50 protein-coding genes (2 of these 50 running past the window's edge) are annotated in these 57,671 nt (G+C 50.6%); 33 read left to right on the top strand and 17 right to left on the bottom strand.

What is annotated here, in order from left to right; genetic code table 11:
- Positions 1-1,100, top strand: the 3' end of a protein-coding gene (locus D6M16_RS06780; RefSeq protein WP_120511144.1) for an efflux RND transporter permease subunit. Its footprint begins 2,002 nt before the window's first position; the window shows 1,100 of its 3,102 coding nt (coding positions 2,003-3,102); its start codon lies off the left edge, out of view; the stop codon is at positions 1,098-1,100.
- A gap of 81 nt (positions 1,101-1,181) precedes the next feature.
- On the opposite strand, the gene D6M16_RS06775 is transcribed toward D6M16_RS06780, so the two are convergent.
- Positions 1,182-2,417, bottom strand: a complete 1,236-nt coding sequence (locus D6M16_RS06775; protein WP_120511143.1) for a cation:proton antiporter — start codon at positions 2,415-2,417, stop codon at positions 1,182-1,184.
- Between the two features lie 136 nt (positions 2,418-2,553).
- The gene (pyrC, locus tag D6M16_RS06770; RefSeq protein WP_120511142.1) at positions 2,554-3,585 is read right to left on the bottom strand and encodes a dihydroorotase; all 1,032 of its coding nucleotides are present in this window, start codon (positions 3,583-3,585) and stop codon (positions 2,554-2,556) included.
- Positions 3,586-3,862: 277 nt separating this feature from the next.
- On the opposite strand from pyrC, the gene D6M16_RS06765 reads away from it, so the two are divergent.
- The 3 genes from D6M16_RS06765 to D6M16_RS06755 are packed head-to-tail and all read left to right on the top strand — an operon-like array spanning position 3,863 to position 6,847.
- Entirely contained in the window at positions 3,863-4,183 is a 321-nt protein-coding gene (locus D6M16_RS06765; RefSeq protein WP_120511141.1) for a (2Fe-2S)-binding protein, read from the top strand.
- Positions 4,176-5,558 (top strand): NAD(P)/FAD-dependent oxidoreductase, encoded by a 1,383-nt coding sequence (locus D6M16_RS06760; protein ID WP_120511140.1) that lies wholly within the window; start codon positions 4,176-4,178, stop codon positions 5,556-5,558. Before D6M16_RS06765 ends, D6M16_RS06760 begins: the two co-directional genes overlap by 8 nt.
- Positions 5,558-6,847 (top strand): NAD(P)/FAD-dependent oxidoreductase, encoded by a 1,290-nt coding sequence (locus D6M16_RS06755; protein WP_120511139.1) that lies wholly within the window; start codon positions 5,558-5,560, stop codon positions 6,845-6,847. Before D6M16_RS06760 ends, D6M16_RS06755 begins: the two co-directional genes overlap by 1 nt.
- Before the next feature lie 202 nt (positions 6,848-7,049).
- Here D6M16_RS06755 and D6M16_RS06750 read toward each other — a convergent pair whose 3' ends face one another.
- Positions 7,050-8,006 carry a transposase gene (locus D6M16_RS06750; protein ID WP_120511138.1) on the bottom strand — a complete coding sequence of 319 codons (957 nt, stop codon included), beginning with the start codon at positions 8,004-8,006 and terminating at the stop codon, positions 7,050-7,052.
- Positions 8,007-8,336: 330 nt separating this feature from the next.
- On the opposite strand from D6M16_RS06750, the gene D6M16_RS06745 reads away from it, so the two are divergent.
- Complete coding sequence (locus D6M16_RS06745) at positions 8,337-8,627, top strand: YkgJ family cysteine cluster protein (protein ID WP_120511901.1); 291 nt, start codon at positions 8,337-8,339, stop codon at positions 8,625-8,627.
- 232 nt (positions 8,628-8,859) lie between these two features.
- On the opposite strand, the gene D6M16_RS06740 is transcribed toward D6M16_RS06745, so the two are convergent.
- Positions 8,860-9,603 (bottom strand): class I SAM-dependent DNA methyltransferase, encoded by a 744-nt coding sequence (locus D6M16_RS06740; RefSeq protein WP_120511137.1) that lies wholly within the window; start codon positions 9,601-9,603, stop codon positions 8,860-8,862.
- A 173-nt stretch (positions 9,604-9,776) separates the two neighbouring features.
- Positions 9,777-11,774, bottom strand: a complete 1,998-nt coding sequence (locus tag D6M16_RS06735) for a methyl-accepting chemotaxis protein (protein ID WP_240435540.1) — start codon at positions 11,772-11,774, stop codon at positions 9,777-9,779.
- 359 nt (positions 11,775-12,133) lie between these two features.
- Between D6M16_RS06735 and hinT the strand changes: the two genes are divergently transcribed.
- The 8 genes from hinT (at position 12,134) to D6M16_RS06695 (ending at position 18,816) form a co-directional block, all read left to right on the top strand.
- Positions 12,134-12,484: a purine nucleoside phosphoramidase gene (gene hinT, locus D6M16_RS06730; protein ID WP_027253317.1), complete on the top strand. Its 351-nt coding sequence runs from the start codon at positions 12,134-12,136 to the stop codon at positions 12,482-12,484.
- Between the two features lie 68 nt (positions 12,485-12,552).
- A complete protein-coding gene (locus D6M16_RS06725) occupies positions 12,553-13,950 on the top strand; it encodes a COG3014 family protein (protein WP_120511136.1) in 1,398 nt (465 codons plus the stop codon).
- The gene (locus tag D6M16_RS06720; RefSeq protein WP_120511135.1) at positions 13,950-14,345 is read left to right on the top strand and encodes a YcfL family putative periplasmic lipoprotein; all 396 of its coding nucleotides are present in this window, start codon (positions 13,950-13,952) and stop codon (positions 14,343-14,345) included. Before D6M16_RS06725 ends, D6M16_RS06720 begins: the two co-directional genes overlap by 1 nt.
- A gap of 70 nt (positions 14,346-14,415) precedes the next feature.
- Positions 14,416-15,006: a penicillin-binding protein activator LpoB gene (gene lpoB, locus D6M16_RS06715; RefSeq protein WP_046219739.1), complete on the top strand. Its 591-nt coding sequence runs from the start codon at positions 14,416-14,418 to the stop codon at positions 15,004-15,006.
- The gene (locus tag D6M16_RS06710; protein ID WP_240435539.1) at positions 15,007-15,852 is read left to right on the top strand and encodes a phosphotransferase; all 846 of its coding nucleotides are present in this window, start codon (positions 15,007-15,009) and stop codon (positions 15,850-15,852) included.
- A gap of 48 nt (positions 15,853-15,900) precedes the next feature.
- Complete coding sequence (locus tag D6M16_RS06705; RefSeq protein ID WP_162940943.1) at positions 15,901-16,755, top strand: DUF6279 family lipoprotein; 855 nt, start codon at positions 15,901-15,903, stop codon at positions 16,753-16,755.
- A 96-nt stretch (positions 16,756-16,851) separates the two neighbouring features.
- Positions 16,852-17,394: an alpha/beta hydrolase YcfP gene (ycfP, locus tag D6M16_RS06700; protein ID WP_120511133.1), complete on the top strand. Its 543-nt coding sequence runs from the start codon at positions 16,852-16,854 to the stop codon at positions 17,392-17,394.
- A gap of 132 nt (positions 17,395-17,526) precedes the next feature.
- Complete coding sequence (locus D6M16_RS06695) at positions 17,527-18,816, top strand: NAD(P)/FAD-dependent oxidoreductase (RefSeq protein ID WP_120511132.1); 1,290 nt, start codon at positions 17,527-17,529, stop codon at positions 18,814-18,816.
- 99 nt (positions 18,817-18,915) lie between these two features.
- Here D6M16_RS06695 and D6M16_RS06690 read toward each other — a convergent pair whose 3' ends face one another.
- From D6M16_RS06690 to D6M16_RS06670, 5 genes are all read right to left on the bottom strand, one after another.
- Positions 18,916-19,389 (bottom strand): BamJ family beta-barrel-assembly machinery protein, encoded by a 474-nt coding sequence (locus tag D6M16_RS06690; protein ID WP_120511131.1) that lies wholly within the window; start codon positions 19,387-19,389, stop codon positions 18,916-18,918.
- A gap of 68 nt (positions 19,390-19,457) precedes the next feature.
- The gene (locus D6M16_RS06685; protein ID WP_120511130.1) at positions 19,458-20,030 is read right to left on the bottom strand and encodes a GNAT family N-acetyltransferase; all 573 of its coding nucleotides are present in this window, start codon (positions 20,028-20,030) and stop codon (positions 19,458-19,460) included.
- A 59-nt stretch (positions 20,031-20,089) separates the two neighbouring features.
- Entirely contained in the window at positions 20,090-20,911 is an 822-nt protein-coding gene (locus D6M16_RS06680) for a peptidoglycan binding protein CsiV (protein ID WP_120511129.1), read from the bottom strand.
- A gap of 28 nt (positions 20,912-20,939) precedes the next feature.
- On the bottom strand, positions 20,940-24,395 hold the full coding sequence (mfd, locus tag D6M16_RS06675) for a transcription-repair coupling factor (RefSeq protein WP_120511128.1): 3,456 nt from the start codon (positions 24,393-24,395) through the stop codon (positions 20,940-20,942).
- A gap of 2 nt (positions 24,396-24,397) precedes the next feature.
- Entirely contained in the window at positions 24,398-24,973 is a 576-nt protein-coding gene (locus D6M16_RS06670) for a PilZ domain-containing protein (protein ID WP_120511127.1), read from the bottom strand.
- A 188-nt stretch (positions 24,974-25,161) separates the two neighbouring features.
- Here D6M16_RS06670 and lolC point away from each other — a divergent pair, with 188 nt between their 5' ends.
- Genes lolC through lolE form a run of 3 tightly spaced genes read left to right on the top strand, consistent with a single transcriptional unit; the run spans position 25,162 to position 28,293 of the window.
- Positions 25,162-26,370 carry a lipoprotein-releasing ABC transporter permease subunit LolC gene (lolC, locus tag D6M16_RS06665; protein WP_120511898.1) on the top strand — a complete coding sequence of 403 codons (1,209 nt, stop codon included), beginning with the start codon at positions 25,162-25,164 and terminating at the stop codon, positions 26,368-26,370.
- The gene (gene lolD / locus D6M16_RS06660; protein WP_120511126.1) at positions 26,363-27,052 is read left to right on the top strand and encodes a lipoprotein-releasing ABC transporter ATP-binding protein LolD; all 690 of its coding nucleotides are present in this window, start codon (positions 26,363-26,365) and stop codon (positions 27,050-27,052) included. Before lolC ends, lolD begins: the two co-directional genes overlap by 8 nt.
- Positions 27,049-28,293, top strand: a complete 1,245-nt coding sequence (gene lolE / locus D6M16_RS06655; RefSeq protein WP_120511897.1) for a lipoprotein-releasing ABC transporter permease subunit LolE — start codon at positions 27,049-27,051, stop codon at positions 28,291-28,293. Before lolD ends, lolE begins: the two co-directional genes overlap by 4 nt.
- A 225-nt stretch (positions 28,294-28,518) precedes the next feature.
- Here the strand turns inward: lolE and D6M16_RS06650 are convergent, their stop codons facing one another.
- Entirely contained in the window at positions 28,519-29,028 is a 510-nt protein-coding gene (locus D6M16_RS06650; RefSeq protein ID WP_120511125.1) for a DUF2062 domain-containing protein, read from the bottom strand.
- 44 nt (positions 29,029-29,072) lie between these two features.
- Between D6M16_RS06650 and D6M16_RS06645 the strand changes: the two genes are divergently transcribed.
- From D6M16_RS06645 to kdsB, 5 genes are all read left to right on the top strand, one after another.
- Complete coding sequence (locus tag D6M16_RS06645; protein WP_120511124.1) at positions 29,073-31,373, top strand: DNA internalization-related competence protein ComEC/Rec2; 2,301 nt, start codon at positions 29,073-29,075, stop codon at positions 31,371-31,373.
- A gap of 143 nt (positions 31,374-31,516) precedes the next feature.
- A complete protein-coding gene (gene msbA / locus D6M16_RS06640) occupies positions 31,517-33,274 on the top strand; it encodes a lipid A ABC transporter ATP-binding protein/permease MsbA (protein WP_120511123.1) in 1,758 nt (585 codons plus the stop codon).
- Positions 33,275-33,288: 14 nt separating this feature from the next.
- On the top strand, positions 33,289-34,302 hold the full coding sequence (lpxK, locus tag D6M16_RS06635; RefSeq protein ID WP_120511122.1) for a tetraacyldisaccharide 4'-kinase: 1,014 nt from the start codon (positions 33,289-33,291) through the stop codon (positions 34,300-34,302).
- A complete protein-coding gene (locus D6M16_RS06630) occupies positions 34,283-34,462 on the top strand; it encodes a Trm112 family protein (RefSeq protein WP_027253299.1) in 180 nt (59 codons plus the stop codon). The genes lpxK and D6M16_RS06630 overlap by 20 nt, the downstream gene beginning before the upstream one ends.
- On the top strand, positions 34,462-35,208 hold the full coding sequence (gene kdsB / locus D6M16_RS06625; RefSeq protein ID WP_120511121.1) for a 3-deoxy-manno-octulosonate cytidylyltransferase: 747 nt from the start codon (positions 34,462-34,464) through the stop codon (positions 35,206-35,208). The genes D6M16_RS06630 and kdsB overlap by 1 nt, the downstream gene beginning before the upstream one ends.
- 100 nt (positions 35,209-35,308) lie before the next feature.
- Here the strand turns inward: kdsB and exaC are convergent, their stop codons facing one another.
- Entirely contained in the window at positions 35,309-36,829 is a 1,521-nt protein-coding gene (gene exaC, locus D6M16_RS06620; protein ID WP_120511120.1) for an acetaldehyde dehydrogenase ExaC, read from the bottom strand.
- A 284-nt stretch (positions 36,830-37,113) separates the two neighbouring features.
- Between exaC and D6M16_RS06615 the strand changes: the two genes are divergently transcribed.
- Positions 37,114-38,895: a sigma-54-dependent Fis family transcriptional regulator gene (locus D6M16_RS06615; protein WP_120511119.1), complete on the top strand. Its 1,782-nt coding sequence runs from the start codon at positions 37,114-37,116 to the stop codon at positions 38,893-38,895.
- Positions 38,896-38,968: 73 nt separating this feature from the next.
- On the opposite strand, the gene D6M16_RS06610 is transcribed toward D6M16_RS06615, so the two are convergent.
- Entirely contained in the window at positions 38,969-40,357 is a 1,389-nt protein-coding gene (locus D6M16_RS06610) for an L-cystine transporter (RefSeq protein ID WP_120511118.1), read from the bottom strand.
- 236 nt (positions 40,358-40,593) lie between these two features.
- Positions 40,594-41,406, bottom strand: coding sequence for an envelope biogenesis factor ElyC (gene elyC, locus D6M16_RS06605; protein WP_120511117.1), 813 nt, complete (start codon positions 41,404-41,406; stop codon positions 40,594-40,596).
- 117 nt (positions 41,407-41,523) lie between these two features.
- On the opposite strand from elyC, the gene cmoM reads away from it, so the two are divergent.
- From cmoM to D6M16_RS06565, 8 genes are all read left to right on the top strand, one after another.
- A complete protein-coding gene (cmoM, locus tag D6M16_RS06600; RefSeq protein ID WP_120511116.1) occupies positions 41,524-42,318 on the top strand; it encodes a tRNA uridine 5-oxyacetic acid(34) methyltransferase CmoM in 795 nt (264 codons plus the stop codon).
- A gap of 50 nt (positions 42,319-42,368) precedes the next feature.
- A complete protein-coding gene (mukF, locus tag D6M16_RS06595) occupies positions 42,369-43,697 on the top strand; it encodes a chromosome partition protein MukF (RefSeq protein WP_120511115.1) in 1,329 nt (442 codons plus the stop codon).
- Positions 43,678-44,406: a chromosome partition protein MukE gene (gene mukE / locus D6M16_RS06590; protein ID WP_027253292.1), complete on the top strand. Its 729-nt coding sequence runs from the start codon at positions 43,678-43,680 to the stop codon at positions 44,404-44,406. The genes mukF and mukE overlap by 20 nt, the downstream gene beginning before the upstream one ends.
- Positions 44,406-48,866 (top strand): chromosome partition protein MukB, encoded by a 4,461-nt coding sequence (gene mukB, locus D6M16_RS06585; RefSeq protein WP_120511114.1) that lies wholly within the window; start codon positions 44,406-44,408, stop codon positions 48,864-48,866. The genes mukE and mukB overlap by 1 nt, the downstream gene beginning before the upstream one ends.
- A gap of 359 nt (positions 48,867-49,225) precedes the next feature.
- A complete protein-coding gene (locus D6M16_RS06580) occupies positions 49,226-50,266 on the top strand; it encodes a hypothetical protein (RefSeq protein ID WP_144409009.1) in 1,041 nt (346 codons plus the stop codon).
- A 408-nt stretch (positions 50,267-50,674) separates the two neighbouring features.
- Positions 50,675-51,406 carry a tetratricopeptide repeat protein gene (locus D6M16_RS06575; protein WP_240435538.1) on the top strand — a complete coding sequence of 244 codons (732 nt, stop codon included), beginning with the start codon at positions 50,675-50,677 and terminating at the stop codon, positions 51,404-51,406.
- A 175-nt stretch (positions 51,407-51,581) separates the two neighbouring features.
- The gene (locus D6M16_RS06570; protein WP_162940942.1) at positions 51,582-52,028 is read left to right on the top strand and encodes a globin domain-containing protein; all 447 of its coding nucleotides are present in this window, start codon (positions 51,582-51,584) and stop codon (positions 52,026-52,028) included.
- Between the two features lie 169 nt (positions 52,029-52,197).
- Positions 52,198-53,034: a PEP-CTERM sorting domain-containing protein gene (locus tag D6M16_RS06565; protein WP_205576839.1), complete on the top strand. Its 837-nt coding sequence runs from the start codon at positions 52,198-52,200 to the stop codon at positions 53,032-53,034.
- A gap of 60 nt (positions 53,035-53,094) precedes the next feature.
- Here D6M16_RS06565 and D6M16_RS22580 read toward each other — a convergent pair whose 3' ends face one another.
- Positions 53,095-53,217, bottom strand: a complete 123-nt coding sequence (locus tag D6M16_RS22580) for a hypothetical protein (RefSeq protein ID WP_276131386.1) — start codon at positions 53,215-53,217, stop codon at positions 53,095-53,097.
- Between the two features lie 189 nt (positions 53,218-53,406).
- Here D6M16_RS22580 and D6M16_RS06560 point away from each other — a divergent pair, with 189 nt between their 5' ends.
- Entirely contained in the window at positions 53,407-54,177 is a 771-nt protein-coding gene (locus D6M16_RS06560) for a TSUP family transporter (protein ID WP_120511111.1), read from the top strand.
- Here D6M16_RS06560 and D6M16_RS06555 read toward each other — a convergent pair.
- Together D6M16_RS06555 and D6M16_RS06550 are read right to left on the bottom strand one after the other, a co-directional pair.
- Positions 54,122-54,982 (bottom strand): LysR family transcriptional regulator, encoded by an 861-nt coding sequence (locus D6M16_RS06555; protein ID WP_120511895.1) that lies wholly within the window; start codon positions 54,980-54,982, stop codon positions 54,122-54,124. The two genes, D6M16_RS06560 and D6M16_RS06555, sit on opposite strands and share 56 nt — an antisense overlap.
- Positions 54,983-55,118: 136 nt before the next feature.
- Entirely contained in the window at positions 55,119-55,619 is a 501-nt protein-coding gene (locus D6M16_RS06550; protein WP_046219768.1) for a MarR family winged helix-turn-helix transcriptional regulator, read from the bottom strand.
- 558 nt (positions 55,620-56,177) lie between these two features.
- Between D6M16_RS06550 and D6M16_RS06545 the strand changes: the two genes are divergently transcribed.
- Complete coding sequence (locus D6M16_RS06545) at positions 56,178-57,431, top strand: imelysin family protein (RefSeq protein WP_120511894.1); 1,254 nt, start codon at positions 56,178-56,180, stop codon at positions 57,429-57,431.
- Between the two features lie 173 nt (positions 57,432-57,604).
- A protein-coding gene (locus D6M16_RS06540; protein ID WP_120511893.1) for a di-heme oxidoreductase family protein crosses the window boundary here: on the top strand, positions 57,605-57,671 show its 5' end (the start). The gene runs 1,301 nt beyond the window's last position; the window shows 67 of its 1,368 coding nt (coding positions 1-67); the start codon lies at positions 57,605-57,607; its stop codon lies off the right edge, out of view.

The following is a 57,671-nucleotide window of genomic DNA, read 5'->3' as shown; positions in this document are numbered from 1 at the left end:
AAATCGAAGCCCGGCTGATCGGCCCCGATCCGACGGTACTGCGCGGCCTGGCCAAAGACGTCACTGATATCATGCGGGCTGACGCAGGTACAGCCAACATACGTCACGACTGGCGTGAACGTACTAAAGTACTTGAGCCGGTGTTCAACGAGAGCCAGGCCCGTCGTTACGGTATCACTAAGAAAGATGTCGATGATCTGCTGCAAATGGCATTTTCTGGTCTCTCTGTGGGGATTTACCGCGAGGGCACCACTCTGATGCCGATTGTTGCCAGACTGCCGGAGCAGGAGCGTGTTGATATCAACACCATTGAGGGGATGAAAATCTGGAGTCCGGCTGTTCAGGGATATGTGCCATTGCAGCAAGTGATCTCAGCCGTCAATCTGCGCTGGGAAGATCCGCTCATCGCACGCAAAGACAGAAAGCGGGTGCTGACAGTGATGGCTGACCCTGATCCGTTGGGCGATGAAACTGCCGCCACGGTACAAAAGCGAATCCAGCCGGCAATTGAGGCACTGGACCTGCCGCCAGGTTATGCGTTGGAATGGGGCGGCGAGTACGAGTCATCCGGCGATGCGAAAGCGTCGTTGTTCAGCTCAATGCCAATGGGTTATCTGATGATGTTCCTGATCACCATCTTCCTGTTTAACAAGGTGAAAGAGGCGCTGATCGTGTGGGCGACTGTCCCTCTGGCGGTGATCGGGGTAGCATCCGGCTTGCTGTTGCTGAACACCCCGTTTGGCTTTATGGCCTTACTGGGCTTTTTGAGCTTGTCTGGCATGCTGGTGAAAAACGGCATTGTGCTGTTGGATCAGATCGAAATTGAAATCAGCAGTGGTAAAGAAAAATATCAGGCGGTGGTGGATGCCGCAGTCAGCCGGGTTCGTCCTGTCTGTATGGCAGCAATCACGACTATTCTGGGCATGATTCCGCTACTGCCGGATGTGTTCTTTAAGCCAATGGCAGTGACCATCATGTTCGGTCTGGGCTTTGCGACCATATTGACCCTGATTGTCGTTCCTGTGCTGTACCGCTTGTTCCACAGCGTCCCTTTGCCGGGCCGTGAAGGGGAACCGGTACCAGAAAAACAGCTTGGTTAGTACTTTCATGCTGATTGTCTGAACTTAACACCTGTGTCCTCCCCGCACTTGCGCGGGGAGGACTTTGGGTTGAAGAGAATGTTATGAAGCCGACTCACTGATGGTACGGCGTTGTGCCAGCATACGCTTGGTAATAACCGGATAAACAAGCAGAGAAAACAGAATCATGCTGATTGCCATCGTCAGAAATAACGGTTTGTAACTGAAATCTGTCGGCAGCATCAGGATCAGGGCAATGGATACCGCGCCGCGTGCCCCTGAGAAGTTCAGCAACCAGAAATCAAGCCGTGACAGTTTTTTCGAATCTATGCGCAGTACAGGCAGCATTAGCCAAAGCGAAATAAACCGCGCCGAAAAAAGCAGCGCAATGGATAACAGTATGACAGCGGCGGACAAGATATCGAGAGACAACAGGGTAAACACGCTGGAGCCGAGCAGGAAGAAAAGCAGGGCATTGGCGACATAATCCAGATACTCCCAGATCTCCTGATGTGCCAGGTGGTTGGCATCGTCCTGATAGGGCTTGTAACCGTAGGCCAGTGCCGCGGAAAACACGGCCAGAATGCCGGAAAAATACAACTCTTCTGCCAGCACAAAACTGCCATATGCCAAAGCCAGTGTGATATTGGTTGTTAGGGTGTAATGCCGCTCATGCAGCAATGTCAGCAGCCAGCGTGCCCCACGCCCGAGTACTACACCCACCGCCAAAGCTCCCACCACGTGCGACACTAAACTCAGGCTGCTGCTGGTCAGATCAAATTCAGTGCCGCTGAAAATGACTAACGAGAGAATACTGGCCACAGTGACCACAAAACCGTCGTTCAGTATGGATTCCCCTTCAATCAGCAGTTTCTGGTTTTCGGTCACACTCTGGTTATCTTTGAATAAGGCGCTGATTGCCAAAGGGTCGGTGGCGGAAATGATGACTCCAAACAACAACGCAGGCATGAAGGGTACCCCGAGCAGCCAGTGTATGGCGGCTGCAATCACAAACATGCTGATCAGTATGCCGAAGGAGCCGGCCAGTGACGCGGGGATCAGTACCTGCCTGAAATGAAACAGGCAAATACATTGGGTGGATGAAAACACCAGCAGCGGTACGAAAAGATACAGCACAACATGGGGCTCCAGTACTAAATCCGGCAAATTGGAATCCGGCATTGCGGAAACCGCACCGTAGATCAGTCCCAGCAAGAGGATCCAGGTAATATCTGAAAACAGCCGCCAGCGGTGAGAAAAGAAAAAGATGGCGTTCAGGGCTACCCAGCCCAGCACGGCGAAGATGACAAGTGAGGGGATAGATTCATAACCAGTCACAGGCGTCCCTCCAAAAAGTGATTGTTTTTTATACTTTAATCGTGCTGGAGGATGAAGCAAGCGGATTGTGTAAAATGAGAACAGATTGAATGAAAAAAGCTCCGGGAAAGGAGCCTTTTTACTAGGACAAAACAGATTACTCTGCCACTTTCCAGCTGATCTGTTCACCGGCCCGGATAGGCACCACCTGATCGGCACCGAATTGCATTGTATCCGGCACCGCCCAGCTTTGTTTAGTCAGGGTGATAGTGTCGCGATTGCGAGGCAGGCCGTAGAAGTCAGGGCCATTATGGCTGGCAAAACCTTCCAGTTTGTCGAGTGCGCCTGCCAGCTCGAAAACTTCTGCGTACAGCTCAATAGCAGCATGTGCTGTATAAGATCCGGCACAGCCACAGGCAGCTTCTTTTTTGCCTTTCGCATGCGGCGCTGAATCTGTGCCCAGGAAGAATTTGTTGCTGCCACTGGTGGCTGCTGCAATCAGTGCTTCCTGATGGGTGTTACGCTTTAAAATAGGCAGGCAGTAAAAGTGCGGACGGATGCCGCCAGCCAGCATGTGGTTTCGGTTATACAGTAAATGGTGGGCGGTAATCGTTGCCCCTACGTTTGGCCCGGCATTGTTGACAAAGTCGACCGCATCTTTGGTAGTAATGTGTTCAAGCACCACTTTCAGGTTTGGCATGGCAGCGACAATAGGCGCCAGCACAGTTTCCAGAAAGACTTTTTCACGGTCAAAAATATCCACATCGTGCTTAGTCACTTCGCCATGAATCAGGAGCGGCATGCCCAGTTCCTGCATGGCTTCCATGGTTGGCAGTAGCTTTTTGATGTCAGTGACGCCAGAATCAGAGTTAGTGGTTGCTCCGGCAGGGTAGAGCTTGGCCGCGTATACGTGTCCACTGGCCTTGGCTTTGCGAATCTCGTCAGGTGTTGTGTTATCGGTGAGGTATAGCACCATCAAAGGAGAGAATGTTTCACTTGGCTGAGCAGCCAGAATACGATCACGGTAAGCAAGAGCAGCAGAGGTATCAGTAACGGGAGGAACAAGGTTAGGCATGATGATAGCCCGTCCCATATAACGGCTGATGTCCCGAACTGTATCCTTTAGTACATCGCCATCGCGCAAGTGTACGTGCCAGTCGTCCGGACGTGTGATAGTGATCGACGTCATAGTAGCTCCCTCCAAAAAATTCGCCCGATTCTAAAAGTATGGCGTGGCTAAGTAAAGCCGTATTCCCTATTTACCTCCCCAAATGGCAATCGTTTGCATTCTTTGCGCTGTCTGTGCCGGTGTCGCCGTTAAGCATCGTCTGATCATACAAAACATTGATCAAAAACAACCACAGAATCTGGCTGAGTGGTAGCGTATCTATATGCTTATGGTTTCACTTAAGTTGAGTGCATTCCAGTGGCATTTCTTACCTTACCTACAAAAGACAGAGTATAAAATGGCATCTATAACCAGAACACAAGATATTACGCCGCTAAAAGACAGCACGTTTTGTGTGTCAGTGAATGATATTGAAGTGAAAGCAGTACCCGGTGAAAGTGTATTGAGCACACTATTAGCCAGTGAGTTCAGGCGTTTGATGAAAAACGATTTTGGCGCATCTTCAGGGGCCTTTTGCGGCATGGGCGTTTGCCATTGCTGCCTTGTCGAAATTAATGGCCGTCACAAGCAGCGTGCCTGCCAGACGCTTGTCCAGCCCAGTATGAAAATCCGCACCTGTCGCAATCGCGTTATCGAAGGGGACAGCAACCATGTCTGAGAATATCGTGATTGTCGGTGCTGGCCCTGCCGGTATGTCGATAGCAGCCACCTTGTCGGCATTTGATATACAGTCAACAGTCATTGACGAGTCGCCAAAAGCTGGCGGTGTCATCTATCGAGGTCCCTGGCGGGCAACACAAGCGATGCCGCATCTGGATGAAAACCTGCAGAAGAATATTGCTTTACAGCAGGCTTTGGTGGCGGAGCATCGACACAATGTCGAGCTTCTGACTGAGACGCGGGTGCTTGGCCCGTTAACCGGCAGTCAACTTCTGCTGTCCCGCCATGACAGGCTTTTTACTCAGGACTTTGATTATCTGTTTCTGGCAACGGGTTGTCAGGAACGTAGCATCCCTTTTCCGGGCTGGCAGTTACCGGGTGTGATGCTGGCTGGTGGTATTCAGTTGCAGCTCAAGAGCGGACTGGTTCGCCCCGGTCGGCAGGCGGTAATAACCGGGACAGGCCCGTTATTGATACTGCTTGCCTGTCAGCTTCTTCGCTCAGGAATCGACGTAAAAGGTGTCTATGATGCTGCATCTTTCAGTGAGATGAGTAAGGAGGTGGTCGCACTGCTTAATCGCCCGCAGATAGCACTGGAAGGCCTGTCGCTTCTTGCGTATCTCAGGCTGCATCAAGTACCGGTGAACTATGGCTGGGGGATAGTAAAAGCAAAAGGCAGTACCAGTCTCGAGCGTGTGGCCGTCGCACCCTATAACAGTAACTGGGAAGCCGACCAGCAAAAAATACAATGGATAGACGCCGATTTACTGGGCGTGGGTTATGGGTTTGTTTCCCGGTCCCAGCTGGCTCAGTTAATGGATCTTGAGTTAAGGATGGATGAGTTCAGCGGGTTGATTCCGGTAACAGATGCTTATCAGCGCAGTAGCCGCCGGAATATTTTCTGTGCTGGTGATTCTGCCCGTTTTGCCGGGGCGGATGTTGCCATTGTGGAAGGTCAGATAGCGGCCCTGGCATTGGTGGCTGAACGCTATCCGGACAAAGCGGCAGATCTCAAGGTACGTTTCACTGAGCTGCAGAGGACGCTCAAGCGTTTCTATCGTTTTCGAGGCGCTTTTGACCGTGTGAATCAGCGTAAAAAAGGGCTGTTGAACTTGCCCGACGCCGAGACTGTGATCTGCCGCTGCGAGCAGGTAAAGCGTTCTGATATAGACAAAGCGATTGCTGAAGGCTGCCGGGATAGCGTGAGCCTGAAAATGCGGACCCGTGTCACCATGGGAGACTGCCAGGGTAAAACCTGCAGTCATTATTGTTATGACAGGTTAGCAAATGAAGGCTTTCACCGCGAGCAGGGCCTGTTTCGAGTCAGATTCCCATTAGATCCTGTTCCTTTTGCTGCCATGGAGAGCGAATAATGAAGCACTATGATGTGGTGATTTGCGGTGGTGGGGTTATCGGCAGTGCGGTGGCCTTTGCGTTAAGCCGTAACCGGGATCTGAACATTGCGCTGGTCGATATCAAAAAACCGGGCAATGCGTCCCGCGCCTCTGCCGGCGGATTGTGGGCGATGGGCGAATCAACGGGTCTGGGGTGTGGGGTTATTCTGTTTAAGACGCTGTCTAAACAACTCCGGGAAGGGGGGGAGGTATCAGACATCTCTGACATGAAGCCGCACATCATGCCAAAGCCTTTTTTTGATCTGGCAATGATGTCAAATACCATGTATCCGGCTTTAAATCAGGAGCTGCTGGAGAAACACGGCGTTGATATGAAATATGAAAAAACAGGGCTGAAGTTTGTGCTGTTTGATCAATATGATCGTATTTACGCCGAACATATTGCAGCTGCTGTGCCAGATCGTCAGCAACACATTCGCTGGCTTGATAAAGCCACATTACTGAATGAAGAGCCGAATATAGCACCGGATGCCATTGGTGCAATGGAGTTCGATACCGACCACCAGATCAACCCTTACCGGCTGAATGATGCCTATGTGGAAGCTGCACGGCAGAACGGTGTGGATTTGTACCTCAATACCTCAATCACAGGGATTGAACGACAGGGGCATCGTGTGACAGGCGTGCAGACTTCACGGGGTAAATTAAGCGCCGGTATGGTCATCAATGCCGCCGGGGCTTGGGCGGAGCAGATCAATCTGTGGGCGACAGGCATGCAGATGCCGGTTTTCCCGGTAAAAGGACAGGTGCTGGTGTCTGAAAAAATGCCCAAAATACTGAATAGCTGTATTACCACCAGTGATTGTTATATTGCGCAGAAAGACAATGGTGAGATCCTGATTGGTTCAACCACTGAAGAGTGTGGTTACGATACCAGCACAGATTTGAGTCAGCTTAAATCATTGGCCCGGGGCGCGATGAAGACGATTCCGCAATTGCGCGACATGAACATTAAACGCTGCTGGGCCGGATTGCGTCCCGGCTCCCCGGACGAGTTGCCGATTCTGGGGCCAGTACCCGGTATTGACGGTTATCTGACGGCTTGCGGTCATTTCAGAACCGGTATGCTGACCTCTGCGATTACCGGTAAACTGTTGAATGAACTGGTACGCGGCGAACCAACCAGTGTGGATATCACCCCATTTCTGTTCGAGCGCTTTTTGGATGATAGGATTAGGGGGACAGACACGGCTTACAAGCACGGTCTAAAAGGACAGACACAGGATTTACGAGCAGACGCTGATTAGAAACGACTTATAAGGACAGTCATACTAAGGCAAAACCAAGCGGCGCTTTACTGAATCCGATATATTGCTTTAAAGCGCCGTTAAATGTGCTGGTTTACAGTGTATTTGAATGCCAGGTCAGATTTTATGCTCCTGACCTGATTTTCAGGTAAGTGGCGGCATACGCATGGCGCACTGTTGTGGTTCGGTTTGCAGTGAATTTTTATGGGAGTTGTAAACCGGTTCGTCGCTGCCGGTTTAATTTCGGTAAAACAGCTTGAATTGATGAAGTTGTGCCAATAAGGGTGCCTGTTTCTATCTTGGTGCAAATATTCAGCCAGCAAGCAGTGTCAAAGCCGAGTCGTTCGAGGATAGGGCACTGAGGTGAGTCTATATAGCGACGCTTACCTTCGCTGATTTGCCGTCCTGTCCAGTCAACCAGTTCTAGATAATCGAGCAGACGAAAAGGCAGCCCTGCCGGCATATGGTTTCGCGGATTACCGGCGAAGGGGAAAAGACAGGGCGCGGTTGCTTTGTTTTGTCGAAGCGATTGAATGCGCGCTTTCACCGAAGTGTAGTTGGAGGTTTCCGGTGTCTCCGCGATACCGGCGCGGAGCGGGTTTAAATCCACATACGTCATGGCGGCGGCTAACGCTTTTTCATCCAGTAATGCCTGGCTTTTGAAGCGGCTTTCCCAAAAATGACCGGTGCAGTCATCTTCCTGATTGGCTTTGCAGGCGATGTGTTGATTAAGTAAACGCATAAACCAGCTAATGGAACCAAGCCGCTCCCGCCAGGTTTGAATGATAGTTAAGCAAGCATTGTGTTCGGCTTTGGATAAGGTTTCGTTTTTTAAAAATCGCTGAATCAGCACGGGCGCGTGATGTAAAGTGAGCCAGCGCTCAATGACTTGGTGATTCGAGAGGCGGTGGACCAGCACCTTGTTTATATGCAGAACGACATGGTAGTGATTACTCATAATGGCGTAGGCGCAAACATCGATACAGAAGACGTTGGCAATGCGTTTCAACCGTTTCTCAACCCATTCGCGCCTGTGTTCATAGCTGGTCTGGGTCAATTCATCATAGCCACACAGGAAAGAGCGGCGAACACAGCGGGAAACGCAATGGTAGTAGGGCGTAGCTTCTATGCTGATAAGCTGGCTGCGTGCTGTCGTCATTGGGAATCACAATCATTGGTCTGGATGAATATACAGTATATGGCTGCATTCATCGATAAAAGGGGTAAATCCGGAAGTGGGGAGATGGATCAGAATCTCTTGAAATTGATGAGCTTGTTTTTTTCTTCTTAGCATGCCTGTCCTTCTATGACATCCATCTATGACAGACGTGCAGTACGTCCATGCTTGACGTGTCTGTCCTGGTACGTTCTGTCCTGATTCGTATCAGGACAGACACGTGAATGGCTCTCATTTTTTCACGGTCATCTATTTCGGTAAAACGGTGCGAATTAGCGTATTATGCCGCGACTGTATTTGCTGAAGATGTTCATGACCATTCCAATCAAAAATATCGCTGTTCCTGAAGTTTCCTGCTCTACTTGTCGGGCTTGTTGTTGTCGTTTAGAAGTGATGATCATTACTGATACCGGCGTACCGGATCGGCACATAGCCACTGATGAGTGGGGTGGTGAAACCATGTTACGTCTGGCAGATGGTTGGTGCTCGGCGCTCAACCGGGAAACCTTCATGTGTACCATTTATGAAAACCGGCCTTGGATTTGTCGGGAATTCGAAATGGGCTCATACGAATGCCGGGATGAAAGAACAGAGTTAGTGTGATTTTCTGGATAAATAATGCATCAGAAGTACAGAATCAGCCTATCTCAAGCGACGACTATGGAAGGTTGGGTACAGTATTGATGGCGGCGACATAAACGCCTTAAAGCGGGATCAATATGGGGTTTGGCAACCAAAGCTGACCTCTGGGGTGATGAAGCAGTTTTATCGTTTCCGCTAATAAGCCAATCAAATGGGCATCACTTACAATCAGTGTGAATGATGCCCATCAGAGTCAGATTTTCACACAAGCGAAAAGGGCATTACCTGAGGTGTTATTCCAAGGAATGATTTTTTCGTAGTCATGTTCAAAAACGTGAACATCAAAGTAGGGCTGCAGAATCTCTTTTAACTGATTGATAGTGACTGCAACCATAGGGTGTTCGTCATGCCATTTATGGGTTTCGTCAGCTGTGCTTTTTTCGATGCTGAGCTTTAACGACTGTTTTTCGCCGTCGCCACAATAATGCCAGCCTGAATGGAAAGTGAACTGGCTGCCATCGTGCTGGGCAGTGTGCCTGACAAATAAATCATTATTGATTTTGTCTTTGTCGACCACGTTGAAACAGAACATTCCCTGATCGCTCAATGCACTGTGCACACTGGCGATACAGTCTTTCAACTTTTCAATGCCATCGCTGTAATGGATGGAATACAGAAAACAGGTAATCAAGTCCACCGGAGAAGTGATGTTGAAATCACTCATGTTTTGCAAAGTGAACTGTGCTTCCGGGCAACGCGTAGCGGCAATATCCAGCATAGGCTGATTGATATCAAGTCCGCTGCTCTGATAGCCATAATCAATGAAATGACGAACATGCGGCCCTGTGCCGCAGGCCAGATCAAGGTGGGTATTTCCGTTGTTACCGAACAATTGATGGAGCCGGCGAATACAGTGGCTTTGGGCCTGGTAATCGATATCGACACACATTAAGTCGTAGTAGCCTGAAAGGTCTGTGTATAGGGCGTTGGCGGACATAGTTGCCTGGTAGACTGCGCTGAAATTTTTGGGTGGCGCATAGTAAACCAATCTGCCGTAATTGCGAAGCAGATAAAAGTATCAGTAACGGAGCTTGTCGCTGGTGATGACGGGACAGACAGATAATAAAGGCCAGAAACTTGTTCTGGCCTTTTAAGTGTTGATTGGATTGATCAGAGAGTAAATCGCTGAACCAGGGCGTTTTGTTCTTTGGCCTGGTGATCCAGTTTCAGGCTGGCGCTGGTGACGCTTTCCATCGCTGCAAGGTTGGCATCGGCAATTTCACTGATGTCTTCCAGGCTACGGGCAATACTGGCTGTGGTGCTGCGCTGTTCTTCGGTCGCTTGTACTATCTGGCTGCTCATGTCGCTGATTTCAATAATGATGGCTTCAATTTCTTCCATCGCGCTGCTGGCCTCCGAAGTCTGGCTGATACTGTCTTCCATTTCGTTAACGCAACTTTCGATCACCTGAACCGCCTGGCTCGAGCTGGATTGCAGCTCTTGAATCATAGATTCAATCTCGCCTGTTGAGGCGGTAGTTCGCTGAGCAAGAATGCGTACTTCATCGGCGACCACTGCAAATCCCCGTCCTTGCTCACCGGCACGCGCTGCCTCAATAGCCGCATTCAGTGCCAGCAGATTGGTCTGATCGGCAATAGTTCGGATCACGTCCAGAATACTGCCGATATTACTGCTCATTTGCTGAAGCTGATTTACCGCCTGCACTGATTGATCCAATTGCTCAGACAGTTGATGGGTGGTGGAAATATTACGGCCCATCACATCGCGGCCTGTTGCCGCGGCTGACTCGACATTTTTGACTTTATCCAAAGTGTGCTGGGCACTTTGAGTTACCTGAGCCACAGAATGCTCCATTTCTGTCATTGCTGTCGCTACGGATGCGGTTTGCTCGCGCTGTTCGTTCAGGCGCTCTTTGGCATCGGTTGTCGTAGTCTGGTTCTGGGTTGCGACTTCAGTCAGCTCGGCAGAGGCATCGCTCAACTGGCTCAGCAGTTGCTGCAGATGGTCAGCCAGCGTATTGATGTGGTGGCTCAATTGCCCGAACTCAGCGAACTTGTTGTCTGTGATGCGCTTTGTCATATCTCCTGCTGTCAGTGCTTCCAGGGTGGTCAGGGTGGAAGCCAGCGGTTGCCTGACATTACGTGCCAGGAACCAACCGATAACAACGGCCAGAAACGCGGCCAGGCTGCCTAACAGAACGGTATTTCGGACACCCGTCTGGTAAGACTCACCTGCCTCAGCGATGGCCGTATTCATATCACCTCGAGCCTGGCTGCGGAAGCTTTCAAGCAAAGTGTTGGCATTGTCAATTTCAGTAGCCAGTGCACTGATACTGCTATAAAGGCGCTCTTGGGCCTGTATATAGTTAAAATGCACATCCAGCACACCGCCGGGCTGACCTATGTCTTGATTATATTGCTCAATGAATGGGTCAAAAGTGCGCTTGAGATCGGGGATCATCGAGGTCAGTGTGCGGTAAGAATTGCTGAGATGGTTGACCAGACGTTTATTGTTTTTTAGTGCTTCATTAATTTTTTCAACATCGCTGGATGCCAGCGCATCAGAAGTGATGGCTTCTGTCTGACCAAGTTTATCGAAGTAACTTTTTGCCAGCATCAGTTCAGACACCCGGCTGCGATCGGCAATCACATCTTTCATCCGCACATTGAGGTCGCGATGTAATTGCTGAAAACGGCGGATGGACTGCTGACGAGCTTCATTGGCAGTTAACTGATCGCGGTAGTTACTCATAGCAATTTGAGCTTGGGTAAAGTATCTGTCTTCTAGGGCTCTCAAGGCGTCCAGCTGGCTGCTCAGTGTAGGGTAATCTTTCGCGGTATCGATCAGTGTTGCCAGTGTCTGCCTGAAATGGTCGTAAGACTCTGTAAACTGGCTTTCATATTGCTCCATTCGATTTTGATCATTGGTGGTCAGAAAATCTTTAAACACTTTGTCGGCGACCAGAAGTTCTACATTGGCCTGACTGGAGATGGTGACTAATGGAACCGATTCGGTGTTTACCGATTCTAACTGACCATAGATAGTTTTGGTTTCCATCAGCGTCAGTGTGCTGGTGGTGGCGAAGAGGCCGATCATCACGGCGAAACCCGCGTACATACGCCGGATGACAGAAGTCTGTTTTTTCATTGCACTATCGTCCCTAAAACATCCCGGGTCGGACACAGCCCGAGCATTTCCTTGCTTGCCAGTGTGGTTTTATTATGAGTGTTATTATTCTGTTACTCATACATCGTTTGCTTCACGACGTAAAATAAGTGTGCTTCAAGCCGTGACCGTGTCATCAAAATATCACCGTAATTTGCTAGACAGGCGATTTTGTGAGGATAACCGGATACGATTTACACATACTTTGGCAGGTGTAACAAAATGAAGATTTTCCAGTGAGATAATCGCAGGAAAATAGGTTTAAAACGACGTTCAATATTGCTCTGATTACGCGACTCACGCATACTCGCAATGTTAGAAATCAAAAGATGGAGAAAGTCATGGCAGAAGAAACTATCTTCAGCAAAATAATCCGTAAGGAAATCCCGGCCGATGTGGTGTATCAGGATGATCTGGTCACTGCGTTTCGCGATATTAACCCCCGTGCTCCAAGCCATATCCTGATCATTCCTAACAAGCTGGTGCCAACAGTTAATCATGTTGAAGCAGAAGATGAAGCGATGATGGGGCGTTTGTTTACTGTTGCCCGCAAACTCGCAGAAGCTGAAGGTATTGCAGAAGACGGTTATCGGTTAATTGTGAACTGCAATCCTCATGGTGGACAGGAGGTGTACCACGTTCATATGCACCTGTTGGGCGGACGACCACTCGGCCCGATGCTGGTTGGTTAAGACTCGCGAATCTTCATGGTCTGCCGGAGCAGAGATTTTGTGGGCGGCCAGGTGACAAACAGGATCGAATGAAAAAACAATTCCGGCACAAAACTCTTGTCTTTTTTTGCGCTTTTATTCTTTCAGGCTGTGCCAATTTATCCGGGCACAGCCTGTTCAGCCATTATAGTGCCAGCACAACATTGAGCCGACAGGCGTTGTATCAAGGCCAGATTCAGGGCGCATTAGAGAGCCTGCCAGATGAACCGGCTGGGGCGATTCTCGACGGTATGGAACGGGGCCGGCTGACGATGCTGGCAGGCGATTACCCCGCCAGTTTTGCAGCTCTGCAGAAATCTGACAACGCGGTTAAAGAGCAGCAGAACGCGGCCCGGATTCAGGTGTCTGAAGGGTTGAACCAGGCTGGTTCATTGTTCACCAATGACAATATGATCAGTTACCAAGCCTCTGATTATGAACTGGGATTTTTGCATTTATATCTTGCGCTGAACTACATTCATAATCGGGACCTGGATGGTGCGCTGGTAGAAATGCGCCGAGCGAATCAGGTTCAGGAAGCGGCCAGACAACAGCGTGAATCTGAGTTAGCTTCGGCAGAAAGTCAGCTGCAAAAACAGGGTCTGTCAGACAATATCGGCTCGGTGCTCGCGCGTTACCCGAATGCCGGTCAGACGCTGGCAGCGGTGCAGAACGGCTATTTATTCTATCTGTCAGGCATGCTGTATGAGGCGGACGGCAATCTGAATGATGCCTACATCGACTTCAAACGGGCGTTAGCGGTTGCTCCTGATAATCCTTTTGTGGCAGAGGCGGTGCAAAGACTCGCTGAGCGGTTGAGTATGAAAGATGATCAGCAGTTGCTGGCCAAAAAGTATGGTCCCTGGCAATCACCTCAGTCCGGAACTGGTCGCCTGATCATCTTAGATGAACAGGGGGTGGTACAGGCTCCCGAGGGCTGGCGTTTGCCGCTTTGGCTCTATGATAGCCAGGGTCAGAGTGTGCTTTACAATCTGGCACTGCCATATTACCCGCCACGTCCGACGGTTTTGCCGGGTAAGCTCAGCCTTAACAACCGTTTACTGACTGCACCGCCTTTGGTCAATGTTGATCAGATGGCAAAACAGAGTTTGAGTGAAACCTTGCCGGTACGGGTATTGCGCCAGAGCCTGCGAGTGATTGCCAAAGAGCAGGTCAGGCAGTCGGCGGCGCGAAACGGTGATGAAGTCGGCAATGTTTTGGCTAATATTTTCAATAGATTAACAGAGCAACCGGATACCAGAAGCTGGCAGACACTGCCAGCTCAGGTTGCTTTGTACCAGGAAGACTTACCTCCCGGCAGCCATCAGATTCAATGGCAGGGCAGGTCGGTGGATGCTGAGGTTAAACCAGGCCGTACCACTATGGTCTGGATTTCCCGACAGGGCCAGTCAATGACTGGCTGGTCGGTGTTATTAGGAGGAAACTGATGAAATATTTTGCGGTAATACTGTTAACTGTGATGATGGCAGCCTGTGCGGATAGCACAACCTCTGGTATCAGTATTGATAGCAGTAACCAGTATGTGGTTATAGCTAACCCTTATCTCGCCAACCAGATTGGTATAGAAAAAGCCATTGTCTCGCGTCAGAATGGTCTGCTTCAGGCCGGTGTGCCGGTAAACAGTAAATCAGATACTGATATTAAGCTGCAGTACCGTTTTTACTGGTACGATGCCAAAGGCTTGGAAGTCAGCGGCAGCGAAACCCCGTGGCGTCAGTTTGTACTGCATGGCAAAGACACAATGACAATCAAAGCCATGGCGAAGAGCGCGGATGTCACCAATTACCGTATTTATATCCGTGAAGCGACCAGTACCTGGTAAGCAAGTTTAGTGGGCTGACTGATATCATCCCATGATACCGAGAATGATAAAAACCGATTAAGGGTTAGAAATGAAGAAACGCGTCATAGCTTTAGTGGGAATTGCTGCCCTGATGGGTGGTTGTGCAAAACAGGTGACTTATGGAGATGCTCAGGGAGTAGAAACCACGACCTCTGAGTTCGGCTCGACTGACCTGCAAAAGATTGCGGAAAACATGACAGACAGCATGCTGGCTTCAGGTTCGGTGGGCGCGATCACAGCCGGTAAACGTCCAATCATAGTGGTGGACAGCATCAAAAATAAAACCAGCGAGCACATTGATACAGAATCTATTACCGACTCTATCAGCACGCGCATGCTGAATTCAGGTAAGTTCCGTTTTGTCGATATGACGCGTGTAGAAGCGGTTCGCAAGCAACTGAACTTCCAGAACAACGATGAACTGGTTAATCAAAGCACGGCGATTCAGTTTGGTAAGATGGTTGGCGCGGAATACATGATGTACGGTAATCTCGCCAGTATTGTGAAGCAATCTGGCAGCGATAAAGACGTGTATTACAAAATGACCATGCGCCTGATGGATCTGGAAACTGGCCTGATCGAGTGGGCGGATGAAACTGAAATCCGTAAGCAGGAAGCCAAACGCTTGCTGGGTTGGTAAGTGTCTGACTCATCGTTTCTTCAGCCGGAGGAATGGCCATTCTCCCGCATTGCTGGTTACGGTGTGCTGAATGCCTGCCCTTTAGGGGGCGGGCTCAGTAACCGATGCTGGCGGCTTGTTCTGCACTCTTCTTCATCTTCTGATTTACAAGCGGTTTGGCGTCCTGTCAGCGCGGCCAGCCAGGCATTTGGCGTTGATCGTCAGCAAGAATACCAACTGTTGTCAGCGATTCACCCTTGCCCGTTTGCTCCGCACCCGATTGCAAAAACGCCAGACGGTATACTGGTGGAGTGGATAGAAGGAGCGGTTTGTACTCATTCCCCATCGCCTGCCACACTGATGGCTTTGCAGGCCAACATTCACCGATTACCTTTACCCGGCTGGCGTTTAGCTGTGCGTCAGCGTGCAGAACGGTATCTTGCTGCTATCTCACCGGAGGATAAAGGGAAAGATCTGGTATCAGTGTGCAGTCATTTTTTCAGTCACATTCCTCAAAGTGGGTTTCCTGACACCTGTTGCCATCATGATTTGGGCTTTTACAATCTCATTCAGCGTCCGGGCGGAGAGCTGGCAGTAATTGACTGGGAGTATGCGGCGGCCGGTGATCCCATGCTGGATCTGGCGCTGACGGTTCAGGCCAACCAGCTTGATGTTACGACTGCCGCGCAGCACTACTGCCGTTATCTGGGGGCAGACCCGGAACTTGTCTCAGAAGCTGTGCAGCAGTGGCTTCCCTGGTGCGATTTCTTGGCTATGCTTTGGTATTATGCTGGCGCAAATTTGTGGCAGGATGAAACCTATCGTATTGAGGCAAAAGCATTGTTAACGAAACTGGCTGTTGCCTGATTGTCATCACCGGGTAAACCTGTCAGACAGTTTCTGGAGGAAATGCGTGTGAGTCTAGCCTGTGCTCGTTGGCAACGTCCGTTACTGTCGCTGTGTTTTTTGGTTTTGTTATCAGGGTGTGCCGCCCGGCTTGCCTATAACACCATGAATTATTGGGTTCCCTGGTATCTGGATGACTTTGTCAGCCTGACGCCGGCGCAGGAATCCCGCTTTAAGAATGAACTGATACAGGCCCAGGCTGTACACCGTCGGCAAGAGCTGCCAAAACTGCATCAGTATATTCTTGAATTTCAGCAGGATCTGCAACGCCCGCTGACCTCAGCACAGATAGCACGTTACCACTATAGCTTTACTGCTCTGGCAGAGCAGAGTGTCTCTGTATTCACCCCGCCGGTGGCCAATCTGCTCCGGTATCTGAGTAATATCCAGATTGATCAGATTAACACCAATATAAACAAGGAATTGGATGAACTTCGGGCCAAAAGAGGTAAGCTAAGCCAGGAAGAGAAACTTCAGCGATATACGGCCAGATTTGAAAAGTTCAGCAAAGAATGGGTAGGCTCACTGACGAAAGAGCAGCAAGCTATCATCGGAGAGTTGGCAAAGCATCAGCTTGATATGGAACCTGTCTTTTTTTCGGTGCGAAGCGGGCTTTATCAGCAGTGGCAATCATTATTGTCGCAGCGCCACCGGCCGGAATTCGATGCCCGACTCGAGAAGTTATTTAGAGATGTTGTCGGTCTTCGCTATGCACCGGTACAGTCTCAGTTAGATCAATACCTTCAACGCCGATTTGAATTAATGGCGCAACTGAATCAGAGTCTGTCCTCCTCTCAACGCCAGTATCTGATGAATCAATTAACCGAAACGCGTAAAGAGATAGCAGTATTGATCCAACAGTAATCGCACCTGTGGATCGAATAACCATTAAAGTTTTGTGGATAATGTTCTATGTCGTATAGTGATTTATCTTAATATGGATATTCATCAGGAGTGACTATGATCATCTATCTGCATGGCTTTGATTCCACCAGCCCCGGTAATCATGAAAAAGTACTTCAGCTGCAATTTATCGATCCCGACGTCCGCGCAGTGACCTATAGTACCTTTCATCCCAAACACGATATGCAACATTTACTAAAGGAAGTGGATAAGCTCGTCGCAGCCAGTGATGATGCGCATCCGCTGATATGTGGCGTAGGGCTGGGAGGATATTGGGCTGAGCGAATCGGTTTTCTCTGTGGTATCAAGCAAGTAATTATTAACCCAAATTTACATCCTGAAACAAATATGCAGGGGAAAATAGACCGACCGGAAGAGTACGAAGATATAGCAACAAAATGCGTGTCTGATTTCAGAGAAAAAAATATCGGGAAGTGCCTCTGTATACTTTCAACTAATGATGAAGTGTTAGATAATCGATCCACAAATAGAACATTGGACGCATATTACCAAGTGATCTGGGACGATACACAAACACATAAATTCAAGAAAATCTCCCAACACTTACAAGCAATAAAGCAATTTAAAGCAACTCATTGAGTATATGCCTCTCCCTCCGCAGACGGATTGAAACGATCCTCTGCCCCACTCTACGTCAGTCAGAATTTTTACCTGGCAGGGCAAAATCCCTGCCGGTTTGTGCAAGATTTATAAAAACTAGAGGAAAAGACTGTGACGAGAATCATCGTAGTTGGAGGCGGTGCCGGGGGCCTGGAATTGGCCACTAAATTAGGGCGAACCTTAGGCCGCAAACGAAAGGCAAAGGTTACTCTGGTAGACAAGAACAGCAGTCATCTGTGGAAACCACTGTTGCATGAAGTGGCAACCGGCTCGCTGGATGAAGGTGTTGACGCATTGAGCTACCGAGCACATGCCAAAAACCATCATTTCGATTTTCAATTGGGGGCGCTGAAAGATATTGACCGCGACCGCAAAAGCATCACATTGCATCCGCTGTATGATGAGCACAATGAACTGCTGATCCCCGAGCGCGAGATTGAATACGATATCCTGGTTCTGGCTATCGGTTCGAAATGTAATGACTTCAACACCCCCGGCGTGCGGGAGCATTGCATTTTCCTGGACAGTCCGGCGCAGGCACATAAATTCAGAACTGAAATGAATAATCAGTTTTTGAAGCTGCATGCACACAAAGAGCAGAAAACGGTTGATATTGCCATTGTCGGTGCTGGTGCAACCGGTGTGGAACTGTCTGCAGAGCTTCATAATGCCGTGAAAGAGCTGCGTTTGTATGGCTTTGGCGATCTGGATAGTTCACGACTGAATGTCAACCTGATTGAAGCCGGAGAGCGCATTCTGCCTGCGTTGCCGCCTCGTATATCGGCTGCCGCGCATACCGAGCTGACCAAACTTGGCGTAAAAGTGCACACGGCAACCATGGTGATTAAAGCGGACGAAACCGGCCTGACAACCAAAGATGGTCAGCATATTCCTGCCAAACTGATGGTGTGGGCTGCGGGCATTAAAGCCCCGGATTTCATCAAAGACATTGCGGGACTGGAAACGAACCGTATTAACCAGTTGGTGGTAAAAGACACGCTGCAGACCACCCGAGACGATGATATTTATGTGATTGGGGATTTGGCAGCCTGTACGCAAAAGGACGGCACTCTGGTGCCGCCACGTGCTCAGTCGGCGCATCAGATGGCGAGCCGCTGTTTCTCAAATATCGTTGCTAAGCTGACAGATCGTGCGCAGAAGCCTTATGTTTTTGTCGATCACGGTTCGCTGGTGTCCCTGAGCCGCTTTTCCACCGTCGGGAGCCTGATGGGTAATCTGACCAAAGGGTCGATGATGATTGAAGGCCGTATTGCCCGCGTGATGTATATTTCGCTGTACCGGATGCACCATATTGCGCTGCACGGTTTCTTCAAGACCAGTCTGATGATGCTGGTTGGACGTATTAACCGTGTCCTTCGTCCAAATCTCAAGCTTCATTGACAGGTTAGTGTAGTAATTAAACAAAAAACCGCCGGTTCAGGCGGTTTTTTTTCATCGCTAAATCACCGCCTGTTGCAGGCTGTGGTGATGGTTTGGGAATTAATTAATTTTTAATAACTCGACATCGAAAATCAGCACTGATCCTGGACCGATTTTACCCATAGAGCGGTTACCGTATGCCAGTTCGGCCGGGATAAACAAACGCACCTTTTCCCCTTCAACCATTAGCTGAAGCCCTTCGGTCCAGCCTTTGATCACCTGATTGAGGTTGAAAGCTATTGGTTCGCCGCGCTCAACAGAGCTATCAAATACAGTGCCGTCAATCAGTGTGCCGTGATAGTGGACTGTCACCTTGTCCGATGCCTTGGGATGTACCGTTCCTGTTCCTGACTTCAGCACAGTATATTGCAAACCCGAGGCTGTGGTTTTAACACCTTCCTGGTTTTTATTGGCATCAAGAAATGCTTTGCCTTCTTCTGCATTTTGAACCGCCAGCTGCTTATTGTTCTGGCTGCGTTGAAAGAAGAAAATAACCAAGCCGATAATAATGATTGCGAGAATAATTTTAAACACTGATATTCCTACCTTTTTCTATTGTCTTTGATCAATATAGCCAAGTATCACGGGGTTATTTGGCTAACTTAGCCTATCCGGTTGTGTTTAGGTGCCAAGTCCTGCGGGATCAGTGAGTAGACCATGCCATCGCAGACTTTTCCCTCTGTGTAAATTCGGTTACGGCTCAGAGATTCGAACAGAGCACCTGTGCGTTCAGCCGTTCTCTGGCTGGGTGTATTAGTGATGTGTACCACTATTTCCAGTCGGGTCAGTGCCAGCGTATCAAAAGCAAAACGCGCCAGAGCGACAATCGCTTCTGTCGCATAACCCTGACGATGGCAACTGCTTCGTATCCAGTAGCCCAATTCAGCAGAATTGGTCAGCTGAGACAGATTATTAAGACACACAGTGCCTAAAAATTTGTCGTCACGGCGGGTAAAAATCGCCAGCTCGTAACCATTGTCGATTTTCCAGTTCATCTGAGAAGCCGACAGCCAGGCGTGTGCATCCTGTTGGTCATAGTCGTCATGACACCACTCGACCCAGGGCGATAAATCCGGCTGTGATTCCAGTACCGCGGCCAGGTTGTCATCAACATCCGCAATTTTATAGGGTCGCAGGTAAAGGCGGGGAGTAGTGAGTATGAAGTCCAGCTTCATCGGCGATTCCTGCAGACGGTAAACGGAAAAAGGGGCCAGATGGCCCCTCGTAAAAGCTGTTATTCTGAATCGAGGCGGCGGATTTGTACCACCATCCCCATCAGCGGGTGATCAAGATAATGGGTTTCACCGCTTCGCATTTTACGTTGCTGGTCAAAGCGGAACGCTTTGAGAAATTCTTCAACTTCTATTTTCTTTTTCACTTCCTGCAACTGTCCGTACTGAACCGTGCCGCTCTGGTTTGGATCCAGACTGTCTAATGGCTCGGTGCCGACAACCACTTCACGACGGCCAGGCTCACGTAAATCCAGTTGGGTGTTGGTGAAAAGAAAGTGATTCACATACACCTGAATTTTCCCTTCAAGCTCATACAGCGGCTTACTCTCTGCCGGAGAAGGCTCTGCTTGAGTGACTTCACCGGATGCAAGATCAAAGCTGGGCGGCGCTGTCATTTCGCTGCTGCTCATGCCACGGCGCGCCGCTTCGGCTTTAGAGGTTCCGTCTGGCAGGAACTGGCCTGAGAAATCCCGGCCAGCTGTTAAGTGAAAAGTCGGTGCTTGTGCCTTGCTGAGATCCCCCTGACGCCAGCCAAAGTGAGCAAGCGGGGTGAAACCGGCATGACTTTTCAGGCGCTGATACTGCTCGCTCAGCTTAAATCGGCTTGCCGGCATAGGCGTAATGCCTCTGTTTGCCAGTTGTGCCATATTGTTCAGTCGCACCGCGCCATTGTAATTCAGCGGCTCTGCCTGATCCGGCCAGGATTCAGCCGTTTGTCCCGGATCAATATTTCGCTTGAAGATAATGACTTCAATGTCAAATTGTCGTGCTGCGAAACTTGGCAGGCTGATGGCAAGCAGCAGCAAATAAATCAGATTTTTCAAGGTTATACTCCGCACTGGTATGCAGCCATTATAGGGTGTTTTCAGCTAATTGTGTTAGGAAGCCGTCAACATACTTGATGCGCTCCCGGCGATCCGTCAGTGTTGCCGTGACTTTCAGCTTAGTCGGGCCGTCCATTCTGAATCGCTGTGGCTGTGATTGTAACAGACCGACCAGGAAACCGGGGTCAATAGCAGCATTTTCAGCAAATTCGAAATAACCGCCTTTTTCTCCGGCTTCTATGCGGCGAAGACCCAGGGTTGCCGCTTTCAGCTTCAGCTTATTGAGCGTTAACAGGTTAGCAGCGGCGTCCGGCAACAGGCCGAAGCGATCAATCAGCTCTACTTTTAACTCATCGAGGGCGTCTTCATTACCTGCACTGGCAATACGTTTATACAAAGACAGCCGCGTATTGATATCCGGGATGTAATCTTCCGGCAGCAGCGCGGGTAATCGCAGCTCAACTTCAGTCTGCTCGCGCAGCAGGTCATCCAGCGACGGCTCTTTACCGGCTTTCAGTGCTTCTACTGCCTGTTCCAGCATTTCCATGAACAGCGTAAAGCCGACCGACTGGATCTGACCCGATTGTTCATCACCCAGCAGCTCACCGGCCCCACGTATTTCGAGATCGTGTGTCGCCAGCGTAAAGCCAGCACCCAGATCTTCCAGTGAAGCAATGGCCTCCAGGCGTTTCACGGCGTCTTTGGTCATACGCTTGGGATGCGGGGTCAGCAGATACGCATAGGCTTGGTGGTGAGAACGGCCAACGCGACCACGCAGCTGATGCAACTGTGCCAGACCTAGATGATCAGCCCGGTTGATGACAATGGTGTTCGCTGTCGGGACGTCAATGCCGGTTTCTATGATAGTCGTACAGACAAGCAGGTTAAAACGCTGATGGTAAAAGTCGCTCATGACTCTTTCCAGCTCACGTTCGCGCATCTGTCCGTGCGCGGTAGTGATACGCGCTTCCGGGATCAGAACGGCCAGATCCTGCGCCGTCTTTTCGATGCTTTCCACGTCGTTGTGCAGGAAATACACTTGCCCGCCGCGCATAATTTCACGCAATACGGCCTCACGGATGATCAGGTCTTCACGCTCACGAACGAAGGTTTTGATCGCCAGACGCCGGGCTGGCGGTGTGGCGATAATAGACAGATCGCGCATGCCGCTCATTGCCATATTCAGCGTACGCGGGATCGGGGTGGCGGTGAGTGTGAGTATGTCTACGTCCGCGCGAAGCGATTTCAGTTTTTCTTTCTGGCGGACGCCAAAACGGTGCTCTTCATCGACAATCAGCAGGCCGAGATCCTGATACTTCATTTCGGCGTTGAGCAGTTTGTGAGTGCCGATCAGAATATCAATTTTCCCCTTAGCGACATCTTCCATAATCGCTTTTTGTTCTTTTGCTGTCTTGAAACGGGACAGCACTTCAACGCGTACCGGAGTATTGGCGAACCGGTCTCGGAAATTTTCAAAATGCTGCTGGGCGAGCAAAGTGGTTGGCACCAGGACTGTGACTTGTTTGCTGTTATCGACTGCCACAAAGGCCGCGCGCATTGCGACCTCGGTTTTACCGAAACCTACATCACCACACACCAGTCTGTCCATGGCTTTGGCCTGACACATATCCGACAGCACGGCATTGATGGCCATAGCTTGATCATGGGTTTCCTCAAAGGGAAAACCGGTACAGAAATCGGCATAGGCTTCACGGTCAAGTTTGAATTTAAAGCCAGGTTTGAGCTCACGCTTGGCGTAAACATCCAAAAGTTCTGCCGCGACATCACGAACTTTTTCTGCCGCCTTTTTGCGGGCTTTCTGCCAGCTTTCACTGCCCAGCTTATGGATAGGGGCGGCTTCCTCTGCACCGCCTGAATAGCGGCTGATCAGGTGCAGGGACGCAACAGGGACATAGAGTTTAGCCCCGCCCTGATATTCCAGAGTGACATATTCTGTAGTAATGCCGCCGGCTTCGAGAGTCTGCAAGCCCTGATAGCGGCCTATGCCATGGTTAAGGTGGACCACAGGCTGACCAATTTTCAGCTCAGCCAGATTTCGGATAATAGTGTCTGAGCTGACAGTGCGCTTATCCTCACGGCGACGACGCTGAATAACACGCTCACCCAGCAGATCACTTTCACAGATGAAAGCCAGAGCCGGTTCGTCGAGGATAAAACCCTGTTCTGCGGCGCCAATCACCAGCGTGTACTGACTGGCGGCTGACATGGCCTCTTCAAGGCTGTGGCAGACCATAGGGCGTAGCTTTATACGGGCAAGCAGATCCAGCAAGGCTTCGCGGCGACCTTCACTGGCAACGGAAAAGATGATCTTTCCGGTGAAGCTTTCCTGAAACTGTCGCAGTGCCGATAAGGGCTCTTTCAGCTGATGATTGATGGTCAGCGCCGGCACAGGCGAAATGGCCGGGTTGAACCGACCTGCTTTGTCTTCTTCCGGGGCTTTGTTCAGCTTAACCTGCGGCAGGGTTTTAAATCCGCTGAACATTTCAGCAGTTGTCAGCCACAGGGCTTTAGGTTCGAGCAGCGGGCGCAGCGGGTCGACACGGCGCTCCTGAAAGCGGTATTCGGCATCTTGGAGAAAATGCTCCGCCGCGTTGTTCAGATCGCCAATGGTCAGTAACAGCGTGTTATCCGGCAGATAATCAAACAAGGTATCTGTATTGTCGAAAAACAGCGGTTGCCAGTATTCAATCCCTGCCGGCCAGGTGCGCTTGCTCACCTGCTGATAGATGGACTCTGGCTCCCGGCGTGCTTCGAATTGCTCACGCCAGCGCATGCGGAAGTTTTCCACGGCCACTTCGTCTGTCGGAAACTCGTGGGCGGGAAGCAGGTGAATATTGTCGATCTCGCCGGTCGACAGTTGCGACTCCGGGTCAAACTGACGAATCGAATCTACTTCGTCATCGAAGAAATCAATCCGGAAGGGCTCATTGTTGCCCATCGGGAAGAGATCAAGCAGTGAGCCGCGGCTGGCATATTCACCATGCTCCATGACCTGATCAACATGGCGGTAACCGGCAGCTTCAAGTTGCAGGCGTAACTTCTCCAGCGACAGGCGATCTCCTTTGCTGACCAGCAGGGCATGCTGATGAATAAAGCTGCGTGGTGTCAGGCGTTGTAGCAGGGTACTGACAGGAACCAGCAGTACACCATCCTGCTGAGTCGGCAGTTGATACAAGCGGGCGAGGCGATCAGAAATGATGTCCTGATGCGGCGAAAAACTGTCATAAGGCAGGGTTTCCCAGTCAGGGAAAATATTGACCTCGGCCTGAGTGAACTGGCTGATCTCGGGTTGTAAACGCAATGCCGTTTGCGTATCCGGCACCACAGCCAGCACTGGGCCTGTGTGGCTTTTCGCCAGTTCGGCAATGGCCACCGCCAATGCGGCGCCGGAGACATTTCCCACAAAGCGCTTGTCGCCGGCTTTGTTCGGCAAAGGAAGAGAAAATAGCGTGTGTGTTGTCATGACTATGATTGACTTTCGTTTCGTTGCAGCGCACGTTGACGCAGCAGTTTTTGTTGGATGTGCAAAGCTGCACGAATGAGTAGATCCCTGTCGTCTTCCTGCAGTCTGGTGTACTGCAGCGTGATGTCAAACTTATCTTCCCTCGCCTGACATTCGCCGACACTGGCATAGCAATACACGGCAGCAGGGGGATTATCAAGAAACAGTTTCAGGCGAACCTGGGAATCAATCTGGAGCGGCCGCTCTGCCAGGTAAGTCAGTTGGCTGGCCCCGAAGGTTTGCGTGGTATGACGAAGGGTTGGGTCATCTTGCTGTGAGAGCACAAAAGAGAGCAGCAGATTTATCTTATTGTTCTGCGCTGCAAGATAATCCAGCAGTGGCCGGTTCATTGTTTTATTATCCTGCTGCAACATTTTTTCTGCACTGCCTTCCAGTTCGCTACATTCACTGGCAACACGAAACAGAGGGGGAATTTCCCGCAGAAATTCGGCGTCATCGGGCAGCACAGCATGTTCCCCTAAAGGTTCAACATTAATGGTAAGCCCTGCATGGACTGAAAAGTACTCGTCCTGATTCATGTCACACTCGTGATTTGTTAACTATTCTTCGATTATCACTTAGCATCGCCTAACGGGCAAGTTAGAGGTCACAACAGGTTGATTTTTAGCCACTCTTTTTGCATGAGATTGACCAAGTTGCATGGTAATCACAGCCAGCAGCAGGTATGCTTTTGACCACTGTTAACAGGATGGTTCCAGACTGAATGATGTTTCATCCATTGCCTATCTTTATTGGGCTGCGCTATCTGAAAGGCCGTTCGGGTGACCGTTTCAGCCGCTTTGTCTCTGCAATGTCTACGGCAGGTATCACCATAGGTGTGCTTGCGCTGGTGATTGTCATTTCTGTGATGAACGGTTTTGAGCAGCAGCTCAAAGACCGCATTCTGGGTGTGTTGCCGCAGGCACTGATCACCCAGCAGGATGGCCCTTTTACTCAGCCGGAAGCACCGCCTGCTGCGCTGTCTGCTTTACCTCAGGTAAACCGGGTAGTGCCGTTAACCCGTGCAGAGGCCGTGCTGCAAAGTGCCGGTGCGCTGGCGGCCGGATCAATGCTGGGCGTAGAGCCTGAAGGCTATGAACCGCTGGCAGCACACATGGTGCAAGGGCAGCTTGCTGATCTGACACCGGGCAGTTACCGGGTCATTCTAGGTAATGGCATGGCGCAGCAACTGGGGGTCAAAGTCGGGGATAAAGTCCGCCTGATGGTGACCAGTGTCAGTGTCTATACCCCTTTGGGGCGTATTCCCAGTCAGCGCAATTTTATTGTGTCTGGTATTTATTTCACCGGGTCTGATGTCGATAAATCTCTGGTGTTAACCAACATAGCCGATGCAGGCCGTCTGTTACGTTACAAGCCTGAAGCTTTCACGGGCTGGCGCTTGTTCCTGGATGATCCGTTTAGCGTCACAGCGCTCTCTCAGTCCGATTTGCCTGATGGCTTTAGTTGGTCGGACTGGCGGGATCAGCGCGGTGAGCTGTTTCAGGCGGTGAAAATGGAAAAGAACATGATGGGGCTGATGCTGGGGCTAGTGGTTGGTGTCGCGGCTTTTAACATCATTTCGGCCCTGATCATGGTGGTGATGGAAAAACAGGCTGAAGTCGCTATTTTGAAAACACAGGGAATGACCAGCCAGCAGGTATTGCTGACCTTTATTGTGCAGGGAGCCAGCAGCGGGGTGATAGGGGCCGTGATCGGCGGCATACTTGGCACCCTGCTGGCATTGAATATTAATAGTATTTTGTCGCTGCTGGGCGTTGATCTGGCGAGCTTAGGCGGTTCGTTACCTGTCGATGTGAAGCCATTCCAGGTTGCTATCGTGATTGTCGGGGCTATCTGTCTGAGTTTACTGGCGACCCTTTTCCCTTCTTATCGGGCGGCGGCTGTCCGTCCTGCTGAGGCCTTGCGTTATGAGTGATTCGTTATTGGTATGCCAGCATTTGAGCAAGGTGTACCGTGAAGCCCAATTGGAAACCCAGGTGCTGAATGATATCAGCCTGCAAATAGAAGCCGGGGAACTGGTGGCGATTGTAGGGTCATCGGGATCGGGCAAAAGCACCTTGCTGCATTTACTGGGTGCGCTGGATGCGCCGACGGCAGGAGATGTGTACTTTAAAGGCCAGAAACTTAATGGCATGAGCGCCAATAAACAGGCCAGAGTACGTAACCAGGACATAGGTTTTGTTTATCAGTTTCACCATTTGCTGTCTGATTTTTCTGCGGAAGAAAATGTCGCTATGCCCTTAATGATAGGCGGTGTCTCCGCTGCGGCAGCCAAAGAGCAGGCCAGACAGATTCTGGACCAGGTGGGCTTGAGCCACCGATATAGCCACAGGCCATCAGAGCTCAGTGGCGGAGAGCGCCAGCGGGTCGCCATTGCCCGGGCACTGGTGAATAAGCCGGCCCTGGTGCTGGCGGATGAGCCCACCGGGAATCTGGATCACAAAACCGCGTTGGAAATTTATGATCTGATGCGAAAGCTGAACCAGGAATCGGGCACCGCTTTTCTGGTTGTCACGCATGATAATGAACTGGCTGGCAAACTTGATCGTTGCCTGCATATGCAGGATGGCCAGTTGGCGGCCTTAGAGGTGGCCTGATGCGACCACTGTCTCTTTTTATCGGCAGCCGTTTTAGCCGGGCCCGGCAGCGTAACCGGCTGGTGTCTTTCATCTCTGTGTCCTCCATTTTAGGTATCGCAGTGGGCGTGGCGGTGATTGTAATTGGCCTGTCGGCAATGAATGGCTTTGAGCGTGAGTTGCAAAACCGGGTACTGGCGGTGATCCCACATGGTGAACTGGAAGCAGTGAAACCGCCATTTACCGATTGGCAACCTGTTCTGGAAACCGTTGAAAAGCACCCCAGAGTGAAAGCGGCAGCACCTTATGTGCAATTTACGGCTTTGCTTGAAAAGGGCACGCAGCTCAAAGCGGTTGAAGTCAGAGGGGTCGATCCTGTTCAGGAAACCCGGGTCAGCGCCTTGCCTGGATATGTCAAAGACGGTGCGTGGCAAGATTTTCAGGCGGGTCAGAAACACATTATTCTTGGGCAGGGCGTCGCGGATCTGCTTGGGATCCAGGTGGGGGAATGGATCTCTGCCATGCTGCCAAACCGTGATAGCGGAAATCAGCTCAAAGCGCCGAAGCGCATTCGTCTGCAGGTGGCAGGCGTTCTGGCACTGGGCGGTCAGATTGACCATAACTTTGCCTTAGTGCCCCTGCAAGATGCGCAGGATTACCTTGCCATGGGTGAAGGGATTTCTGGCATTTCTATTAATGTGGACAAGGTGCTGGATGCCACAAACATAGTGAAAGAAGTCGGGTATACCTTACCTGTTTATGTTTACCTAAAGAGCTGGACGCAGAAATATGGGTATCTTTATCGCGATATCCAACTGGTGCGCACCATCATGTATCTGGTGATGGTACTTGTCATTGGAGTCGCGTGTTTTAACATCGTCTCAACGCTGATGATGGCAGTAAAAGACAGAGCGGCAGATATTGCGATTTTGCGCACCATGGGCGCCAGTGATCGTCTGGTCAAAATGATCTTTGTCTGGCATGGCTTACTGTCTGGGCTCATTGGCAGTTTGCTCGGGGCCTTTCTGGGAGCCTTGGTTGCATTGAACCTGACTTCGATTGCGCATTTTGTGGAAAAACTGATCGATCATCCGTTTTTATCTGGGGACATTTACTTCGTGGATTTCCTGCCTACAGAGTTAAGATGGCATGATGTGGTGATCGTGATGGTGACTGCGATTGTGCTGAGCCTGCTGGCAACCTGGTATCCGGCTCGCAGGGCGAGCGCGCTGCAGCCCGCGCAGGTATTAAGTGCGAAATAACAGTCAGTAAATTGGCGCTGGTATTAGCGTGCACTGTGAATCAGGCCGAAAAAGTATTGATGCCAATGATACACAGCCGCGAATCAATATTATCTGGCTTCCAAACAGACAGTGTTTTTCTGCACCACACAAATATACGTTATAAAAAAACCTCGCATTAGCGAGGTTTTTTTATGGTTAATCGTTGGCGTTTATTGCCCGGAGAGTGATGACCGAGAGCGTTTATTACCGGAAGCGCCGGCGGTTCCAGCTTCTGACAACAGAATAACGCCAGAATCCCCGAATGCCGAAGTAGCCAATCAATGCACAAATTGTCCCGCAGACTAAACAGCCCAGAAGAAATGGTGGGCCAATCTGGTTCATCTGCTGTTCAAGGAAGGCCCAGGACAGCTCGAAATGGAAAGGCTGATAGGGCACGTTCATCAGCCATGCCCCGAGCTTGTATGCCGCGTAGAACATGACCGGCATAGTAATTGGATTGGTAATCCACACCAGGGATACGGAAAGCGGCAGATTGACGCCAAACAGTATGGCTAACCCTGCAGCCATGATCATCTGGCTGGGTAAGGGGACGTATGCCATAAACAGCCCCACCGCGAATGCGCCAGAGGCGGATCGGCGGTTCAGACACCACAGGTTAGGGTTATGCAGCACAGTACCAAAAACTTTCAAAGCCTTGTGGTTTTTAATCATCTCTGGGCTGGGCAAGAAACGTTTTATCAGTTGTCTTGGCATCGTCTGTCGTTATTTTTAATGGCTGTTAGCGTCAGGTTGTCATGATGTTACAGATGACAGCCGGTTTATCCATTGGCGTTTTGTCACTTCACTACTGGCAATCCTTACCAGACTACAAATGGTTTATTACAGCCATGATTATAGGTGGAGCGATATTTTTCTGTTTGCGTATCAACTTGTTTCTTGCGATCGCAATAGGTGGGCTCTGGGCATGGGTAACTGCTGTTGACTATAGCAAGGCAGTCAATAGCCTTCCTCATGAGCGCGGGAATATTACCATAGTTGGCGAAGTTCGCAGCCTAATTAATCATAATATTCTTGATAAGCGATTCATTTTTGTTGCTGAGAGTGTGAAGGAACGCGATCTTCTGCGAAAAGATGAGATCCGTTTATTGCTTGACTGGCCTGCGGTTACGCATCTCAAGCAAGGGCAAAGGTATCGGCTGGATATCAGGGTTCGTCGGCCCAACGGACGTGCAAATATCGCCGGATTTGATGCTGAACGTTACGCGGTGGGGAACAGTATCCATGGTACAGGGACCGTTATTGCCGGTACCTTGCTGTCGCAAAATGGCAAAATGAGTTTGCGTCAGCGCTGGTTTGATAGTGCGGTGCAGCAAACGGATGGTTTCACCTACCGTGCCTACCTGCTAGCGCTCGGTTTTGGCGAGAGAGATGGCTTAGATCAGGATGACTGGTCGATACTTCGCGATAGCGGACTGGCTCACCTTATGGCGATATCCGGTCTGCATATCGGACTGGTTGTCGTGATGGGATGGGGCATCGGAAGCCGGGTCCGGGGTGCCTTGCCTGAGTCCGGACATTGGCTCTGGTTACCTTTCTGGCTGGCGTTATTGCTGGCCTATGGCTACGCCTGGCTGGCCGGATTCAGTCTTCCCACTCAGCGCGCCTTACTGACATCGGTCTTGTGCCTGCTGATGATTCGTTGCGGTGTGGTGTGGAGTGGACTGCAACTATGGTCTGTGATACTGGCCTGTTGTCTGATACTCAATCCGCTGGCGTCATACTCGGCCGGATTGTGGCTGTCATTTGGCGCTGTGCTGGTTCTGTATCTGGCTAATACTGGCGGTATCCGGCGACGAAAGCAGGCTGAGCTGGTTGGTATGCCCTGGCGCGAGACAGTCCGTGTTTATGTGCTGCTGCAGTTGGCACTGCTGGGATTAATGTTGCCGTTGCAGTGGTTCTGGTTTGGCGGGGTCTCGCTGGCGGCGCCGCTGATCAATTTACTCGCAGTGCCCTGGGTCAGTCTGGTGACTGTGCCCTGTGTGCTGATCGCAGTCGTCACTATTGCTGTGCCTGGTCTCTCTGGTGTGTTCTGGCAGTTAGCCGACTGGTCTCTGCACCCGGTTATCGCCCTGGCAAGTTTGGCTGAAGGTGCCTGGTGGCCACTGTCAGAAAGCCTGTTTATCGTCTTGCTGGCAATGGTGACGGGTATTGTGCTGTGCTGGTTTTTGCCCTGGCGACGTTTTCTGTGTCTGCAGTTGAGTCTGGTATTGGCATTGTGGGGACTTAGTCACTGGAACAAGTCCCAATCGCTTGATCCTGACAGCTGGCAGGTCGATATGCTGGATGTCGGGCATGGGCTGGCGATACTGATTCAGCGGCAAGGCAGGGCTGTGCTTTACGATACCGGAAACAGCTGGCCGGGAGGGAGCATGGCTCTCTCGGTTATTGAGCCGGTATTAAGACGGCAGGGCATTCGCCATCTGGACGGTTTCATCCTCAGTCATGCCGATGCCGATCATGCTGGCGGGACACCTGATGTGATAACACGTCTGAATCCGGCCTGGCTGCGCAGCAGTGACAAGCGCGAGGGTTTTGCGCCTTGTGTTCGCGGCCGCTTATGGCACTGGCAGGGATTGACGTTCAAGGTGCTCTGGCCCCCCAAAAGGGTCAACAAAGCCGCCAACCCGCATTCTTGCGTGATACAGGTGAATGACCAGCGGTTAAACCCTGAGTCTGAGACATCGCTTTTGCTAACCGGTGACATTGATGCGATTTCGGAGTTGCTGCTCGCCAGGCTCGAGCCGGATCTGAAAGCAGATATCTTGCTGGTGCCTCATCACGGCAGTAACTCATCGTCCACTCAGACCTGGTTAGATTCGTTGCAGGCGACATACGCCTTAGTCTCTGCAGGTAAATACAGCCCCTGGTCACTCCCAGCGGAGCAGGTCAAACAGCGTTACCTGATGCAGGGTTTACACTGGCTGGAGACAGCTGAAGAGGGTCAGATCAGCCTGCGCATCAAACAAGGCCAGGTAACGTTATCACGCTATCGCAAAGAGAGTCGGCTACACTGGTATCAACCACTTTTCAGACCCTGATTGCGCCTCTCAAACTTGGCCTGAACGAATAAAAAAGCATCGCTTTTCAGGATATAAGAGGTAACAGAGCCTTGTAACTTACTTGGTGCATGACCCGTTAACGAGTAGAATAACCGCCACTAACAGATAACAATCGGTTTTACATGATACAAGCTAACGATCAATCCACCTGGGATACGTTCAAACGACTCTGGCCGTCAATCAGCTTATACAAAGCGGGTTTGATTGCTGCCGTTTTCGCACTGATCATTAATGCAGCCAGTGATGCATTAATGTTATCAATGATCAAACCTTTGATGGATGAAAGCTTTGGCGGTCTGAACAGCGTAGACTCCAACTTTTTGGCCATGATGCCTTTTTATCTTTTGGGGTTGATGCTGGTTCGTGGCTTGAGCGGCTTTGTTTCCACTTATTGTCTGTCCTGGGTATCGGGCAATGTTGTGATGAATATGCGCCGACAGGTGTTCAACCACTTCATGACGATGCCGGTCAGTTTTTTTGACAAAGAATCGTCCGGTGCACTCTTATCCCGCATTACTTATGACACTGAACAGGTTGCCTCAGCAACCAGTGGTGCTCTGGTTAGTCTGGTTCGTGAAGGCGCAACCATTATTGCGCTGATGGGGATGATGTTCTGGAACAGCTGGCAGTTGTCTGCCATTTTGCTGGTGATTGCGCCTGTGGTGGCTGTCAGCATTCGCGTGGTGTCAAAGCGCTTTCGCCGCATTTCTAAAAATATGCAGGACACCATGGGATCTGTGACCTCATCTGCCGAACAGATGCTGAAAGGCCACAAAGTGGTATTGAGCTATGGCGGCCAGCAGGTCGAGAAAAACCGTTTTGAGCACGTCAGCAATCGCATGCGTCAGCAAACCATGAAGCTGGTGTCGGCTCAGGCGATTGCCAACCCTGTTATTCAGCTTATTGCGTCAATGGCGCTGGTGGCTGTGCTGATCCTGGCCAATACCGAAAGTCTGCGCAGTGAACTGACTCCCGGCACATTTGCCCTGATCTTTGGTGCCATGTTCGGCATGATGCGACCACTCAAAGCGCTGACCAATGTCACCTCTCAGTTTCAGCGTGGTATGGCGGCGTGCCAGACACTTTTCGGTATTCTGGAGTTGGAAACCGAAAAAGATCACGGCACTTACGAAACCCAGCGCGTGAAAGGGGATGTGGCCTTTAAAGATGTCACCTTTACCTATCCGACCAAAGATACTCCGGCGCTGCGCAATGTCAGTTTTGATTTACCTGCGGGTAAAACACTGGCCCTGGTTGGTCGATCGGGTTCGGGTAAAAGCACGATTGCTAATCTGCTAACCCGTTTCTATGACATAGATTCTGGCCTGATTACCATAGATGGGCGTGACATTCATGATTACAAACTGGCAAATCTGCGCGATCAGGTAGCAATTGTGTCGCAAAACGTGCACCTCTTTAACGACACCATAGCCAACAATATCGCCTATGCCAGTGGCGACAAATACAGCCGGGAAGATATAGAAAAAGCGGCTGAACTGGCTTATGCCATGGACTTTATCCGGAGTATGGATCAAGGACTGGATACGGTTATCGGCGAAAACGGCGTCAGCTTATCCGGTGGTCAGCGTCAGCGTATCGCGATTGCCCGTGCTCTGTTACGTGATGCACCTGTACTGATACTCGATGAAGCCACATCGGCGCTGGACACTGAATCTGAGCGCGCGATTCAGGCCGCATTGGATGAGTTGCAGAAAGACAAAACCGTGCTGGTCATTGCTCACCGTTTATCGACTATTGAAAATGCCGATGAAATTCTGGTGGTGGATGAAGGTGAGATCATTGAACGTGGTGTCCATGCCGCGCTGCTGGAAAAAGACGGCGCCTATGCGCAGTTGCACCGAATCCAGTTTGGCGAATAAGCAGAGCGGGTCTCATGGCAAATCTGATTGAAAAAATCTGGTTTGAGCGCCACCCGGCAGGGTGGGCGCTGGCACCTGTCTTCTGGCCACTGAGCAAGCTGTTTGGCTGGATTAGCCGCCGTCGTCGTCATGCATTCCAATCCGGTAAAAAAGTGGCGTACCGTGCCTCTGTTCCTGTGGTCGTAGTCGGTAATATTACTGCAGGCGGAAACGGTAAAACACCGGTCGTTATCTGGCTGGTGGAACAACTTCAGGCACAAGGGGTCGCTGTCGGTGTGGTATCCCGCGGCTATGGCGGCAAGTCAGACCATTACCCATTGCGCCTGAGTGAGCGCACAACCACGGCGGAAGCGGGTGACGAGCCGGTCTTGATTGCCCGTCGTACCTGTGCTCCTGTTGTGGTTTCCCCGAACAGGTCAGAAGCGGTACAAATGCTGGAAAAAGACGTTGATGTCATTATCACCGATGATGGCCTTCAGCATTACGCGCTCGCCAGAGATATTGAGATTGTCGTCATTGACGGCCAACGCCGCTTCGGCAATGCACAGTTGATCCCTATGGGTCCACTGCGCGAGCGTTGTGACCGACTGAGCGAGGTCGACTTTCTGATCTGCAATGGTGGCGAAGCCCGGGACAACGAAATTGCCATGCAGCTTGAGCCCGGTGAGCTGGTGAATTTGCTGACGGGCGAACGACGGACACCAGACAGCCTGCAAAAGGTCGTGGCTATCGCCGGAATCGGTCATCCTCCGCGGTTTTTTGCCACCTTAAATGCACTGGGCGTGGCGCCGGTACATTGTCAGGCCTTCCCGGATCACCAGGCTTTTGAGGCCAGTGAACTGGAAGCGTTGGCTGGGCAAGGTGAACACCTGGTAATGACTGAAAAAGATGCAGTGAAGTGTCAGGCATTTGCCCGGCAAAATTGGTGGTATCTGCCTGTTGATGCCAAACTTTCAGAGCCTCAGTCAATTGAACTGCTGAACAAAATTATAGAAGTGAAGGAAGAATATGGATCACCGTCTGCTTGAAATCGTTGCTTGTCCGGTATGCAAAGGCAAACTGCACTTTGATAAAGACAATAATGAACTGATTTGTAAATTTGATCGCCTGGCTTATCCGATTAATGACGGCATTCCAGTTCTGCTGGAGCCGGAAGCGCGCACTTTGAGTGCCGATGAGGTGATGTAATGGCATTCACTGTCATTATTCCGGCTCGTTACCAATCCTCCCGTTTGCCGGGTAAACCGCTGGCAGATATCGCCGGGAAACCGATGATCCAGTGGGTGTACGAGCAAGCCAGCAAAGCCGGTGCCAGACAGGTTATTGTGGCGACGGATGATCAGCGTATAGCGGATGCTGTGACAAGCTTTGGCGGTGAGGTGTGCCTCACGCGGGCAGATCATGAATCCGGTACTGAGCGCCTCGCTGAAGTGGTCGAGAAGTACCAGCTCGCAGCTGATGAGATAGTGGTGAATGTTCAGGGGGATGAGCCGATGATCCCGCCAAGTATTATTCGTCAGGTGGCGGATAATCTGGCCCGCAGTGACGCGCCTATGGCTACCTTGGCGGTTGAGATTGACCACGCTGATGAAGTGTTTAATCCCAATGCCGTGAAAGTCGTCATGGATAAAAACGGTTACGCGCTGTATTTCAGCCGGGCTTCCATTCCCTGGGATCGCGATAATTTTGCCAAGCGCCCGCAGGAGATCCATCAGAACCTGCTGCGCCATATCGGCATCTATGCCTACCGGGCCGGCTTCATTAATACCTACATCAACTGGGAACCCAGCGCACTCGAAAAAATAGAGTCGCTGGAGCAACTGCGTGTGCTGTGGCACGGCGAAAAAATTCACGTCGATGTCGCCATTGATCCGCCTCCGGCTGGGGTAGACACACCGGAAGATCTGGAAAAAGTGCGTCAGATGATTCGGTAAGATGGATCTGTCGACATGAAAACAGCCGGCCACCAGGCCGGCTGTTTTATTTGTCACGTCTGAACACCGTTATCGATAGAGTTTCAGGCAATATGGTGGATCAGAAGAAACCCAGCGGATTGACATCATAGCTCACCAGCAGGTTTTTGGTGTTCTGATAATGATCCAGCATCATCTTGTGGGTTTCGCGGCCAATCCCGGATTTTTTGTAACCCCCAAAGGCTGCGTGCGCCGGATAGGCGTGATAGCAGTTCACCCAGATCCGGCCAGCTTCAATGCTTCGTCCCATCCGGTAGGCGCGGTTGGCATCCCGGGTCCAGACTCCGGCGCCCAGACCGTATTCGGTGTCATTGGCGATCGCCAGCGCTTCGGCTTCGTCCTTGAAGGTGGTAATAGCAATCACCGGACCAAAGATTTCTTCCTGGAAAACGCGCATTTTGTTATGGCCTTTCAGCAGGGTAGGTGAAATGTAATATCCGGATGCAAGCTCCCCGTTTTGTTTGGCGATATCGCCACCGAACAGGACTTCTGCCCCCTCCTGACGCCCGATTTCGAGATAGCTCAGAATCTTATCGAATTGCTCCTGTGACACCTGCGCACCCACTTGGGTCTCAGTGTCGAGTGGGTTGCCTTGCTGAATGGTCATGGCCCGCTCTATGACTTTGGCGATGAATTTATCATAGACAGACTCCTGCACCAGCACGCGGGACGGGCAAGTGCAGACTTCTCCCTGGTTAAAAAATGCCAGCAGTAAACCTTCTACGCATTTATCCAGATAGGCATCTTCGTGATCGAAAATGTCTTCAAAATAAACATTGGGTGATTTGCCGCCGAGCTCGACGGTGGAAGGGATCAGGTTATCGGCGGCACATTTCAGAATGTGGTTACCGATTTCTGTCGAGCCGGTGAAAGCCAGTTTAGCGATACGCTTGCTGGTGGCCAGCGCCTGACCGGCTTGATTGCCATAGCCGTTGACAACGTTGACGACGCCAGCCGGGATCAGGTCACCTATGGTTTCCATCAACACCAGAATTGAGGTAGGTGTCTGTTCCGCGGGTTTCAGCACCACGCAGCAGCCTGCAGCCATTGCCGGCGCCAGTTTCCAGGCGGCCATCAGCATAGGGAAATTCCAGGGAATGATCTGGCCGACAACACCGACAGGCTCAGGGAAATGGTAGCTGGCGGTATGGGCGTCCAGTTCTGCCGCAGAGCCTTCCTGCGCCCGGATACAACCGGCGAAATAACGAAAGTGATCCACCACCAGAGGCAGATCGGCGGCGAGGGTTTCCCGCACCGGTTTGCCATTTTCCCAGCATTCTGCCACGGCCAGCATTTCCAGATTGGCTTCAATACGATCGGCAATTTTCAGCAGAATATTGGATCGTTCTGTCACACTGGTGCTGGCCCATTGGGCGCGAACTTCATGCGCGGCATCCAGAGCCAGCTCAATATCAGCCTCGCCGGAACGGGCTACCTGACAGTATTCCTTGCCGTTAACCGGTGAGACATTTGCCAGGTATTGTCCTGAAACCGGCTTAACCCACTTGCCGCCGATGTAATTGTCATAGTGAGACTTGAAATTGATGATAGCGTCAGCAGAACCTGGTTGAGCGTAGATCATAGCAATATTCCTTTCCTGTTGATGTGATGAACTAACGAGTCGGTGTGAGTTTTTTTATCCATATTTTCATGGTGATAGCCTGACTCAGGCTGTTTATCTTCATGACAGACAACGCAAATTGCAGGCCAACAGGGCAGACTTGTTGTTAAATAAATGTAACACTATGATTAATAAAATTTTTCAATTTTGGTGCTGTTATCGGCATCAATGTGTTTGACCGCTGCCAGTGTTCCGTTATTTATCAGTTACCTGTGGAACACTGTACCAAAATGGAACACTTGAACATGCCGACTCAAGCAAGTACTTCACAGTTGGATTGGCTGGCTGACTCCTGGCGTCGTTGCCAGTTAGCGGGTTTGAATGAGAGCCAAACACCGGAAAATATCCGGCTGAACAATGAACAGCTGGACGAGAGGCGAGCGCTGGCTGGCAAGCTGATTGCGCTTGTCGAACAGTTTGCCGTCCCGCTGTTTAATCAGGTTTTTGCGGGGACCAACAGCCGTCTGTTGCTGGGTGACACTGAAGGCGTGATCATCAAAGCGTGGGGACAGGTCCGTTTTGAAAAACGCCTTACCGCCATTTCACTGGAGTCCGGAGTCTGCTGGCAGGAAGGCGTAAAAGGAACCAATGCGATAGGTAATGCACTGACCGAGAAGCAATTTATCACAGTGGTTGGTGATCAGCATTTTATCCGTCAGCACCGCTTTATCAGTTGCTCGGCCGGGCCAGTGTTCAGCGCTTCCGGCGAATTGCTTGGTGTGCTGGATATTACCAGTGAACAGCAGGTGCATTCTGAACAAACCCGGCTGCTGGTGCAGAATATGGTCCAACTGGTCGAGAATGCGCTGCTGTGTCAGTTGCCTAATGCCATGATGCGCATTGATTTAGCTTGTGATAAAGCCTTATTGCAAACAGGCTGGCAGGGAATATTAGTGACGGATGAAGAAGGGCGGATACTGGCTCACAATACGGTGGCAGAGCGGCTGTTGGGACAGACACAGGTATTGGGGCGTCAGTTGGATGAGATTATGGCCGATACTCGAAAAGGTACGTCCGATACTCAGTCTCTGATCTTTGAAAAGCACCCAATAATGCCAGCCACAGTATCGGGTTACCGTCGTACCAGTACCTTGTCGCCATCTTGTCCGCTGCACTTTGGTGATGACAGGATAGAGCGTGCCTGGCAGCAAGCCTGCAAGTTGATCGAGAAAGATATCAGCTTACTAGTACTGGGTGAAACCGGTGTGGGTAAAGGCGAGTTTGTGAAACAGCTGCATCGTCAAAGTTCTAGGCGGCATGCGCCACTGGTCGCGGTCAACTGCGGGGCGTTATCACCCGCTTTAATAGAGTCGGAATTATTCGGGTATGTGCCGGGTGCTTTTACCGGTGCCAGCCGTCAGGGTCAGAAGGGACGCATTAGGCAAGCGGATAAAGGGATATTGTTTCTGGATGAAATCGCAGACATGCCGTTAACGGCGCAAACCCGTCTGCTGCATGTTTTACAGGAAAAAGAAGTGCTCCCGGTCGGTGCGAATCAGCCGGTAACCGTGGATATCCGTATCATAGCCGCAACCCATAAAGATCTGGCAGAAGCGGTGGAAAAAGGGCACTTTCGCGAGGATTTGTACTATCGGCTTAACGGCTTGATTCTGACCTTGCCGGCTTTAAGAGAGCGACAGGACAAAGTGGCACTGACGGAAGCCATTTTGCAACAATACAGTGACTCCGCTATGTCTGTCTGCCCGTTACTGGCAGCGCGGATGGCCAGTTACCATTGGCCCGGCAACATTCGTGAGCTGGATAATACGCTCAAAGTCGCGGCGGTGCTGGCAGAAGGCGAAGCTGAATTAACACTGGCGCATTTGCCTCAGCATCTGGTGGCACAACTACCTGATATCACGTTGAGTGAATCCCCAGATTCGGCCAGTAAACTTGAGACCACAATTTCAGAAACCTTGCTTGATACCTATCGCGCAAACGGCGGTAACATTTCCCGCACCGCGAAAGTGCTGGGTATCAGCCGCAATACTTTGTACCGGCGCTTACGAAAAATGGGCATGACATAAGAATGTGTCAGCCCTGAATGCAAACAGCCCGGTCAATGACCGGGCTGTGGATTAATAACGATAGTCAGATTCGTCAGGCGTTGGCCCGCTCACCACTGATTTCTTCATCGCTGTCGAAAATGCTGTTGTCAGCCTGGCCCAGCACCCGGGATGTTACTGTACCGGCAGTCATTGCGCCGCTGACATTCACTGCAGTACGACCCATATCAATCAGAGGCTCAATGGAAATCAGCAGGCCAGCCAGTGCCACCGGCATATCCAGTGCCGACAGCACGATAATCGCCGCAAACGTTGCCCCGCCACCGACACCGGCAATACCGAAGGAACTGATAGTGACGATCGCAATCAAGGTCATCATAAAGCCCGGATCCAGCGGGTTAATACCCAGGGTAGGGGCAATCATGACCGCCAGCATGGCAGGATAGAGACCAGCACAGCCGTTCTGACCCATGGTGGCACCGAAAGAGGCAGAGAAGTTAGACACTGCTTCACCGTTACCCAGCTTTTTCACCTGAGTTTCAATATTCAGCGGCAGGGTGCCTGCGCTGGAACGCGAGGTGAAGGCAAACGTCAGCACCGGCAGGATTTTTTTCAGGAAGCGCACCGGGTTGACACCGACACCGGCGACCAGGATCAGGTGCATTACCAGAATCAGCCCCAGGCCGACGTATGAAGCCACGACAAAGTTCAGCAGATTCAGAATATCGCTGTAGTTAGAGCCGGCAACGACTTTGGTCATCAGAGCCAGTACGCCGTAAGGTGTCAGAGCCAGTACCATACGTACCAGCGTACGGACCACTTCCTGCGCAACATTGACGAAAGTTTCCAGGCTCTTACCCAGTTCAGGCTGAGTGCGGATAACCGTCAGGCTTGCCACACCAACAAAAGCCGAGAAGATCACCACTGCTATGGTGGACGTTGGACGGCTGCCGGCCAGATCGGCAAACGGATTGCCAGGGAAGAAAGAAATAATCATGTCAGCCAGAGACAGGGTTTCTACCGAGGCCAGACGGGTTTGCAGCGCTTCGCCGCGGGCAATTTCACGCGCACCCTGCACAATGCCTTCAGCACTCAGGCCAAACAGGTTGCTGACCAGAATGCCGATCAGGGCAGACACGGCTGTGGTTGCCAGCAAGATGCCAATGCTCAGGCCTGAGATCTTGCCCAGTGAACCGGCATTTTTGACTTTAACGATAGCGGCAATAATCGACACCATGATCAAAGGCATCACAATCATTTTTAACAGGCTGACATAGCCTGAACCGACAATACCGACATACTTAAGCGTGGTGGCAATGGCTTCATGTCCGGCGCCGTAAATAAACTGTAGCGCAGCACCGAAAATGACACCCAGCCCCAGGCCGGTAAACACACGCTTGGACAGGGTTTGATCACTTTTTTGTTGTTTCACCAGAAAGGCAATCAGCAGCGCAAATACCGCCAGGTTCACGATTAGATACATACATCTCTCTATTCATAAGGTATCCAGCCTGCATAACATGTTGCACAGAGCTGTCAAAAAATGTTTTCAGCATCATAGGGATTAAGCGGAGTTTAAGGAATGCTTCCTAATTACTTTAACTATTCAAAAATCGAACATGTTAAAACCAAATGGAATATTGGTTAAGATGTAACCTATTGAAGGGAATGATAGTGCAGTGACAGCCAGTGGTGTACTGGCTGTCGAATTGAGGTGTCTCAGGCGGCGGTACTTTTAGTGACGGGCTGTACGACATTGACGGGGGCAGCGCTGTCGGCCATGTCCCGTAATTTCTGCCACCATTTGCCGAGCGTTTCATGCCAAAATCGCTCTGTTTGCTCCAGATACTGGGCTTTCGGTGCGTATTTCAGCCAGGGCTGGTGGATCTCATCACTGGCCAGGTAGTTGGTAGGGGCGGGGATCGGATTCAGACCTGCCTGATTAAACTCGGCAATGGCGCGGGGCATATGGCTGGCTGAGGTCACAAGCACCAGGTTGCGCTTGCCAACCACAGAAGCGGCCTGAAAGGCTTCTTCCCAGGTATCTTTCGCGGTTTCCAGCAGAAGAATATCCAATTTATTGACCCCTAACGCGATGGCCACTTTTGCCATCATCCGGGCCTGACTGATTTCAGTACCACCGTCATAACCTGACAGGATGATTTTGGAACCGGGTGACAAATTATGGATACGTATGGCTTCAGCCAGGCGCATCAGCGAGGCCCGTGACAGTTCAGAGGTGATAGGCAGATCTTTGTCGACCACATGGCTGTTGCCTAACACCATGATGTAATCAACCGGCTGTCCGGATGGAATATAGCCTTTATACTGGCGTTCCAGAGGGGTCAGCAGGCTGCTGGAAACAGGCTGGAAGGCAACCAGGAAAATACCCAATAAGGAGACGGCCAGCATGTACCCGGCCAACTTATGCCGGCGGGTAAACCACAGTATCATCAGCCCTGTCATGCCCACGATCAGCAGCAAAGGAAGGGGCATCAAAAAAGCTGACAAGATTTTTTTCAGTTCAAACATATCAGGTCGTCCGAAATTTCAGCAATTGAGCTTGAATACGCGCTCCAAGTCTTTATTACTCTAAAGCTTGTGACACAATAAGCATCTGACTAGGCCACTATCATAACGAAAACTGACGTGATCAGAGATCGAAATTTTGATGATTTAGCCCAAAAGTTCTCAGAAAACATCTACGGTACAGCAAAAGGGCTGATCCGTCAGACTGTCGTATGGCAAGATTTGGAGCAGATTTTACATACCCTTGACGCGACGTCAGCAGAGCCGGGCACAGTATTGCATGTGCTGGATGCTGGCGGCGGAATGGGACAGTTGTCGCAATTAATTGCGAAACGTGGTCATAAAATCACTTTATGTGATCTTTCTGGAGAAATGCTGAAACTGGCAGGTGCGGAAATTGCCAAAAATGGCCTGCTTGAGCAATATCGACTCATACATTGTCCGGTGCAGCAGGTTGATCATTATCTGGATGAGCCGGTCGATTTGATTTTGTTCCATGCGGTGATGGAATGGCTGAGCGATCCGCGTGCAGCCCTCGAACACCTGATGAAGCAACTGAAACCGGGCGGGATCGTTTCCGTCATGTTCTATAACCATAATGGCTTGCTGTTTAAGAACCTTATTTGCGGTAATCTAACCCACGTCGAACAAGGGATGCCACACCGCAAACGATTCAAGCTACAGCCCCAGTCGGCGCAGACACCGGAAGAGGTGTATGCATGGCTCACGGAAGGCGGATTTACCATTTTGGGTAAAACCGGTGTAAGGACTTTCCATGATTACATGCGAACCGACCGGGTGGGTGAGTACAGTCTTGAACAATTACTGGCGATGGAGCAGCGTCTCTGCCGTCAGGAACCGTATTTATCATTAGGGCGGTATATCCATGTATACGCTCAGAAACCGTTGCAGTAAGAAATATAAAGCCGGTTGCAAGTAATAAATCTAACAAATAAGGACAACGGATGAGTGACCAATCCCAGACTGTTCCTGAGCTGGTGACCTGGGTGAAACAACATGAATTCGCCCTTAACCTGCCAACGGAAAGACTGGCATTTTTATTGGCGATTGCCGTGTTAAGTGGCGAGCGTCTGGATGAGGAACTGGGGGAAGGTGAACTGGTTGACGCGTTCAAGATTGTGAGCGATATGTTTGACCAGTCGAAAGACACCCTGGTTTTCCGCGCCAATAACGCAATCAATGAACTGGTGCGCCAGCGTCTGATTTCCCGTTTTACCAGTGAAATGACAGAAGGTGCCAGTATCTACCGGCTCAGTCCGTTGGCACTGGGTATTGCCGATTACTACGCCCGTCACCGCGAATTCTCATCAATGAAGCTGTCGATTCAGTTGGCTATGGTGGCCGATGAGCTGACCAAAGCCGCGGTGGCTGCCCATGAAGGCGGCGATGAACAGCACTGGAAAATTAACGTTTATGCGGTACTGAAGTATTCAGTGGCCGAGATTTTTGATCGTATTGATCTGAATCAGCGCACCATGGACGAACAGCAGCAGCAGGTGAAAGAAGACATTGCTGAACTGCTTAATCAGGACTGGCGTGCGGCCATCACCAATTGTGAAAGTCTGCTCAATGAAACCTCCAGTACCCTGCGCGAGCTTCAGGATACCCTGCAAGCCGCCGGGGATCAGCTGCAAACCCAGCTACTGGCCATTCAGGATGCAATAAGCACGACCTCGGATCTGGAGCTGGAATATGTCGAAGGCATGGTGTACTCCCTGCAGGCAAAGCTGGACCGGATCATCAACTGGGGCCAGCAGGCAATAGACTTGTGGATCGGCTACGACCGGCATGTGCATAAGTTTATCCGTACCGCCATTGATATGGACAAAAACCGTGCCTTCAGCCAGCGCTTGCGCCAGTCGGTCGCTGAGTTTTTCGACGCGCCATGGCAGCTCACTTACGCCGATGCTGAACGCCTGCTCGACATGCGCGATGAAGAACTGGTCCTTCGCGACGATGAAGTGACGGGCATAGTGCCGGAAACGCTTGAATTTGAAGAACTGAGCCAGGTTAACGATCAGCTCAGTGAAAGAATTGCTGAAATGTTGGATATCCATAAATCGCAGGGTGCCGCCATCAATCTGGGCACCTTGATCCGAGAATATCTGACCCAGCATTCCCATGCGCAACATTTTGATTTAGCTCGTATTATTGTTGATCAGGCCGTGAAGCTCGGTTATTCCGAGTCGGATTTCAGTGCGATTCAGCCTGATTGGGAACTGATCAACGACTACGGAGCCAAGGTACAAGCCAATGTCATTGACAAATATTGAAGAATTTATGCCAGAGAACCTGGCCAAAGCCATTGCCAACCCTTTGTTCCCGGCATTGGATAATGCACTGCGATCGGGCCGCCATGTGTCTAGCGAAGATTTGGATAATCATGCGTTTTTGCTGGAGTTTGAGCAGGACCTGATGCTGTTTTACAAGCGCTACAACGCTGAACTGGTCAGGGCGCCGGAAGGCTTCTTCTATCTGCGACCTCGCTCCACCTCGCTGATTGGCCGCTCCGTGCTCTCTGAACTGGATATGCTGGTTGGAAAAGTGCTGTGTTTCCTGTACCTGAGCCCTGAACGGCTGGCCCATGAGGGAATATTTACCAATCAGGAACTGTTTGATGAGCTTCTGTCGCTCGCCGATGAAAAGAAACTCATGAAGCTGGTGACCAACCGGGCGTCAGGCTCTGATCTGGATCGTGAAAAGCTGTTCGACAAAGTGAAAACTTCCCTGCGCCGTATGCGTCGTCTGGGCATGGTGATCATGCTGGGTGACAGCGGTAAATTCCGTATCAGTGAAGCGGTGTTCCGCTTTGGTGCGGATGTACGTAACAGTGATGACATCCGAGAGGCTCAGCTTCGCCTGATCCGTGACGGTGAAGCCATCGTGCATCAGCAATTGCCGACCCAATCCAGTCTGATTGAGGCAGAGCAACCGAATGACACTGCAAGTGATGAAGAAACAGAGCAAGAGGAACACGCCTGATGGAGCGCGGTAAGTACCAATCTCTGACCATGGTTAACTGGAACGGCTTCTTTGCCCGGACATTTGATATTGACCAACTGGTCACCACACTTTCCGGCGGTAATGGTGCGGGTAAATCCACCACTATGGCTGCGTTTATCACGTCTTTGATCCCTGATCAGAGCCTGCTGCACTTTCGTAATACCACAGAAGCGGGAAGTTCCAATGCGTCCCGTGACAAGGGATTACACGGCAAGCTTAAACCTGGCGCCTGTTATTCTGCTCTCGATATCGTCAACTCTAAGAACCAGCGCATCATTTTTGCGGTTAAGCTGCAGCAGGTTGCGGGCCGGGACAAAAAAGTCGACATCAAACCTTTCCTGATCCAAGGCTTGCCGTCTGCGGTGAAACCGACGGATATTCTGGTGGAAACCCTGTCGGAGAACCAGGCACGGGTGCGTCAGATCAATGAAGTGAAAGACGCAGTGTCTCAGTACGAAGGTGTGCAGTTCAAAACCTTCTCTTCTGTTACCGACTACCATACGCAGATGTTTGAATTCGGTGTCTTGCCGAAGAAGCTGCGTAACAGTACCGACAGGTCTAAGTTCTACCGTTTAATTGAAGCATCGCTGTACGGCGGTATTTCCAGTGCCATTACACGCTCGCTGCGCGATTACCTGCTGCCGCATAACTCTGGTGTGAAAAAAGCTTTCCAGGATATGGAAGCGGCGCTGCGTGAAAACCGCATGACGCTTGAAGCCATCAAGGTTACCCAGAGCGATCGTGACCTGTTTAAACATCTGATCACCGAAGCGACCAATTATGTGGCGGCCGATTACATGCGTCACGCCAATGAGCGACGTGTCAAGCTGGAACAGACACTTGGCCTGCGCAGCGAATTGCTGGGCTCACGCCAGACGCTGATTGATCAACAGCAGGTGTTCGGCAACCTGTCGCAAGAGCTTGATGAGCTGAAAGAGAACGAGAGTGCGCTGGAGCAGGATCATCAGGCGGCATCGGATCACTTGCAACTGGTTCAGACGGCCGTTCGCCAGCAGGAAAAAATAGAGCGTTACCGTGATGATCTTCTGGAGCTGACTGAGCGTCTGGAAGAGCAGGTCATGATTGTTGAAGAAGCGGCCGAGCAACTGGCCATGGCGGAAGAACAGGCCATGCTCAGTGAAGACGAGGTCGACAGCCTGAAATCTCAGCTGGCCGATTATCAGCAGGCGCTGGATGCGCAGCAAACCCGCGCTTTACAGTACCAGCAAGCCGTTCAAGCGCTGGAAAAGGCCCGTCAGATTTCGGCCGATGAGACGCTGGATCAGGAAAATGCCGCTGAACTGCTGTCCAGGCTGAAACAACAGCAAGACAGTAAAACCACGGCACTGCTGGCACTGAAACACAAGCTGGATATGTCAGCGGCCGCTGCCAAACAATTCGAGCGCGGCCTGCAGCTTGTGACGACGATTGCGGGTGCAGTGGAAAGAGCCTCGGCAGGTGAAAAAGCCCGTGAATTACTGGCGACAGGCCGTGAACTGCGAATGATTGCTCAGCGCAGTGAACAGCTGAGTGCTCAGTATCGCGATCTGGAGCGCAGCATGCGTCACCAGCGTCAGGCCCAGGATCTGGCAGACACTTATGCTAAACGTTTTGCCGTTGAAATTGATGGCGAACTGGCACTGGCTGAAGAACAGGCCCGTCATGAAGCGACTCTGGAAAGTCTGGAGCAGAATCAGTCTGATCTGGTGGAAAAACGCAGTGAGCTGCGTCGCCAGGAACAGCAACTGTCAAAAGACATCAGTCTGCAGGAAGGCAAAGCACCGGCCTGGATTGCCGCCAGTGATGCGCTGGAAAAACTGGCTGAACAATCTGACCAGGATCTGTACGACAGTCAGGCCGTGATGACGGCCATGCATCAGACGCTGGAATCTGAGCGTGAAGCCATTCATGCCAGAGACAAACTGGCAGTGCGCAAGCAAAATGTTGAAAATGAAATCGAACGTCTGGCCTTGCCTGGCGGCAGCGATGATTCCCGACTGCGTGTGATTGCTGATGTGCTGGGCGGCACCTTACTGTCTGAGATTTACGACGACATCACGATTGATGATGCGCCGTATTTCAGTGCTATGTATGGCCCTGCACGTCATGCCATCGTGGTGCAGGATATTGATTCTGTCCGCGAGAAACTCTCCGGGCTGGATGACTGTCCGGACGATCTGTATATCATCGAAGGCGAAGCGGATTCGTTTGATGACAGCAGTTTTGTTGTCGACGAACTGGAAGGGGCGGTGTGTGTTCAGCTTAATAAGCAGCAGCTGCGTTATTCCCGTTTCCCGAAAGTGCCGTTGTTTGGCCGTGCCGCCCGCGAGCAGCGTCTGGCAATTTTACGCGAAGAGCGTGATCAGATTGTCGAGGATCACGCCAAGGCCTCTTTTGATGCCCAGAAGCTTCAGCGTTTGTACCAGAGCTTCAATGCTTTTGTGGCCAGTCACCTGGCGGTCGCTTTTGATCCCGATCCGGAAGAAGCAATTCGCGCCGCTCGTGAAAAGCGTAATCAGATTCAGCGTCAGTTGAACGACACTGAAGCCACTGAGCAGCAACAGCGAAGCCAGCTTACCGCGGCACGTGAAGGTTTGTCGCTGTTATCCAAACTGCAGCCGGTCGTGGCCTTGTTAGAAGATGAGACTATCGCCGCCCGTCTTGAAGAGGTGGAGCAGCAGCTCTCCCAGATTGATGAAGCGCGTCATTATCTTGAGCGCCACGGTAAGGCATTGGAAGAGCTGGAAACTCTGGTGTCAGCACTGGATACAGACCCTGAGCGGTTTGATGCTATGCAGGCTGAGTATCAGGAAGCGGACCAGGCACTTCAGACACTGAAAAGTCAGATTTTTGCCCTGGCCGATTTGGTCGAACGTCGCCACCACTTTGGCTACGCCGATGCCGTTGAGCTGCTGAGCAAGAGCTCTGAGCTCAACGAGCAACTGAAGTCCAAACTGGAAACGGCTGAACGTGAACGTACCCGTCACCGTGAGAGCCTGAAACAGGCTCAGACGCAGAGCAACCAGTACAACCAGTTGCTGGCGTCGCTGAAGAGCTCACATCAGGCCAAGCAGGAAACCGTACAGGAATTTGAGCGCGAGCTGCAGGAACTGGGCGTTCGCGCCGATCTTGAAGCGGAAGAGCGCGCTCGCCTGCGCCGTGATGAGCTGCATGAACGTCTTCACAGTTCCCGTAATCGTCGCAGCGAGCTGGAAAAAGCCACCACCTCACTGGATATGGAAATGCGCAATCTGGTGAAGCGCCTGCGCAAGGTAGAAAAAGACTATATCGATTTACGTACGCTGGTGGTGAACACCAAAGCGGGATGGTGCGCGGTATTGCGTCTGGCACGGGAGAGTGATGTTGAACGTCGCCTGCATCGCCGCGAAATGGCCTACATGACGGCCGACGAACTGCGCTCGCTGTCTGACAAAGCGCTCGGGGCACTGCGCCTGGCAGTGGCCGATAATGAAACGCTGCGTGATGCGTTGCGTGCTTCTGAAGACGTATCACGTCCGGAACGAAAAGTACTGTTCTACATCGCGGTGTACCAGCATCTGCGTGAGCGTATTCGTCACGATATTATCCGTACCGACGATCCGGTTGAGGCCATCGAAGAGATGGAAGTCGAACTGGCCCGTCTGACCGAAGAGCTGACGGCACGTGAAAAGCGTCTGGCTATCAGCTCAGACAGCGTGGCGAATATCATCCGTAAAACCATTATGCGGGAGCAAAACCGCATCAAGATGCTCAACCAGGGCCTGCAGAACATCAGTTTTGGTCAGGTGAAAGGCGTGCGTCTGAATGTTAACGTGCGTGAAACCCATGAATCCCTGCTGACGGGCCTGGCCGATCAGCAGGATCAGCATCAGGATTTGTTCGGCAATAACCGTCTGACCTTCTCTGAGGCCATTGCCAAGCTGTTCCAGCGACTGAACCCGCATATTGATATGGGTCAGCGTTCACCGCAAACCCTGGGTGAGGAGTTGCTGGACTACAGGAACTATCTGGAACTCAGCATTGAAGTGAATCGTGGTACAGATGGCTGGCTGCAGGCCGAATCGGGCGCCTTGTCAACCGGTGAGGCCATTGGTACAGGTCAGGCTATCCTGCTGATGGTTGTGCAGAGCTGGGAAGAAGAAGCCCGCCGTCTGCGTGGAAAAGACATTATCCCATGCCGTCTGCTGTTCCTGGATGAGGCCGCACGACTGGATGCCAAGTCTATCGCCACTCTGTTTGAGCTGTGTGATCGTCTGGACATGCAACTGCTGATTGCCGCGCCAGAGAACATCAGCCCGGAGAAAGGGACCACCTACAAGCTTGTGCGTAAGATCTTTAAAGATCGGGAACATGTCCATGTGGTCGGTTTACGTGGTTTTGGCCAGGAACCGAAAGGTGAGCCGGAACCGGGCAGACAACTCGAGTTAGACCCGGCTTAAAACCAGCGAAAACAAAAAACCAGCATGGAAACATGCTGGTTTTTTGTCCTATCTTTTTCCTGTTCTTTTCAGCCCTCTGACTTGAGGGCTGTTATATCAAGAGTTCTCTGAGCGTTCACTTCGCCTCTTTTTGTCCTGCTTACGCATCATCGTGCGGTCAGTTTTGTCTTGTTCCTAAGACCTGTTTCTCAATCGTTAGTGTCACTGTCGATAGCGCTTTGGGACTCGTTAGAGTGCCTAGAATTTTAGTGTTGGAGTCGGCCATCTGACTAACCACTCAATGCATGTTTCAGGCGTGGCGGCCGGGTTGGGTGAATAGTGAATAACGAATGAATAAGTTTTGTCGTAGGGGTGATGACATGAAAAGTATAATTCTATTAATGCTCGCCATGATGGCAGTGGCGGGTTGTAGTGATTCAGACAGTGCGGATAACGCTGCGAATACACCATTGGATTCAGATGGTCAGCAGGAAGTGCCCGTTACTATTGAAGTACCTGAAAATCCGGGTACGGACCCTGGTGATCCCGGCGGCCCTGGTAACCCTGGAGACGGTTATGACGGCCCACGTAAAGTGTGTCTGGCCATTACGGGTCTGGAGATTAAAGGCAGTGCCGGCAACATCATTGAATATACCAATGAGGTGATTGAAGAGGCGCTGAAGTCAGATCCTAATTGCGTGCCACCATCAGAAATTATCAGTGATGCACTGCCAGAAGGCATGGTGCTGATTGATTTACTGCATATGAGCAATGATTTGGCTTATCTGCTGAAAGGCGTGGGCCTGCCAGTTGATGACTATGTCAGTGTGACACTGAATATCAACGATCAGGGTAGCTACGGCGGTGGCTATGATGTCGATCTTGATGGTGATATTGATATCAGCACTGGTAGCCCTTACTCCTATGTTCAGGAATACGATGGCGATTACAAGAAAATTGATCTGGGCGGTAAGCTGGAATTTGCGGGCTTTAATCTGAAAGACAAATACGGCTACCCACAAACTTACTCAATGATGATTGACCCTTACAGTGCCTTTAATATGCAGGATAACGGTGCTTACGGGCTGTCAGGTAAAGGTATGTGGCTGGTTAATAAACTGGATGCGGTAGATGTTGTAGGCGAAATCCTGGATTCGGCTTGCGTTCAAGACAGCCTGAAACTGATTTATCTGTTTAAATCTGATTCCGACGGTCCAAGCTCAGGTGATCCTGATTACGTGACGACTGCGAGCCAGGATGATAACGGTGGCTATTCTTACGGTATGGCAAGTATCCCGAAAGGCTACTATGACTTCGAAATCATGTGCGATGTCGATGACGCTATTCCTGAGTTTTCCGGTTACGGCAGCTACGATGTTGAAGTAACAGATAATGCAGACGGTAACTATGATATCTACTGAGTTACCCGGTTAATGTAACCACAACCGGTCGACTTTGTTCGACCGGTTTCTTTTTGTCACAAGGTTGAATTTCTGCTGAACAGCTAGTCGATAATGCTGAAAATGCGTAATTTTAGCTTTTTACACAAGATCAATATCTCATTTTTGCGCAAAAATAATCTTAGTGTGTTCATAACAACTCTTTGATTCCCGTCCTGTTTATCATTAGTGTCGATATTTTTAGTCGCGATTGCCCAGATAGAGCTGGTTGTTTTTTAACCTCCCATTCATTAAAGTGCTTCCCATTGCGTGTAAAGGAACCAAAGAGAAACAACTATGACTTTCAGTGGCAAATTGCTTTCACCTTCGTTGAATAAATTCACACTACTTAAACAGATTGCACTCACTTCAGTATTTGGTGTTGCTGTGATGGCATATGGTGTACATCCGGTTCAGGCATCTGTGACGACAAAGCCGACCAATCACCTGAAATCGACACTGAAATACGTGGAGCTTGAAGCGGAAGAAGGTGATAAGAATATGCAGCTTTTCCTGGGCCGGGCGTACCTGGAAGGGAAGAGTGGTATTGAGGCTGATCCGCTGAAAGGGCTCTATTGGCTGGAAAAAGCCGCAGTTGATATGCCCGAAGTGAAAACGATGATCGGCGATTTGTTCAAAAAAGGCCAGTTGCTGCCTCAGAATAATGAGCTGGCTATCAACTGGTACAGCAAGGCGGCCAAAGAAGGAGATATTCCTGCTATGGTCGAACTGGGTAATTATTATGCCTCCGGTGCTGAAGGCAAGGTGAACTGCGGAAAAGCGATTCACTGGTTTACTCAGGCGTCGAATGGCGGTTCTCTGGATTCAAAACGTAACCTGGTTTGGTTATATGCAACCTGTTCAGATGAAGAAGCACGCGACGGTCATTTAGCGCTGAAACTGGCAAAACAGCTGGTCAAAAAGTCTGAGGCAGATGCGGGAGACTATGACAATCTTGCGGCTGCTTATGCTGCCTGTGGTCAGTTCAACCAGGCGGTTAGAGCGCAGGAAATTGCGCTTGAAAAATTAGAGCAGGACGCAGAAGCGCAACGCATTGCCAAGTTTACGCAACGCTTAAGGCTGTATCAGCAAAATCAGACGATTTACAGCGCTTCATTGTAATACCCTTTTCGCATAACAACACCTGAACGGTTATTTCTTCTCCTGTTATGCATTAAAGCCTTCACCTTGTTGTGAAGGCTTTCTTTTGTCCCATTTCGAATACAGATTTTTACGTCAATTGGCAGTATTTTGCCGATAATTAATGCATAGCTGTGTTTTTGTAATGGGCGATGTTGTGATACCTCCCGAACGTGATATTTCAGATATTGTCAGTAGTCACACTCTGGATTTCTCATCCGGACACAACCGGCTGAATGCAGTGGGTGGTGAGGCCGGTATTCGTAAACTGGCTGATGCATTTTGTCATTGTATGGACACACACCCTGATCTGGCGGTGATACGGGCCAAATACCCCGACGATCTGACTGATTATCGTGAAACGCTTAAGACTTTTCTGTTGACCTGGATACGCGGTGAAGTACCGCTTTACACAAAATCCAACGGTCGTCGTTATCTCAATACCAACCGGCGACGGGTACGTCTTAACAGCGCCGAGAAAGAGGCATGGCTTCGGTGTATGCAGCTGGCGCTGGATACCCAGCCTCTCAGCGAAGTGTTTAAGCGGTACGTCATGGTGCAGTTAACCTTGTCGGCAGAAATGACACGTAAAAGCCAGAATTAACAGCACACCAGATTGGCGTCACCAGCCGGATTGTCATCACATACTTGTCAGATAATTTTACAACCCTCCTTTGTTTGCTCTTTTTTTTAACGCTAAAACAATTGCTTACTATGTGGCCTCATCTTTGCTTCGAACTTAATAACGCATGTAGTAGACAGAGGGCCAAAGGATGAAGTTATTTAGTGGATTAACCATGATTGCATTGTGCTGTCTGGGTGTATCGGCCAACGCTGCTGAAATCAATTTAGCCACACCGGGTGTGGATCAGGCTGTTCTGACGATGGGCAACCAAGGTGACAGTTATGTTGCGGTTTACCAGCAAACCGGGGCGGGGTCGGGCAATCTGAGCTCATTCCTGCGCGTTCTGGAAGGAGGGAATGGTAACGGGAACAGTAATGGGGACGGAAATGGCATACAGGAAGGCTTTAATACCGGTACCCCAGATCCCTATATGATGGATCAGTTACCATCGGGCAATTTTACCCGTGATGTCACGTTCTCGGAACTGCAGTCACTGGATGGTTTTTACGCCTTTATTCTCGATGCTAATGAAACCGGAAATGATAATGAAATTGTACTGACGAACCTGATGCTGTTCTCAACCAGTATTGCCAGCCAGAATGTGGATGATATTGCGAACCTGCAAAGCAGCACGTTGCTATGGAGTCTCGACTGGGATGACAATGGTGCTTTTCAGGATAATTCTGTGCGTCTGGATACCAGCAAAAATAACAACGGCCCGGGGAGTGGTGCGACGGATTTAGTGTTCTTAATCAATGAGAATTACTTTGCCAATATACCCGCTGGCCAGAACAATTTCGTTCTCTACTCCAGCTTCTCTGAATTTGATTCAGGTTATGAAGAGTGGGCACATGGCCAAGTCGCGTTTGATCCGGATGGCGGTGATCCGCCAACGCCGGTTCCTGAACCTGGCAGCTTAGCTTTACTGGGGATCGGCTTACTGGGCTTGCTAAGCCGTCAGTACAGACGCCGCCATCAGGCATAATCCAGCCAGACAACGAAACCTTCAAGGGAGCTCAGGCTCCCTTTGTTGTGCGTGAAAGCGCTAATCTTGCGGAGACTTCAAGAAGTCTTCCAGCGCCTGAATGGCCGCATTGACCCATTCCTGTAAGTTTTCAGCCTGCGATAAAGAGGGATGGCACTCATTGCGCTGAACTCTGATATTCATAATCTTCTACCTCCCTGTTAAGTGTAGATCGGCTGTGACAGATACACGCACAGGCTCAGATTGCGTTTAACCGGAAATTCATTCCATTGTGGAATGAATTGATATCTCAGCTTTCGCTGTTAACGGGTTATGAGTGATGTTAATTTTTCCGGCCTGTGGGGACTGGCCCCCATCGTTTCAGGAAGAAGTATGGACATCTCTTTAGACATTCTCGCGATTTTGTTCTTCGTGGCCGGTCTGGCTGCCTTTATTGATGCTATCGCCGGTGGTGGCGGACTGCTTACAGTACCTGCGTTACTGGCAGCCGGCGTGCCGCCAACGCAGGCGCTGGCGACCAATAAACTGCAGAGCTCCTTTGGCAGTTTTTCAGCGACTTATTATTTTGTGCGAAACGGACTGGTCGATCTCGGGCAAATGGTGCTGGCAATAATCTGCACGTTTGTTGGTTCAGCTGCGGGTGCGGAACTGGTGCAAGTGATTGATGCTGGCCTGTTGACGACCATGATTCCAGCCTTGCTAATCATCATTTCTCTGTATTTTCTGTTCGCACCACAAGCCAGTATTCACGGTGGTAAAGCTAAGATCTCTGACGGGCTTTTTGCCTTTATTGTCGGCACCAGCATTGGTTTTTATGATGGCTTTTTCGGGCCGGGAACCGGTTCCTTATTTACCATTTGCTTTGTCACTTTGGCTGGCCTTGGCATAGTGGAAGCGACAGCACGGACCAAGGTGCTGAATTTTACATCCAATATTGCCGCGCTCATGTTCTTTATCATTGCTGGCCTGCCGGTATGGGAGATTGGTCTGGTCATGGCGGTAGGAGGATTCATTGGTGCCAGGATAGGGGCCAAAGTGGTCGTCAGTAACGGACGAAAGTTAATTCGTCCTATGGTAGTGATTATGTCTATGTTGATGGCAATAAAGCTGTTGTGGGAACAAAATCCGCAATGGTTTCAATAAGGTGTTTCGCGCGTTCTGAACGATAACTGTGCTGGCGGTAGCAAAGGTAAATGGGGCGGACAAAGCCGTCAAGAAACGCGAAATGCTGGCAATCCTGCTTTTTGATTGCCAGCGTTTTCACCACCGAAAGCGGCACCAGTGCCGGCGCTGCTCCACCCAATGCCAGTTTTGCGGCTGCGGTGTAGGAATCCATTTCCATTAAAGGGCGAATGCCTGCCTGCTGCAATAATCCCGCCTGATAGGCATTGGCCGGATTGCTGAGATCATTGGTCAGCAGGCACTCTGGCGCTTCAGCCAGCGGTTGATTGAATACCACAGTAAAAGGCTCATCAAATAAATGCCTTGCCTGAAGCCCGTGATGGGCGGGCAGATGACCGGCACAAAACCCGACGGTAGCGTCACCAGCCTGGACTCTCTCAACAATGACAGGGGTGTGGTGGGTATTGAGCACGATATGAGGATCGTCTTTCAGAAAGCGCCCCATCAAGGCGGCAAGATAACCGGCCACCAGGGTTTCCGAACAGGCCAGAATAATCGGGGTATGATCCCGGACAGCCTGCTGATCGAAGATCTGGCCTTTTAATTCATTGAAACCGGGACCGACCTGCGCCACAAGTGCCTGCGCATCCGGGGTTAGTTTAATGTTCCGGCCATCAGGCACAATCAGCTTTTTGCCTAACCGTTGTTCAAGCCGGGCGATACGTTTACTGACAGCACTCTGGCTGATGTATAAACGGCTGCCTGCACGGCTCATGGTGCCTTCTTTCGCAAGTACCAGTAATGTTTCCACACCTTCAAGCAGCACAAATAGTCCCTGGTGCATTATTGATGAATAGTTGGAATGTATGATAGCAAAGCCAGCGAAATGAGGCGATGGTCGAGCGGGAGAATAACAGATAAGCCGCCAGTAAAATTGCCCGGCGGTTTATCAGAACGGAAGTTTAGTGATGACCTGAGGTGTCGTCGGGATGCGTCTGCGTAATACTGCCTACTTCCAGCATAGGCGCCACATCCAGGTGTTCGGCATTCATCATGGAAGAAATGCGCTGAACCGAGGACAGCAGCAGCGACTGTTCCCATTCGTCTAACTGCTGAAAACGGGAGACAAAACTTTCCTGCAAAGGCAGCGGAGCTTTATCCAGATTTGCCAGGCCTTCAGCCGTGAGATGCGCATGCACTTTTCGTTTGTCCAGTTTGCTTCTTTCTCTGACGACAAGGCCACGCTTTTCCAATCGGTCAAGGATCGTTGTTGCTGTTGCCTGACTCATATTGGTGTTGCTGGAAAGCTGGCGAATAGTCACTTCACCTGAATCGCGTATAGCTTTCATCAGTACCAATTGCGGTCCGGTCAGACCGGTTGATTTGTTCAGTTGTCTTGAATGCAGGTCGATCGCTCGGATTATTTGTCGCAGGGCGATGAGGACTTCTTCATGTTTGTCCATGTTGCTCTCCCACCTTGTTGCCGCACGGAACATCAGGTGATGGATTGTTGCGTGATAGAAACGGCAAAAGCACTTATTGATTCAGGTTGTCTGAGTAGTCAGCTGACGTGATGGTTCGTCTTTTTCAGTCAGACCTTTAGTAAAGCCAAAATTCTAGCACGCCAGTTAATAAGCCAGCTATCAAAAATGCTGTAAAAACCATGATTTGCTCGATTTATCAGCTTCTGGCATCAGGAAGTGGCGACGAACAACTTAGGTATTTCCTGATAAACAGACTGGCTGCAGATTCCTGCTGATAATTTCTATTGTAGATGAGTGGAATAGTTATCGGACACTCGCTGAAATTTAGATCAGGAGCGCTGAACTATCCTGAGGCACGCCAATAAAAATGGTTAAACCTTAACCACTAAGGGTCGCATTTTTTTGTTTGTACGGATTTTGGTCAAGATTTTTCAAAATGTTTCCAGTTGTTACTTGTTATTGTCTTTTTCGTGAATAATAATGATTCTCAATATAAACCTCATTGTTTTTAATTTCACCAAGGACGATACGCCTAAGATGAAGAAGACTTTTACCCTTTCTCTGCTGGCCGCTTCTGTCGTGGCCTCCGCTTCATCGCATGCAGCTGTTTCTAAGCAAGATGTGGTCAGCCATTACGCAGATATTGCTTTTAATGTTTTCAGTGATGCCCAGACAACGGCACAGAACCTGGACAAAGCCATTGATGCTTTGATTGCTGCGCCTTCTGAAAAGACGCTGGCTGAAGCCAAAGAGGCCTGGAAGCTGGCTCGTATCCCTTATCAGCAATCGGAAGTCTTTCGCTTTGGTAACCCGGTCGTAGACGACTGGGAGGGTCAGTTGAATGCCTGGCCTCTGGATGAAGGCCTGATCGATTATGTCGCCCAGGGTTATCATCATGAGCTGGGTAATGAAGGCGCGACGGCCAATATCATCGCAAATGAAACGATCCTGGTGGGCAATGCGACGATCAATGCGGTGCAAATTACACCGGAGTTGCTGGCGGATATGAATGAAGTCGGTGGTTCGGAAGCCAACGTTGCAACCGGTTACCACGCCATTGAATTTTTGCTCTGGGGCCAGGATTTGAATGGCACCTCTGCGGGCGCCGGTGAGCGTGCCTATACCGATTTTGCGAAGGGTGATGCTTGTACTAACGGCCATTGTGATCGCCGCCGGGCTTACCTGAAAGCGGCGTCTGAGCTGCTGCTGACCGATTTGGACTGGATGGCGAAGCAATGGTCTGCAACCGAGAAAGGCAATTACCGCAGCGAGTTGCTGGCAGATTCGCCGGATAACGGTTTACGTAAAATGCTGTTCGGCATGGGATCGCTGTCGCTGGGTGAGCTGGCCGGTGAGCGCATGAAAGTGGCACTGGAAGCCAGTTCGACCGAAGATGAGCATGACTGTTTCTCCGACAATACTCATAACTCCCATTTCTATGATGAGCAGGGTATATACAACGTCTACACCGGTACTTACCAGCGTGTTGATGGCAGCACCCTGACTGGACCGAGCATCCATGATCTGGTGGCGGAGAAAGATCAACAGGCAGCAAAAGCGATTCATGCTGAGTTCGACAATGCCCGCTCGCAGGTTTATACCCTGGTTGAGTCAGCAGAGAAGCATAATCAGCATTTTGATCAACTGATTGCGCCCGGTAATAAAGCAGGCCACAAGCTGGTCAATAACGCCATCATGGCGCTGGTCAAGCAAACGGCGGAGATTGAACGTGCTGCCAGTATTCTGGATGTGACAAACCTGAATCCGGATACCGCTGATCACCAGTTTTAAGCAGTGATGAGGTCAATCTATAAGAACAACATTAAGAGGCTCATCTGAGCCCTTTTGCCGTCATGGTATGACCAGAAATATTGAGAATGTGAGCGTGTAATAACATGAAGTTGAAGTCCTTTGCAGCCAGGATAGCTGCGTTTGCGTTGCCGTTAGCGATCGCTTTGCCGGCCATGGCCCAGCAAAGCGGGGAAAACGCAGTTACGGCTGATCTTTCTTTACGCAAATCCGGTGGGGCGA

It is taken from the genome of Photobacterium salinisoli (genome assembly GCF_003614885.1).
GTDB lineage: Bacteria > Pseudomonadota > Gammaproteobacteria > Enterobacterales > Vibrionaceae > Photobacterium > Photobacterium salinisoli.
This window is presented reverse-complemented; position numbering and strand designations above follow the sequence as displayed.

Bases quoted from the DNA above. Each gene is read 5' to 3' on its own strand.
- elyC (WP_120511117.1), bottom strand. From the start codon at position 41,406: ATGTTTGAACTGAAAAAAATCTTGTCAGCTTTTTTGATGCCCCTTCCT.
- lpoB (WP_046219739.1), top strand. From the start codon at position 14,416: ATGAAGAAACGCGTCATAGCTTTAGTGGGAATTGCTGCCCTGATGGGT.
- D6M16_RS06685 (WP_120511130.1), bottom strand. From the start codon at position 20,030: ATGAAGCTGGACTTCATACTCACTACTCCCCGCCTTTACCTGCGACCC.
- D6M16_RS06565 (WP_205576839.1), top strand. From the start codon at position 52,198: ATGAAGTTATTTAGTGGATTAACCATGATTGCATTGTGCTGTCTGGGT.
- D6M16_RS06615 (WP_120511119.1), top strand. From the start codon at position 37,114: ATGCCGACTCAAGCAAGTACTTCACAGTTGGATTGGCTGGCTGACTCC.
- D6M16_RS06755 (WP_120511139.1), top strand. From the start codon at position 5,558: ATGAAGCACTATGATGTGGTGATTTGCGGTGGTGGGGTTATCGGCAGT.
- D6M16_RS06650 (WP_120511125.1), bottom strand. From the start codon at position 29,028: ATGCCAAGACAACTGATAAAACGTTTCTTGCCCAGCCCAGAGATGATT.
- D6M16_RS22580 (WP_276131386.1), bottom strand. From the start codon at position 53,217: ATGAATATCAGAGTTCAGCGCAATGAGTGCCATCCCTCTTTATCGCAG.
- mukF (WP_120511115.1), top strand. From the start codon at position 42,369: ATGAGTGACCAATCCCAGACTGTTCCTGAGCTGGTGACCTGGGTGAAA.
- lolD (WP_120511126.1), top strand. From the start codon at position 26,363: ATGAGTGATTCGTTATTGGTATGCCAGCATTTGAGCAAGGTGTACCGT.
- D6M16_RS06550 (WP_046219768.1), bottom strand. From the start codon at position 55,619: ATGGACAAACATGAAGAAGTCCTCATCGCCCTGCGACAAATAATCCGA.
- D6M16_RS06740 (WP_120511137.1), bottom strand. From the start codon at position 9,603: ATGTCCGCCAACGCCCTATACACAGACCTTTCAGGCTACTACGACTTA.
- D6M16_RS06560 (WP_120511111.1), top strand. From the start codon at position 53,407: ATGGACATCTCTTTAGACATTCTCGCGATTTTGTTCTTCGTGGCCGGT.
- D6M16_RS06765 (WP_120511141.1), top strand. From the start codon at position 3,863: ATGGCATCTATAACCAGAACACAAGATATTACGCCGCTAAAAGACAGC.
- D6M16_RS06645 (WP_120511124.1), top strand. From the start codon at position 29,073: ATGTTACAGATGACAGCCGGTTTATCCATTGGCGTTTTGTCACTTCAC.
- ycfP (WP_120511133.1), top strand. From the start codon at position 16,852: ATGATCATCTATCTGCATGGCTTTGATTCCACCAGCCCCGGTAATCAT.
- D6M16_RS06610 (WP_120511118.1), bottom strand. From the start codon at position 40,357: ATGTATCTAATCGTGAACCTGGCGGTATTTGCGCTGCTGATTGCCTTT.
- mukB (WP_120511114.1), top strand. From the start codon at position 44,406: ATGGAGCGCGGTAAGTACCAATCTCTGACCATGGTTAACTGGAACGGC.
- pyrC (WP_120511142.1), bottom strand. From the start codon at position 3,585: ATGACGTCGATCACTATCACACGTCCGGACGACTGGCACGTACACTTG.
- D6M16_RS06580 (WP_144409009.1), top strand. From the start codon at position 49,226: ATGAAAAGTATAATTCTATTAATGCTCGCCATGATGGCAGTGGCGGGT.
- exaC (WP_120511120.1), bottom strand. From the start codon at position 36,829: ATGATCTACGCTCAACCAGGTTCTGCTGACGCTATCATCAATTTCAAG.
- D6M16_RS06545 (WP_120511894.1), top strand. From the start codon at position 56,178: ATGAAGAAGACTTTTACCCTTTCTCTGCTGGCCGCTTCTGTCGTGGCC.
- D6M16_RS06750 (WP_120511138.1), bottom strand. From the start codon at position 8,006: ATGACGACAGCACGCAGCCAGCTTATCAGCATAGAAGCTACGCCCTAC.
- D6M16_RS06630 (WP_027253299.1), top strand. From the start codon at position 34,283: ATGGATCACCGTCTGCTTGAAATCGTTGCTTGTCCGGTATGCAAAGGC.
- D6M16_RS06725 (WP_120511136.1), top strand. From the start codon at position 12,553: ATGAAAAAACAATTCCGGCACAAAACTCTTGTCTTTTTTTGCGCTTTT.
- D6M16_RS06735 (WP_240435540.1), bottom strand. From the start codon at position 11,774: ATGAAAAAACAGACTTCTGTCATCCGGCGTATGTACGCGGGTTTCGCC.
- D6M16_RS06720 (WP_120511135.1), top strand. From the start codon at position 13,950: ATGAAATATTTTGCGGTAATACTGTTAACTGTGATGATGGCAGCCTGT.
- lolC (WP_120511898.1), top strand. From the start codon at position 25,162: ATGTTTCATCCATTGCCTATCTTTATTGGGCTGCGCTATCTGAAAGGC.
- D6M16_RS06745 (WP_120511901.1), top strand. From the start codon at position 8,337: ATGACCATTCCAATCAAAAATATCGCTGTTCCTGAAGTTTCCTGCTCT.
- msbA (WP_120511123.1), top strand. From the start codon at position 31,517: ATGATACAAGCTAACGATCAATCCACCTGGGATACGTTCAAACGACTC.
- mukE (WP_027253292.1), top strand. From the start codon at position 43,678: ATGTCATTGACAAATATTGAAGAATTTATGCCAGAGAACCTGGCCAAA.
- mfd (WP_120511128.1), bottom strand. From the start codon at position 24,395: ATGACAACACACACGCTATTTTCTCTTCCTTTGCCGAACAAAGCCGGC.
- D6M16_RS06575 (WP_240435538.1), top strand. From the start codon at position 50,675: ATGGCATATGGTGTACATCCGGTTCAGGCATCTGTGACGACAAAGCCG.
- lpxK (WP_120511122.1), top strand. From the start codon at position 33,289: ATGGCAAATCTGATTGAAAAAATCTGGTTTGAGCGCCACCCGGCAGGG.
- kdsB (WP_120511121.1), top strand. From the start codon at position 34,462: ATGGCATTCACTGTCATTATTCCGGCTCGTTACCAATCCTCCCGTTTG.
- D6M16_RS06760 (WP_120511140.1), top strand. From the start codon at position 4,176: ATGTCTGAGAATATCGTGATTGTCGGTGCTGGCCCTGCCGGTATGTCG.
- hinT (WP_027253317.1), top strand. From the start codon at position 12,134: ATGGCAGAAGAAACTATCTTCAGCAAAATAATCCGTAAGGAAATCCCG.
- D6M16_RS06670 (WP_120511127.1), bottom strand. From the start codon at position 24,973: ATGAATCAGGACGAGTACTTTTCAGTCCATGCAGGGCTTACCATTAAT.